This window comes from Anoxybacillus sp. PDR2 (assembly GCF_009834045.1).
GTDB lineage: Bacteria > Bacillota > Bacilli > Bacillales > Anoxybacillaceae > Anoxybacteroides > Anoxybacteroides rupiense.
This window is the reverse complement of record NZ_CP047158.1, coordinates 1348504-1406174: the sequence shown is the minus strand read 5'-3', so window position 1 is coordinate 1406174 and position 57671 is coordinate 1348504. Positions and strand designations below refer to the sequence as shown.

The 57671-nt window shown below is 43.4% G+C and carries 67 protein-coding genes (2 of these 67 only partly in view); all 67 read right to left on the bottom strand.

Annotated features, from left to right (window positions below):
- Positions 1–380: the 5' portion of a proline--tRNA ligase gene (locus tag GRQ40_RS06865; protein WP_159719612.1), read on the bottom strand. Its footprint begins 1321 nt before the window's first position; 380 of the gene's 1701 nt are visible here — the first part of the coding sequence; it begins with the start codon at positions 378–380; its stop codon lies off the left edge, out of view.
- 24 nt (positions 381–404) lie between these two features.
- Complete coding sequence (rseP, locus tag GRQ40_RS06860; protein WP_159719611.1) at positions 405–1673, bottom strand: RIP metalloprotease RseP; 1269 nt, start codon at positions 1671–1673, stop codon at positions 405–407.
- Positions 1674–1688: 15 nt separating this feature from the next.
- On the bottom strand, positions 1689–2837 hold the full coding sequence (gene dxr, locus GRQ40_RS06855) for a 1-deoxy-D-xylulose-5-phosphate reductoisomerase (protein WP_159719610.1): 1149 nt from the start codon (positions 2835–2837) through the stop codon (positions 1689–1691).
- 19 nt (positions 2838–2856) lie between these two features.
- Positions 2857–3642 carry a phosphatidate cytidylyltransferase gene (locus GRQ40_RS06850; protein ID WP_159719609.1) on the bottom strand — a complete coding sequence of 262 codons (786 nt, stop codon included), beginning with the start codon at positions 3640–3642 and terminating at the stop codon, positions 2857–2859.
- Between the two features lie 5 nt (positions 3643–3647).
- Positions 3648–4421 carry an undecaprenyl pyrophosphate synthase gene (locus GRQ40_RS06845; protein ID WP_044746110.1) on the bottom strand — a complete coding sequence of 258 codons (774 nt, stop codon included), beginning with the start codon at positions 4419–4421 and terminating at the stop codon, positions 3648–3650.
- A 158-nt stretch (positions 4422–4579) separates the two neighbouring features.
- Positions 4580–5137: a ribosome recycling factor gene (gene frr, locus GRQ40_RS06840; protein WP_044746111.1), complete on the bottom strand. Its 558-nt coding sequence runs from the start codon at positions 5135–5137 to the stop codon at positions 4580–4582.
- Between the two features lie 2 nt (positions 5138–5139).
- Complete coding sequence (gene pyrH, locus GRQ40_RS06835) at positions 5140–5862, bottom strand: UMP kinase (protein WP_044746112.1); 723 nt, start codon at positions 5860–5862, stop codon at positions 5140–5142.
- A gap of 71 nt (positions 5863–5933) precedes the next feature.
- Complete coding sequence (tsf, locus tag GRQ40_RS06830) at positions 5934–6815, bottom strand: translation elongation factor Ts (protein ID WP_066147271.1); 882 nt, start codon at positions 6813–6815, stop codon at positions 5934–5936.
- 177 nt (positions 6816–6992) lie between these two features.
- Positions 6993–7700 carry a 30S ribosomal protein S2 gene (gene rpsB, locus GRQ40_RS06825; RefSeq protein ID WP_044746114.1) on the bottom strand — a complete coding sequence of 236 codons (708 nt, stop codon included), beginning with the start codon at positions 7698–7700 and terminating at the stop codon, positions 6993–6995.
- Positions 7701–7855: 155 nt separating this feature from the next.
- Positions 7856–8356, bottom strand: a complete 501-nt coding sequence (locus tag GRQ40_RS06820) for a hypothetical protein (protein WP_044746115.1) — start codon at positions 8354–8356, stop codon at positions 7856–7858.
- 9 nt (positions 8357–8365) lie between these two features.
- On the bottom strand, positions 8366–8626 hold the full coding sequence (locus tag GRQ40_RS06815; RefSeq protein WP_159719608.1) for a hypothetical protein: 261 nt from the start codon (positions 8624–8626) through the stop codon (positions 8366–8368).
- Between the two features lie 366 nt (positions 8627–8992).
- Positions 8993–9757, bottom strand: a complete 765-nt coding sequence (locus tag GRQ40_RS06810) for a FliA/WhiG family RNA polymerase sigma factor (protein ID WP_044746117.1) — start codon at positions 9755–9757, stop codon at positions 8993–8995.
- A 47-nt stretch (positions 9758–9804) separates the two neighbouring features.
- A complete protein-coding gene (locus tag GRQ40_RS06805; RefSeq protein ID WP_159719607.1) occupies positions 9805–10125 on the bottom strand; it encodes a hypothetical protein in 321 nt (106 codons plus the stop codon).
- Entirely contained in the window at positions 10126–10626 is a 501-nt protein-coding gene (locus GRQ40_RS06800) for a chemotaxis protein CheD (protein ID WP_044746119.1), read from the bottom strand. It abuts the gene before it with no gap.
- Positions 10623–11255 (bottom strand): chemotaxis protein CheC, encoded by a 633-nt coding sequence (locus tag GRQ40_RS06795; protein ID WP_044746120.1) that lies wholly within the window; start codon positions 11253–11255, stop codon positions 10623–10625. Before GRQ40_RS06795 ends, GRQ40_RS06800 begins: the two co-directional genes overlap by 4 nt.
- Before the next feature lie 23 nt (positions 11256–11278).
- Entirely contained in the window at positions 11279–11734 is a 456-nt protein-coding gene (locus tag GRQ40_RS06790) for a chemotaxis protein CheW (RefSeq protein ID WP_044746121.1), read from the bottom strand.
- A gap of 45 nt (positions 11735–11779) precedes the next feature.
- Positions 11780–13816, bottom strand: coding sequence for a chemotaxis protein CheA (locus tag GRQ40_RS06785; RefSeq protein WP_066147265.1), 2037 nt, complete (start codon positions 13814–13816; stop codon positions 11780–11782).
- Between the two features lie 4 nt (positions 13817–13820).
- Positions 13821–14906 (bottom strand): protein-glutamate methylesterase/protein-glutamine glutaminase, encoded by a 1086-nt coding sequence (locus GRQ40_RS06780; RefSeq protein ID WP_044746123.1) that lies wholly within the window; start codon positions 14904–14906, stop codon positions 13821–13823.
- Positions 14907–14913: 7 nt separating this feature from the next.
- Positions 14914–15783, bottom strand: coding sequence for a MinD/ParA family protein (locus tag GRQ40_RS06775; RefSeq protein WP_159719606.1), 870 nt, complete (start codon positions 15781–15783; stop codon positions 14914–14916).
- Entirely contained in the window at positions 15780–16916 is a 1137-nt protein-coding gene (flhF, locus tag GRQ40_RS06770) for a flagellar biosynthesis GTPase FlhF (RefSeq protein ID WP_159719605.1), read from the bottom strand. Before flhF ends, GRQ40_RS06775 begins: the two co-directional genes overlap by 4 nt.
- Positions 16913–18952, bottom strand: a complete 2040-nt coding sequence (flhA, locus tag GRQ40_RS06765) for a flagellar biosynthesis protein FlhA (RefSeq protein WP_159719604.1) — start codon at positions 18950–18952, stop codon at positions 16913–16915. Before flhA ends, flhF begins: the two co-directional genes overlap by 4 nt.
- Before the next feature lie 36 nt (positions 18953–18988).
- Positions 18989–20071 (bottom strand): flagellar biosynthesis protein FlhB, encoded by a 1083-nt coding sequence (flhB, locus tag GRQ40_RS06760; RefSeq protein WP_159719603.1) that lies wholly within the window; start codon positions 20069–20071, stop codon positions 18989–18991.
- Complete coding sequence (fliR, locus tag GRQ40_RS06755; protein WP_159719602.1) at positions 20072–20845, bottom strand: flagellar biosynthetic protein FliR; 774 nt, start codon at positions 20843–20845, stop codon at positions 20072–20074.
- A 5-nt stretch (positions 20846–20850) separates the two neighbouring features.
- Positions 20851–21120 carry a flagellar biosynthesis protein FliQ gene (gene fliQ, locus GRQ40_RS06750; protein ID WP_044746129.1) on the bottom strand — a complete coding sequence of 90 codons (270 nt, stop codon included), beginning with the start codon at positions 21118–21120 and terminating at the stop codon, positions 20851–20853.
- A 21-nt stretch (positions 21121–21141) separates the two neighbouring features.
- Complete coding sequence (gene fliP / locus GRQ40_RS06745) at positions 21142–21807, bottom strand: flagellar type III secretion system pore protein FliP (RefSeq protein ID WP_044746130.1); 666 nt, start codon at positions 21805–21807, stop codon at positions 21142–21144.
- A complete protein-coding gene (gene fliZ / locus GRQ40_RS06740) occupies positions 21800–22477 on the bottom strand; it encodes a flagella biosynthesis regulatory protein FliZ (protein ID WP_159719601.1) in 678 nt (225 codons plus the stop codon). Before fliZ ends, fliP begins: the two co-directional genes overlap by 8 nt.
- Positions 22478–22497: 20 nt before the next feature.
- A complete protein-coding gene (locus GRQ40_RS06735; protein WP_044746132.1) occupies positions 22498–22857 on the bottom strand; it encodes a chemotaxis protein CheY in 360 nt (119 codons plus the stop codon).
- Positions 22858–22875: 18 nt separating this feature from the next.
- On the bottom strand, positions 22876–24087 hold the full coding sequence (gene fliY / locus GRQ40_RS06730) for a flagellar motor switch phosphatase FliY (RefSeq protein ID WP_044746133.1): 1212 nt from the start codon (positions 24085–24087) through the stop codon (positions 22876–22878).
- Complete coding sequence (gene fliM / locus GRQ40_RS06725; RefSeq protein WP_159719600.1) at positions 24077–25078, bottom strand: flagellar motor switch protein FliM; 1002 nt, start codon at positions 25076–25078, stop codon at positions 24077–24079. The genes fliY and fliM overlap by 11 nt, the downstream gene beginning before the upstream one ends.
- Positions 25079–25100: 22 nt before the next feature.
- Positions 25101–25523, bottom strand: coding sequence for a flagellar basal body-associated protein FliL (fliL, locus tag GRQ40_RS06720; RefSeq protein WP_044746135.1), 423 nt, complete (start codon positions 25521–25523; stop codon positions 25101–25103).
- Complete coding sequence (locus GRQ40_RS06715) at positions 25516–25737, bottom strand: flagellar FlbD family protein (protein ID WP_044746136.1); 222 nt, start codon at positions 25735–25737, stop codon at positions 25516–25518. The genes fliL and GRQ40_RS06715 overlap by 8 nt, the downstream gene beginning before the upstream one ends.
- 44 nt (positions 25738–25781) lie before the next feature.
- On the bottom strand, positions 25782–26579 hold the full coding sequence (gene flgG / locus GRQ40_RS06710) for a flagellar basal body rod protein FlgG (RefSeq protein WP_080860825.1): 798 nt from the start codon (positions 26577–26579) through the stop codon (positions 25782–25784).
- Positions 26580–26610: 31 nt separating this feature from the next.
- A complete protein-coding gene (gene flgD / locus GRQ40_RS06705; RefSeq protein ID WP_066147258.1) occupies positions 26611–27054 on the bottom strand; it encodes a flagellar hook assembly protein FlgD in 444 nt (147 codons plus the stop codon).
- Between the two features lie 12 nt (positions 27055–27066).
- On the bottom strand, positions 27067–28326 hold the full coding sequence (locus GRQ40_RS06700; RefSeq protein WP_159719599.1) for a flagellar hook-length control protein FliK: 1260 nt from the start codon (positions 28324–28326) through the stop codon (positions 27067–27069).
- A 16-nt stretch (positions 28327–28342) separates the two neighbouring features.
- Complete coding sequence (locus GRQ40_RS06695) at positions 28343–28960, bottom strand: MotE family protein (protein WP_066147254.1); 618 nt, start codon at positions 28958–28960, stop codon at positions 28343–28345.
- A gap of 8 nt (positions 28961–28968) precedes the next feature.
- Positions 28969–29412 carry a flagellar export protein FliJ gene (fliJ, locus tag GRQ40_RS06690; protein WP_066147252.1) on the bottom strand — a complete coding sequence of 148 codons (444 nt, stop codon included), beginning with the start codon at positions 29410–29412 and terminating at the stop codon, positions 28969–28971.
- 7 nt (positions 29413–29419) lie between these two features.
- A complete protein-coding gene (gene fliI, locus GRQ40_RS06685) occupies positions 29420–30736 on the bottom strand; it encodes a flagellar protein export ATPase FliI (protein ID WP_044746142.1) in 1317 nt (438 codons plus the stop codon).
- Between the two features lie 4 nt (positions 30737–30740).
- Positions 30741–31511: a flagellar assembly protein FliH gene (gene fliH / locus GRQ40_RS06680; RefSeq protein ID WP_159719598.1), complete on the bottom strand. Its 771-nt coding sequence runs from the start codon at positions 31509–31511 to the stop codon at positions 30741–30743.
- Positions 31495–32514 carry a flagellar motor switch protein FliG gene (fliG, locus tag GRQ40_RS06675; RefSeq protein WP_044746144.1) on the bottom strand — a complete coding sequence of 340 codons (1020 nt, stop codon included), beginning with the start codon at positions 32512–32514 and terminating at the stop codon, positions 31495–31497. Before fliG ends, fliH begins: the two co-directional genes overlap by 17 nt.
- Before the next feature lie 11 nt (positions 32515–32525).
- Positions 32526–34112, bottom strand: a complete 1587-nt coding sequence (gene fliF, locus GRQ40_RS06670; protein WP_066147249.1) for a flagellar basal-body MS-ring/collar protein FliF — start codon at positions 34110–34112, stop codon at positions 32526–32528.
- 56 nt (positions 34113–34168) lie between these two features.
- Positions 34169–34462 (bottom strand): flagellar hook-basal body complex protein FliE, encoded by a 294-nt coding sequence (gene fliE / locus GRQ40_RS06665; protein WP_044746146.1) that lies wholly within the window; start codon positions 34460–34462, stop codon positions 34169–34171.
- Positions 34463–34475: 13 nt separating this feature from the next.
- Positions 34476–34928 carry a flagellar basal body rod protein FlgC gene (flgC, locus tag GRQ40_RS06660; RefSeq protein WP_044746147.1) on the bottom strand — a complete coding sequence of 151 codons (453 nt, stop codon included), beginning with the start codon at positions 34926–34928 and terminating at the stop codon, positions 34476–34478.
- Between the two features lie 3 nt (positions 34929–34931).
- Positions 34932–35324, bottom strand: a complete 393-nt coding sequence (gene flgB / locus GRQ40_RS06655) for a flagellar basal body rod protein FlgB (RefSeq protein ID WP_066147247.1) — start codon at positions 35322–35324, stop codon at positions 34932–34934.
- A 385-nt stretch (positions 35325–35709) separates the two neighbouring features.
- Positions 35710–36489 (bottom strand): GTP-sensing pleiotropic transcriptional regulator CodY, encoded by a 780-nt coding sequence (gene codY / locus GRQ40_RS06650; RefSeq protein ID WP_044746149.1) that lies wholly within the window; start codon positions 36487–36489, stop codon positions 35710–35712.
- A 27-nt stretch (positions 36490–36516) separates the two neighbouring features.
- Positions 36517–37908, bottom strand: coding sequence for an ATP-dependent protease ATPase subunit HslU (gene hslU / locus GRQ40_RS06645; RefSeq protein ID WP_369815491.1), 1392 nt, complete (start codon positions 37906–37908; stop codon positions 36517–36519).
- 15 nt (positions 37909–37923) lie between these two features.
- Positions 37924–38466: an ATP-dependent protease subunit HslV gene (gene hslV / locus GRQ40_RS06640; RefSeq protein ID WP_066147245.1), complete on the bottom strand. Its 543-nt coding sequence runs from the start codon at positions 38464–38466 to the stop codon at positions 37924–37926.
- A 22-nt stretch (positions 38467–38488) separates the two neighbouring features.
- Positions 38489–39391, bottom strand: a complete 903-nt coding sequence (xerC, locus tag GRQ40_RS06635) for a tyrosine recombinase XerC (protein WP_159719597.1) — start codon at positions 39389–39391, stop codon at positions 38489–38491.
- A gap of 56 nt (positions 39392–39447) precedes the next feature.
- On the bottom strand, positions 39448–40743 hold the full coding sequence (gene trmFO / locus GRQ40_RS06630; protein WP_159719596.1) for an FADH(2)-oxidizing methylenetetrahydrofolate--tRNA-(uracil(54)-C(5))-methyltransferase TrmFO: 1296 nt from the start codon (positions 40741–40743) through the stop codon (positions 39448–39450).
- Positions 40744–40801: 58 nt separating this feature from the next.
- Positions 40802–42877 (bottom strand): type I DNA topoisomerase, encoded by a 2076-nt coding sequence (gene topA, locus GRQ40_RS06625; RefSeq protein ID WP_044746154.1) that lies wholly within the window; start codon positions 42875–42877, stop codon positions 40802–40804.
- A gap of 91 nt (positions 42878–42968) precedes the next feature.
- Entirely contained in the window at positions 42969–43862 is an 894-nt protein-coding gene (gene dprA, locus GRQ40_RS06620) for a DNA-processing protein DprA (protein WP_066147241.1), read from the bottom strand.
- A gap of 741 nt (positions 43863–44603) precedes the next feature.
- Positions 44604–45506 carry a succinate--CoA ligase subunit alpha gene (gene sucD, locus GRQ40_RS06615; protein WP_044746156.1) on the bottom strand — a complete coding sequence of 301 codons (903 nt, stop codon included), beginning with the start codon at positions 45504–45506 and terminating at the stop codon, positions 44604–44606.
- 17 nt (positions 45507–45523) lie between these two features.
- Complete coding sequence (gene sucC / locus GRQ40_RS06610) at positions 45524–46684, bottom strand: ADP-forming succinate--CoA ligase subunit beta (protein WP_044746157.1); 1161 nt, start codon at positions 46682–46684, stop codon at positions 45524–45526.
- A gap of 142 nt (positions 46685–46826) precedes the next feature.
- On the bottom strand, positions 46827–47105 hold the full coding sequence (locus GRQ40_RS06605; RefSeq protein ID WP_044746158.1) for an EscU/YscU/HrcU family type III secretion system export apparatus switch protein: 279 nt from the start codon (positions 47103–47105) through the stop codon (positions 46827–46829).
- Positions 47102–48769: a flagellar hook-length control protein FliK gene (locus tag GRQ40_RS06600; protein ID WP_159719595.1), complete on the bottom strand. Its 1668-nt coding sequence runs from the start codon at positions 48767–48769 to the stop codon at positions 47102–47104. Before GRQ40_RS06600 ends, GRQ40_RS06605 begins: the two co-directional genes overlap by 4 nt.
- Before the next feature lie 37 nt (positions 48770–48806).
- Positions 48807–49580: a ribonuclease HII gene (locus GRQ40_RS06595; RefSeq protein ID WP_159719594.1), complete on the bottom strand. Its 774-nt coding sequence runs from the start codon at positions 49578–49580 to the stop codon at positions 48807–48809.
- Between the two features lie 250 nt (positions 49581–49830).
- Positions 49831–50685, bottom strand: coding sequence for a ribosome biogenesis GTPase YlqF (gene ylqF / locus GRQ40_RS06590; RefSeq protein WP_183186279.1), 855 nt, complete (start codon positions 50683–50685; stop codon positions 49831–49833).
- Positions 50686–50689: 4 nt separating this feature from the next.
- Positions 50690–51244: a signal peptidase I gene (gene lepB, locus GRQ40_RS06585; protein ID WP_066147233.1), complete on the bottom strand. Its 555-nt coding sequence runs from the start codon at positions 51242–51244 to the stop codon at positions 50690–50692.
- 133 nt (positions 51245–51377) lie between these two features.
- Positions 51378–51722 (bottom strand): 50S ribosomal protein L19, encoded by a 345-nt coding sequence (gene rplS / locus GRQ40_RS06580; protein WP_066147231.1) that lies wholly within the window; start codon positions 51720–51722, stop codon positions 51378–51380.
- A gap of 133 nt (positions 51723–51855) precedes the next feature.
- Positions 51856–52590, bottom strand: a complete 735-nt coding sequence (trmD, locus tag GRQ40_RS06575) for a tRNA (guanosine(37)-N1)-methyltransferase TrmD (RefSeq protein ID WP_159719593.1) — start codon at positions 52588–52590, stop codon at positions 51856–51858.
- Positions 52590–53108 (bottom strand): ribosome maturation factor RimM, encoded by a 519-nt coding sequence (rimM, locus tag GRQ40_RS06570; protein WP_066147227.1) that lies wholly within the window; start codon positions 53106–53108, stop codon positions 52590–52592. The genes trmD and rimM overlap by 1 nt, the downstream gene beginning before the upstream one ends.
- Before the next feature lie 19 nt (positions 53109–53127).
- Positions 53128–53514, bottom strand: a complete 387-nt coding sequence (locus GRQ40_RS06565) for a YlqD family protein (RefSeq protein ID WP_066147225.1) — start codon at positions 53512–53514, stop codon at positions 53128–53130.
- A gap of 161 nt (positions 53515–53675) precedes the next feature.
- On the bottom strand, positions 53676–53912 hold the full coding sequence (locus GRQ40_RS06560; protein WP_044746167.1) for a KH domain-containing protein: 237 nt from the start codon (positions 53910–53912) through the stop codon (positions 53676–53678).
- A gap of 15 nt (positions 53913–53927) precedes the next feature.
- Positions 53928–54200 carry a 30S ribosomal protein S16 gene (rpsP, locus tag GRQ40_RS06555; protein ID WP_044746168.1) on the bottom strand — a complete coding sequence of 91 codons (273 nt, stop codon included), beginning with the start codon at positions 54198–54200 and terminating at the stop codon, positions 53928–53930.
- 92 nt (positions 54201–54292) lie between these two features.
- Complete coding sequence (ffh, locus tag GRQ40_RS06550; RefSeq protein ID WP_044746169.1) at positions 54293–55633, bottom strand: signal recognition particle protein; 1341 nt, start codon at positions 55631–55633, stop codon at positions 54293–54295.
- A gap of 13 nt (positions 55634–55646) precedes the next feature.
- Positions 55647–55979 (bottom strand): putative DNA-binding protein, encoded by a 333-nt coding sequence (locus GRQ40_RS06545; RefSeq protein ID WP_044746170.1) that lies wholly within the window; start codon positions 55977–55979, stop codon positions 55647–55649.
- Between the two features lie 354 nt (positions 55980–56333).
- The gene (ftsY, locus tag GRQ40_RS06540) at positions 56334–57314 is read right to left on the bottom strand and encodes a signal recognition particle-docking protein FtsY (protein WP_080860851.1); all 981 of its coding nucleotides are present in this window, start codon (positions 57312–57314) and stop codon (positions 56334–56336) included.
- A 22-nt stretch (positions 57315–57336) separates the two neighbouring features.
- On the bottom strand, positions 57337–57671 hold the end of the coding sequence (gene smc / locus GRQ40_RS06535) for a chromosome segregation protein SMC (RefSeq protein ID WP_159719592.1). It continues 3229 nt past the right edge of the window; 335 of the gene's 3564 nt are visible here — the last part of the coding sequence; its start codon lies off the right edge, out of view; it ends in the stop codon at positions 57337–57339.

Here is a 57671-nt window from a genome sequence, read left to right as displayed (position 1 = left end):
TTCTTATATGTTTTTACTTCATCGCGCACCAGCGCTGTAATCACTTCCTCATGAGTTGGTCCAAGCGCAAAATCCCGTTCATGTCGATCTTTTAGCCGCATCAGCTCCGGTCCATAAGAATACCAGCGGCCTGACTCCTGCCAAAGCTCAGCCTGTTGAAGAGCAGGCATCAATAATTCAATTGCCCCCGCCCGGTTCATTTCCTCGCGAATAATCGCTTCTACCTTTTGCAGCACGCGCCGTCCAAGCGGCAAAAAGGTATATACTCCGCTTGAGCTTTGGCGTATAAACCCCGCCCGCAGTAAAAGCTGGTGGCTTTTCACTTCTGCATCTGCTGGAACTTCGCGTAGCGTTGGAATAAACGATTGACTTTGTTTCATCTCATTGCACCTCTTCATTCGATATTACAGGAAAAATTTTTGAATATCATTCCATGTGACAACTAGCATTAAAAGCATTAAAAGCGCAAAACCGATAAAGTGTACCATTCCTTCTTTTTGTCGATCAATCGGTTTGCCGCGCAATCCTTCAATTGCAAAAAATAGAAGTCGGCCGCCATCAAGGGCCGGAAGCGGCAATAAATTAACAATCCCAAGGTTAATACTTAAAATGGCGCCCCATTTCATCAAGTAATAAATCCCTGATTGTGCCACTTTATTGGTCGATACAGCAATGCCAACCGGTCCAGATAGCATATCAAGAGAAAATTCTCCTGTTATAAGATGTCCTAAACCAACCACAATTTGCTTTGTCCAATAATAGGTTTCTAATGCTCCTTGCTTGAAAGAGCCGATCATCGATTTTTCCATTGGACTGTAAACACCTATCAACCCAATGGTCTGTCCTTCGACCGTCTGTGCCTTCGGTGTGACAGGCACATCAAGCACTTGATCGCCGCGTTTAATTTTAAATACAAGCTTCTCCTGTGGATGAGCGCGAATCGTTTCCACTACTTGCGTCCAAGTTGTCACAGGCGTGTCGTCGATCGAAAGCACGACATCTCCTTGCTTCAGCCCTGCTTGACGGGCTGCCCCATCTTTTGTCAATTCCCCCAGAATCGGTTTATCAATGGGGTATCCTTGCAAAAGACCGATCAGTACAAACACAATAAACGCCAATACAAAGTTCGCCAAAGGTCCCGCCACAATCGCTAAGGCTCGCTGTCCTAGTGTTTTGGAAGCAAATTGGCGATGATATGGGGCAATTTGAATTTCTTGATGGTCCATAACAAAAAAGGCTGGTTCAGCTACGGGAAAACGAACGAGCCGTTCCCCGGTCTCATCCTCATAGCCGGCAATATACATCTCGCGTTCCAGATCCGCTTGCTCGACCTCAATGATTTTAGCGTTTGGATATTCATCTTTATGGTTGACAATAATTTTCTGCACATGTCCTTCATGATTGAATTCAAGACCGACAAGCTGTCCCGGCTTGACCTCTACCATTTCCGGATCTTCCCCGGCCATGCGCACGAATCCTCCAAGCGGAAGTAAACGAATGGTGTATACGGTTTCCTTTCGTTTAAACGAAAATACTTTAGGACCAAATCCAATGGCAAATTCACGGCACAAGATTCCTGCACGCTTCGCAAAAATCAAATGTCCAAGCTCATGGAAAAAAACAAGCGCACCAAAGATGACAACAAATGCAACCACTGTTTGTAATGTATTCAAATTTTCAACCACCCTTTAAGTTAATAGTGACTGGATATAGCGCCGCGTTTCGCGGTCTACCTCGCGGATCTCGTCAAGTGACGGATTCTTAATCACCTCATGTTTCTCAAGCGCCTTTTCCACCATATCTTCTATCATTAAAAAGCGGATGCGCCCGCTCAAAAAAGCAGCAACTGCTTCTTCGTTGGCGGCGTTTAATACGGTCGGCAAGGAGCCTCCTGCTCGTCCTGCCTCGTAAGCAAATTGTAAACAACGATAGCGCTCGAAATCGATCTGTTGAAAATGCAGTGTTCCGATGTCCGCCAAATTTAGCTTCCTAGCGTCTGGCAGCCTGAAGCGATCTGGATACGTAAGCGCATATTGAATCGGTACGCGCATATCCGGTGTGCCAAGCTGCGCGATGACGCTGCTATCATGGAACTGGACGAGGGAATGGACGATGCTTTCTCTATGTAACAAAACATCAATTTGTTCATACGGCAATCCGAATAACCAATGGGCTTCAATCACTTCAAGTCCTTTATTCATCATCGTTGCCGAATCAATCGTAATTTTGGCCCCCATCGACCAATTTGGATGGCGTAGCGCATCCTCCACTGTCACATGGTGGAGGTGTTCGCGCGTACAGTCCCGGAAGCTTCCTCCTGAAGCTGTTAAAATAAGTTTTTCGACATTGTTGTGCTTTTCTCCTTGCAAGCATTGAAAAATCGCAGAATGCTCGCTATCAACCGGAAGCAATGCAACATTGTGGTTTTGCGCAGCTTTGGTTACAATGTGCCCCGCCGTGACCAATGTCTCTTTATTCGCCAAAGCAATGGTTTTACGCGCTTCAATTGCTTTTAATGTCGGAATCAGCCCGATGCTTCCCATCAATGCATTGACGACGATCGTAGCTTTCGAGTAGGTTGCTGCCTCAACGAGTCCTTCATCTCCAAAAATGATTTTAACGGATCCATGAAATTCACGATAAAGGGCATCGTAGACAGCAGAGTCGGCAACCGCCACAAGCTCAGGATGAAACTCTTCAATAATGGCCCGGGCTGCTTCGTGATTTTTCCCTATGGACATCGCCACAAGGCAAAACTGATCCGGATGGGAACGAATCACATCAAGCGTTTGCATACCGATGGATCCGCTTGCTCCTAATAAGCTAATATACTTCAACATCTTCACTCCTAACCTTTTACAACACCATACTCATAAACAAATGCAAAATTGGCAACATAAACAATAAACTATCAAATCGGTCTAAAATACCGCCATGTCCCGGCAAAATATTACCGGAATCCTTCACGTTATAATGCCGCTTAAATGCTGACTCTACTAAATCGCCCAGTTGTCCAACAATCGACAGAACCACCGTCACCACAAGGAGCCATGGGATACTTGCAAAAAAATGAGTGCACAGCTGGTAGACGATGGCCACAACAAGCGCACAAATCGTGCCGCCAATGGAGCCTTCTATCGTTTTATTCGGGCTGATTTCCGGCCAAAGCTTCCGTTTTCCAAACGCCCGGCCAGTAAAATAGGCGCCGGTATCCGTTGCCCAAATGATGAATAAGGCATAAAACATATAATGCAATCCGGCTAAGCGAGTCTCCATAAAATAATAAAAACCAAAGCCGACGTATAATGTAGCAAGCAGCGAAAAAGCTGCATCATCAAACGTGAAACGATTTTTTGTCGTGACTGTGTAGATGAGCACGAAAAGAACCGCAAGCAGCAACAGCTCCATTTTTTCGAGATGAACATTGTCAAGCCATGAGCTGCGCAAAAGCAGTCCCCATAATAAAAGAAAGCTCACAACAGACTCAGGCGAAAGCAGCTGCACACGCTTCATGCGCAAAAGCTCAAACAGCCCAATCGTTGCTAATACATATGTTACTATTATAAACGGAATTCCGCCAAAAATAACGATTGGCAAAAAAAGAGCGGCGGCTATAACTCCTGTAATCACTCTCTGCTTCATCTTGTTTAAATTCCTCCAAACCGGCGACCACGCTTTTGAAATTCCGCAATCGCTTCTAATAAATGCTGTTCTGTAAAATCTGGCCAAAGTACATCAGTAAACCAAAACTCGGTATAAGCAAGCTGCCAAAGCATAAAGTTGCTTAACCGAATTTCTCCGCTTGTACGAATCAGCAAATCAGGATCTTTTAAATTTCTAGTCATTAAATAAGAAGCCACTACTTCTTCATCGATTTGCTCCGCAGATAAATGCCCTTGCTGCACCTGCTTTGCGATTTCTTTTACTGCGTGCGTAATTTCAGCGCGGCTGCCGTAATTTAATGCAAAATTTAAAATAAGACCTGTATTATGCTTCGTGTCTTCCACCGCTTTTTTAACAGCGGTCTGCGTATGCTCCGGAAGCTGATTGCAGTCCCCGATAACACGAACGGTTACGTTCTCTTCAATTAATTCTGGCAAAAAGGTGGTTAGAAACTGCTCGGGAAGCTTCATTAAATAGTCAACCTCGCTTTTGGGTCGCTTCCAGTTTTCAGTGGAGAACGCATAAAGTGTTAATACCTTAATTCCCAGTTCATTGGCAAAGCGAGTAATTTTGCGAACAACCTGCATCCCTTCATAATGTCCCGCCGCCCGCGGTAATGCCCGTTTTTTCGCCCAGCGGCCATTGCCATCCATAATGATAGCAACATGCTCAGGAACAGGCTGCTGCAAAATATTTTCTTTTGTATACTCAATCGAAAAATTCGATTGCTCTTTATGTTTCCAAATCTTATTAAACATCCTAGTCCTCCGCTTTTTCGATATTTTCAACATACTATGAGGCTAGTGTAATCAAGAAACAAAACATTCGTCAAACATGTACCTCATTTCGCTTTTTCATTATAGCAAAAAAACCCTCTTTGCACATAGAGGGTTTTTTGCATCAGCCAGCAAGAAGATTATACTTCCATTACTTCTTTTTCTTTTTCCTTTGTCAGAGCTTCGATTTTAGCGATATGCTCGTCGGTTATTTTTTGAATATCGTCTGTATAGCCACGCAATTCGTCTTCCGTAATGTCGCCGTTTTTCTCTAGCTTTTTCAAGTCATCGTTTGCATCGCGGCGAATATTACGAACGGCTACTTTCGCATCTTCTGAATATTTCTTGACAACCTTGACAAGCTCGCGGCGGCGCTCTTCTGTTAACGGCGGAATCGTAATGCGGATGACCGAGCCGTCATTGGATGGAGTTAATCCTAAATCAGAAGCCAAAATAGATTTTTCAATATCTTTTAAGATCGATTTGTCGTATGGTTGAATAACAAGCAAACGCGCTTCTGGGACCGTGATGCCCGCCAATTGATTGATCGGCGTCGATACCCCGTAGTAATCGACTGTAATTTTTTCAAGCAGCCCTGGATTCGCTCTTCCTGCGCGAATTCCGGCTAATTCGCGGCTAAAAGCCTGGACGGCTTTATCCATTTTTTCTTTTGTTGTTGTTAATACTTGCTTTGCCATGTTTATTTCCCCCTTACAATTGTTCCTATATTTTCGCCAAGAACAACGCGTTTTATATTGCCTTCCTCCATAATCGAAAATACAATTAACGGAATATCGTTATCCATGCATAAAGAGGAAGCTGTTGAATCCATGACGCCTAGTCCTTGTTTAATGACATCAAGATATGAAAGCTGGTCATATTTCACTGCATTTTGATCGATTTTGGGATCAGCGTTGTAAACGCCGTCTACATTATTTTTCGCCATTAAAATAACGTCTGCTTCAATTTCTGCGGCACGAAGCGCAGCCGTTGTATCAGTGGAAAAATAAGGATTGCCGGTGCCAGCAGCAAAAATGACGACACGTTTTTTCTCAAGGTGGCGAATCGCTCTTCTTCTTATGTATGGTTCTGCGACTTGACGCATTTCGATGGATGTCTGTACGCGCGTTTCCACCCCGAGATGCTCAAGGCTATCCTGAAGCGCCAGCGAATTCATGACGGTTGCAAGCATGCCCATATAATCAGCAGTAGCCCGGTCCATCCCCATTTCGCTGCCAATTTTTCCGCGCCAAATATTTCCTCCCCCAACTACAACAGCCACTTCCACACCTAGCTCTGCGATTTCTTTCACTTGCTTGGCAATGGATTTAATAATTGCGGGATTGATTCCAAATCCTTGATCCCCCGCTAAAGCTTCGCCGCTTAACTTCAGCACAACACGTTTATACTTTGGATTGCTCATGTTACTCCTCCGTGTAAGCTAATCTTTAAAAATAGGGAACACCTGTTGTGTTCCCTATTCCGCTTCGCTCATTACTTTCTAACTTGGTTCATTACTTCTTCAGCGAAGTTATCCTGGCGTTTTTCGATTCCTTCGCCCACTTCATAACGAACGAAGCTTTTTACTGTCGCACCATTTGTTTCAACAAATTGACGAACTTTCATATCTGGATTTTTTACAAACGATTGCTCTAGCAAGCAAATGTCTTCATAAAATTTATTTAAACGGCCCTCTACCATTTTTTCTACAATATTTTCTGGTTTTCCTTCGTTAAGAGCTTGTTGCTTTAATACTTCGCGCTCACGGTTAATTTCTTCCTGAGACACTTGATCGCGAGATACATATTTTGGATTAAGCGCTGCAATATGCATAGCTACATCTTTTGCAATCGCCTCATCTGTTGTTCCTTCTAGCACCGTCAATACGCCGATGCGTCCACCCATGTGAAGGTAAGCTCCAAACGCTGCATTGTCTCCTTTTTCAACAATTTCAAAGCGGCGAAGCGTTAGTTTTTCACCGATTTTGGCAATAGCGGCATTAATATGCTCTTCTACAGTTGTACCGTTATCCATTGTTTGCTGAAGCGCTGCTTCTACTGTTGCTGGCTTGTGCGTTAATAGATGAGCAGCAAGCTCTTTTACAAGCACTTTGAACCCTTCGTTTTTCGCTACGAAGTCAGTTTCAGAGTTTACTTCCAAAATAACAGCTGTATTGCCTTGCACTTCAATAAGTGTTGTTCCTTCCGCAGCAATTCGGTCCGCTTTTTTAGCTGCTTTCGCAATTCCTTTTTCGCGAAGCCAGTCAATTGCTTTCTCCATATCTCCGTTTGTTTCTGTGAGCGCTTTTTTACAATCCATCATGCCTGCGCCCGTTTTTTCACGTAACTCTTTTACCATTTGAGCTGTAATTGCCATAAGAATCATGTCCTCCTTCTAGTGTATACGCATATATGTAAACAAAATTCGCAGCGCAAATTTTGTTTGCTCCCGCCCTTTTTAGTATAGCCAAACAAGGGAGAATTTCTGTCTCAAAAAAAGGTGATAAAAGGCACTTCCCCTCTTATCACCTTTCCAAACTTTTTTGAAGCCTGTTTATTCAGCGGCTACAACAGCTTCTTCGCCTTGTTTTGCTTCTAAAATAGCATCTGCAATTTTTGCTGTGAGAAGTTTTACGGCACGGATCGCATCGTCGTTTGCCGGAATGACATAGTCAATTTCATCTGGATCGCAGTTTGTATCAACAATACCAACGATTGGGATATTTAATTTGCGCGCTTCCGCAACCGCGATGCGCTCTTTGCGAGGATCGATAACAAATAACGCATCTGGAAGCTGCTTCATTTCTTTAATACCGCCTAAAAATTTCTCTAAACGCTCTAGCTCTTTTTTCAAGCCAATCACTTCTTTTTTAGGCAATACATCAAATGTTCCGTCTTCTGCCATTTTTTCAATCTCTTTCAAGCGTTTAATCCGTTTTTGAATGGTTTCAAAGTTCGTTAATGTACCGCCTAACCAGCGCTGATTTACATAGAACATACCAGAACGTTCTGCTTCTTCTTTAACAGAGTCCTGTGCTTGCTTCTTTGTACCTACAAAAAGAACTTTTCCGCCATTTGCTGCTAATTCTCTAACAAAGTTGTAAGCTTCCTCAACTTTTTTTACTGTTTTTTGCAAATCGATAATATAAATGCCGTTGCGCTCAGTGAAGATATATTTTTTCATTTTAGGGTTCCAACGGCGCGTTTGATGTCCAAAATGAACACCTGCTTCAAGCAATTGTTTCATTGAAATCACTGACATTGATCTTTTCCTCCTGTAAATGGTTTCTTTCCTCCGCCTATTTCATCCTTAAGCAAGACTGAGACATCAGCACCATTGCTTAAATCCATAAGCGTGTGTATTCACACCATGTAAAAATATATCACAATTAAAAACGACAATCAAGCTGTATTTCGCTACATTTGCCGAAATTTGAGCAGCAGTTCAATTTCTGTTTTTCCTTTATTTAACAATTTTGCGATTTCTTCAATCGTTTTTCCTTCTTTTTGCAGCTGTTCTGCCTGTTCTGCAATAGAGGAAGGAGGGGATGGAACTTCCTTTTGCTGCTGGTTCGTTTCGCTGATTTCTATTCTGTCTTTGATAGTGTCAACCTGCTCCATCGGCGGCAGCCACTCATCATCCTTTACTGGAGCAGAATGCTGTTTAGGAGCAGGCGATGGCTTCGTTTGCACACTGTCGCGGCTTCTCATCCTTTGCGACAACGCTTGCAAAAAGCGTTCATTTTCCTCTTTCCATTCCAACAAATAAGCTGAAATCGTCTCTTCCATCTCTTGAATAAGCTGTGATTGCTTTTTTTCAACCTCTTTTACCTTTGACAGCTGCAAATACAATAAAATGATGATAAAAAGAGAGAGAGCATGCAAGGCAAAGCTTACAGTCAATAAAAATGCGATCATTGAATTCTTCTACCCCATTAAATCGATATTTTTCCCTTTATATGGATGAACTTGTTTATGCTGTATCCCATGCTTTTCCTTTTCCCAACGGGCGCTTTGGGTGGTCTGTTTGCTTGTCACCTGCCGTTTCGCGCGTTCTTGCCGCTTCTGCATAGCTGCTGCTACTTGCGCTTGAGCAAGCCCAGATTGCTGCTGAAGCAGTTCTTGGATCTTTCCGATTTCGTTCATTCTTGGAAGTGCTACTTGCAATTCTACTAATTTCAAACTCATGCTTTCACTTCCTTTGCACAGACCGATTTTCTGGCATCATTAGCAATGAACCTTGTCTGTTTTTGAAGACGTTTGTCAGTCTGGGGAAACTCAGACGAAAGAAAGAGCAATCATATAAAGAGGAAACCGCTATCGAAAGGCTCGTCTCTGCTATGATCTAACCAAATCGTCCTGTATTCCCTCCACACATCCTTATGGCAAACTGCTTTCATTCCTTATTTTTGTCACCGCCAACAAACAGACAGCTTGTCGGTTTGACCTTATCTATATTGGTTCAAGCACGCTAAATTGCCCGAAAACCCATCTGCATGTTTTAGATGATGAAAACAGCTTTCACCAACGGCTCCCAACTGGCTGATGAGTTCATTATAACACTTGTGTTAATATTTTTCGCAGTTTAAAAATCGCTTTTGAATGTATTTGTGAAATCCGCGATGTCGATAATCCCATAATTTGCCCAATTTCGGTCAAGGTTAACTCCTCTTTATAAAACAAGCTGATCACAAGCTGTTCTTTTTCGTTTAGCTGCTTAATAACAGCAGCAAGCTGCTCATACATTTCTTGTCTTAGAACCGCCTCTTCGGGCGACGACGTTTTTTCATCACGCAGCGTTAGCGGGCTGTTTTCTTCTTCTTCGTTTTCCTTCGACCAATCATCAAGAGATAAAATATTAGCAAAAAACCCCTCATTCATGACTGAACATACTTCTTCTTCAGTCATGCCTAGTTCATCTGCGACTTCTTTGGCAGTCACTGTCCGCATATGCCGCTGCTCCATTTTCGCAATGGCGGCTTCAATTTTTTTCGCCTTTTCTCTTGTGCTGCGAGGGAGCCAGTCTTCCTTCCGCAATCCGTCTAAAATGGCGCCGCGAATTCGAAACGAAGCATACGTATCAAATTTTAAGTCGCGAGAAGGATCAAATCTTTCAAGCGCGTCGTAAAGCCCCATTAATCCAAAGCTGATTAAATCTTGTTTGTTTACAGTTTTGGGCAATGATACAGCAATTCGTTGTACTTGATAATACACAAGCGGCATGTATCTTTGTACAAGCTCATCTCCCGCTTGTGGATCACGCTTATCAATCCAATTGTCCCAATAATTTTGCTCCTTGCGCGCTGAGGCGTTTGTCATGATACTCCTCCCCGTTCATCCTGAAACTGCTTGATGGCATATGTTCATTAACCGTCTTTTTCGTCATGGAGCATATGCCGAATGTAAGCGGCAACCTGCTGTGCTTCTTCTTTTGTAAGTCCTTCCGTTAATGGTTGCAGCTCGTTGGCATCCAGCGAATGTGAAGGCTTTTTCTTTGCTTGGACCGATTCTCTACTAATATAGGCAAACATCCATTGAAACACATAGCCGCTCACAAAGAAGGCGATAAAAGAGAGCGCGCTGCGTAAAAGCGTCGTAGCTATTGTATGGGCAGGAAACGATAAGAAAAACACCAACATAAATCCAGCTGTTCCGAATAATACCCGACCCGTCAATGCACGAACCATCTATATTTCTTTTACTCCTTGGTTAACTGTGCGAATAAATAAAAGACCTGTTTGCGGATTAAATTCAATCGTTCTTCCGCTGTTTCCTCCCACATCTTCGGCCACGATCGGAATATGGAAGCGTTGCAGCTGCTGCTTGACCGCTTCAACATTTCTTGGTCCAATCCTCATCATGTCCGTATTGGCTGAATGAAACTGAAACATTTGTGCTCCGCCAGCCATTTTCGCTTTAAGGGCGCTTTTTCTGCCGCCCGCTTTTACAACAAGCGATATAAGCGCTTCTATTGCCGTATCTGCGTATTTGGCTACATTTAGGCTTTCCGACCTTGCCAGCGATGAACTAGGCAGCATCACATGCGCCAATCCAGCAACTCCTTTCATCAAATCAAAAACGACAACACCAACGCAAGACCCTAATCCAGATGTACGAATAAGATAAGGCACCTGAACGACATTCATATCAGCAATCCCTACTTTTATGACGTTCACAATTTCATTCATGACAGTTCGACACCTAGTGAACGAAAAATAGGGGTAAATGAATCAGGATCAGGAAGAAGAAAGAAATGGCCATTCACGCTATCTTGCGGCTGGTGTTCTTCATGAACGGCTGTATCAATCACGATTGCATAATCGCCAACCCGTGACAGCTCCAGCAGCCCGTATTGCAAAATCGCTCCGATCATATCAATGGTCAGTGCCGGCACTGACGGATACAGCTTTAAATGGGTGAAATCAGCTAAAGCAGAAAGATACGACCCTGCTAATATATTTCCTAATTCTTGCAAAGCAGATAGGCCAAGATCGGACTGTGGCGAGGCAAACGAAAATTGGTGATCACCCGTCATTTGCTTTATAAATTGTTCCGCTTGCGGCAACGATAAAACAAAAAACATATTTCCCGGCGCTTCGCCTTCAATTCTTAGAAAAACAGCAGCTACAACCTGTTCCGCTCCCCCGACTAAGTCCATCATTTCATCAAATGAGACAACCTGAACATTCGGCACCTTCATTTCAATTTTTTTATTTAACAGCTTGGAGAGTGCCGTAGCTGCATTTCCAGCGCCAATATTGCCTATTTCTCGCAAAATATCCATATGATCCGCATTCAAGCGATTGACATTTGACATGGTTAAACGTCCCCTCTATCTATTTACGCTAAAACTGATTTTTCGGCATCCAGTACTTTTTCTAAGTTTAATAAAATTAATAATCTCTTGCCAACCTTCGCCACTCCGTTAATATAATCAGCTTCTATGGCTTCAATTACTTCTGGAGGGGGCTCGATGCTCTTGACTGGTATATCCAACACATCGTTTGCAGCATCCACGATCAGACCGACCTCAATTTCGCCAAGCGCAACGATAATCACTCGGGTCTGCTCATTAAACGATTGTGATTCAATACCAAACCGCTCTCGCAAATCAATAATCGGAGTCACAACCCCACGTAAATTAATCACTCCTTTTACAAACTTAGGAGTTCTTGGAACGCGAGTAATATGCTGAACTTTTTCAATCGAACGAACCTGCTGTACAGGAATTGCGTATTCTTCATCCTTCAATTGAAAAACAATCACTTTTAATTCCGTTTCCCGAACTTCCACCATTTTCTCCATTCCTCCTTAGGACCATGCGGCATCTCTATAACAGGTCTATTTGATCAATGCATTGCAATCAATAATTAATGCAACCTGTCCATCTCCCAAGATGGTAGCGCCTGAAATGGCAAACACGGATGTTAAATAATTGCCAAGCGACTTTAAAACGACCTCTTGCTGACCGATAAATGAATCCACCACAAGACCTGCCATTTTTTCTCCTTTGCGCACAATAACGACGGAAAGAAAATCCTCTTCTTCTTTCACAGCAGGCACTTCAAACACATCTTTTAAGAATAAGAGCGGGACAACTTTTCCGCGGAAATCAATCACCTTTTGATGATGCGCATGCAAAACATCTTCTTTTTTAATAATCGCTGTTTCAATAATCGAAGAAAGCGGAATCGCATATTTTTCATGCTGAATTTCTACCAGCATGACAGAAATAATCGATAATGTTAAAGGCAGTTGAATGGAGAAAATCGAGCCGCTGCCTTCTTCGGAATCAATGGTTACAGATCCGCCAAGCGATTCGATTGTGTTTTTAACAACATCAAGACCGACGCCGCGTCCTGAAATATCGGAAATTTTATCCGCCGTGGAAAAGCCAGATGCAAAGATAAGCTCACATATTTGTTTATCTGTTAAATTGGCGACATTTTGCTTAGAAATAACTCCCTTATTGATCGCCTTTTGCAATACTTTTTCGCGATTGATGCCAGCTCCATCATCCTCAATTTCAATAAACACATGATTTCCGCTATGATACGCTTTCAGCTTCACGGTGCCTTCCTCCGGCTTGCCTTTGGCACGGCGCACCTCTGGCATTTCGATGCCATGATCAATCGCATTGCGCAGCAAATGGACAAGCGGATCGCCAATTTCATCAATAACGGTGCGGTCTAATTCTGTTTCCGCTCCGATAATCTCCAAGTTGATTTTTTTACCTAAATCGCGCGCCAATTGCCGAACCATGCGCGGGAAACGATTGAAGACCGTTTCGACCGGAACCATGCGCATATTCAAAATAATATTTTGTAAATCGCTTGAAATGCGCGACATTCTTTCTACTGTTTCGTGGAGCTCTGGGTGGTTCAGTTCACGAGAAATTTGCTCCAATCTCCCTCTGTCAATGACTAGCTCTTCGAATAAATTCATGAGAATATCCAAGCGCTCAATGTTGACTCGGATCGTTTTATTGGCCGCCGCCTGCTTATGCGCTGTTTCCTTTTCTTTTTGCTCCGTTTTTTCAACAGTCACAGCCACCTCTTCTGATTCCTGTGCGGCTACCACTTCTGTCTCTTTAGGAACCGCCTCCTGAGCCGACTTGAATTGATCGACATCAATCGCATGAACAACTACTTCTTCTATCTCAGACACTTTCATAATCCGCTCATAGATTTGCTCTGTCGGTTCCTTCGTAACAACCGTAACGATAAATTCTTGGTCAAACTGCTCTTCCTCTAGCTGCTCGACAGGAGGATTCGATTTGATAACTTCTCCCGCTTGATTGAGCACTTCAAATACCATGAACACGCGCGCCGCCTTTAGCAAACAATCCGCGCGCAATTTGACGCGAATTTCATATGCATAAAATCCTTGTTCTTTCGATTGCTGAAGAATGTTGTATTCAAATTCTCCATAGGTTTGAACGAGAGCTGGAGCGGTATTCACAGCTTCCTGTTTTGTTTCAGAAGCAAAGGATGGCACTTCCCCTTTTTCAATTTGTTTGAGCTGCTGTACAACTTCATGGACATCCCGCTTTCCATCCCCTCCTTCCGCAATGGAATTCACCATTGCCTCTAAATCATCAACAGCTGAAAAAACAACATCAAGCAAATCTGCTGTCACGACAATCTTATGGTTGCGAATTCCATCAAGCACATTTTCCATTTGGTGGGTTAAATTCGCTAAATCTTCAAACCCCATTGTTGCCGACATTCCCTTAAGAGTATGGGCAGAACGGAAAATTTCATTGACAATTGAAAGATCTTCCGGATTTTTTTCCAGCTCTAATAGCTGTTCATTAATCGTTTGCAAATGCTCTTTGCTTTCATCGATAAAAATCTCTAAATATTGACTCATATCCATGGCTCTACACCCCTTGCCTGCCTACATATTTCATAATGGTTTCGGCAATTTCTTCTAACGGAACAACATCGTCGACTAAACGGGTGGAAATAGCAGATTTAGGCATCCCAAACACCACTGCTGTATCCTCTGATTCAGCAATCGCTTTTGTATGTCCAACGGCTTTCAATTGCTTTAATCCTGCCGTTCCGTCAGACCCCATTCCTGTCATGATCACAGCAATTTTTTCATACTCACTTAACATGCTAACGGATTCAAATAACACATCAACCGAAGGACGGTGCCCATTTCTCGGTGGAGAATCATCAATATGAGCGACAAGTCCTTTGCCTGATGACACGACTGAAAAATGCGCACCACCTGGAGCAATATAGGCCACTCCTTGCTTGAGCACTTCCTGATGCTCCGCTTCTTTGACAGAGATGGCGCAAAGCGAGTTAAGCCGCTGAGCAAGCGATTTTGTAAATCCTTTTGGCATATGCTGAACAATGACAATCGGTGCCTCAATATGAGCTGGAAGTTGTGTCAGCACCTGCTGTAAGGCTCGCGGTCCCCCTGTCGATGTACCGATACAGATGATTTTTTTCCTATGATTTTGCGATGATGTCTTTATATCCATTTTACTATACGAACTTTGTTGGAAACTAGCGATTATTGGAATAATCTCTTGATTTTTCATTCCGTGCAAATTAGCACGGCTGGCGAGGATCACTTTTTCAATTATTTGCTCTTTTACTTTATAAAGATCGAGAGAGATATGGCCAGACGGCTTTGTAACAAAATCAACAGCACCGTAGTGCATAGCAGCAATCGTGCTTTCAGCTCCTTCTTTTGTCGTACTTGACAGCATGACAACAGGAAGCGGGTGATGTTTCATGATTTGCTGTAACGCCTCAAGTCCATTCATGATTGGCATTTCAACATCTAAAGTCACAACATCTGGTTTTAATGATTGAATTTTTTGAAGCGCATCTTGACCATTTCTCGCCACACCAACGACCTCTATTTGTGAATGTTCCGACAAAAAGTCCGCAATGACCTTTCTCATAAAGGCGGAGTCATCGACAACTAGTACCTTGATTTTCTCCATAAACTCTCTACCTTTCTAAAAAAAGTTGTCTAAGCTTGGCAAAAAAGCTTGCTGGGCGAGAAACGCTCGATTCGTCAGCCGTCTGGTCAGATAAATAACGATCTGTAAGCTCCACCATTGCACGGCTTATTTTGGTGGAAGGATCCAATAACAAAAAAGGGGTTTGTCTTGCTACCGCTTTAGAAACGATACGGTCTTCCGGCAACACTCCCAAGCCCGTCACCTCTCTCCTGAGAAAACGCTTCATCGCATTTTTTAGGCGTTGCAGTGTTTCTCGGCCTTCCTGGTCTGCCTGGGCACGATTAACAACTAAGTAAAACGGAATTTCTTTTTCTTGTAAATGAATATATTTCATGGCTGCATAAGCGTCAGTAATGGAAGTCGGCTCAGGTGTTGTAATGACAAAAATCTCATGAACCGCCATCAGCAGCTGTAAGCGATCCTCCGAAATCCCCGCCCCCATGTCAAAAATTAAATAATCGTACTGCTCGGAAACCAGCTGGAGCTGTTCTATAAAATAAGCTGTTTTCTCTTGATCCATTGTAAAAATTTTGGTTAAACCCGTTCCCCCAGCAATAAATGATAGATTGCCTGGTCCTTTTTTAATAAGCTCTTCAATCGAAACATGGCGTTCAAATAAATCAATAATCGTTGTGGAAGTGGATTGTCCAAGTAAAATATCAATATTCCCCATACCGATGTCCATATCGAACAACAGCACATGAAATCCACGCTTCGATAGAGTAAGAGCAAAATTTAATGAAAAGTTTGATTTTCCAACGCCGCCTTTTCCGCTCACTACAGCAATTGCTTTCATCGCTTTTTTTTGATTCATATGATTCAACAATCGGCGTAAGCTTTCTGCCTGATCTCTCATGATGACTCGACCCCAAGCAACATATTGACAATTTTTTCAGGCGATGCTTCAATAATGTCGTCTGGGACGTTTTGACCATTTGTCAAGTAGGCAGCCCCAATTTGATAATCTGTCATTAAATTATACATCGCCCCGTAGTGACTTGTTTCGTCCAGTTTTGTAAAAATAAAACGATGGATTTTAATAAGCGAAAATTGCTCGCAAATTTCTTTCATGTCCGTCCATTTTCCTGTTAGCGAGAGGACAAGATATGTTTCCATTTCTTCATCAAAATCCATCACCTCTTGCAAATCCTGGACGTATTGGCGATTTCTAAAATTACGCCCCGCTGTATCGATCAATACGAGATCATATGAAGCAAATTTATTTTTCGCCTCCCGAAAATCTTCCATGTTATAACAAACCTCAAGCGGCACGTTTAAAATTTTGGCATATGTTTTTAATTGATCGATCGCCGCAATACGATAGGTATCAGTCGTAATAAAGGCTACTTTCTTATGGTGCTTCAACACGCCATTGGCAGCGATCTTCGCTAATGTCGTTGTTTTCCCGACACCAGTCGGCCCCACTACATTTACATATTTCCGCTGAAAAGAGAGACCCCCGAATGATAGATGCTCAAGCTTGTTCTGTAGAATTTCCTTCACCCATATCATCGCTTGCTTTTTTGTAGCTGTTTCACGATGCAAATACCATTTTTCAACGGCTTCAGCCATGATCTCTTGCCGAAGCGCACTGGATAACTCCTGCTGAGCTAGCCTTTCATTTACTTCATTTAACGGCTGCGGATACACCGCGAAATGAGTGGTGACATTTGTTGATAACTGCCTCAGCATTTCCTTCATTTCATTTAGCTCATGCAGCAACGCGGCATCCTGAGTTTTTGTTTCCAGCGGTTTAAACGCTCCAGCGCTCAGTTGAACGTGCTTGTGCTTTTTTTCATTTCCAGCCAATCGGACTGGTTTCGGATCAACGGCTGCGATCACCTCGATGTTTTTTTTGGTAAAAAGCCCGAAAAATCCTCCCTTATGAACTACCTTCGAATTTAAAATGACGGCATCCTTCCCTAACTCTGCCCGAATCATTTTCATCGCTTCCGGCATTGATGGAGCAATAAATTTTTTGACCTTCATTCAATATCCACCACCCCAACACTTTGGACTTCTACATTTGCCTCTAATTCATTATAGGACAACACTGGAATATGGGGAAAATATCGCTCTGTCAATTGACGTACATACATTCGGACAGCAGGGGAACAAAGTAAGATTGGCGTCTGACTCGTAAAAGCGTGCTGTTCGAATTGAACTCCTATCGCTTCTATAATGGCTTGTGACAAAGATGGATCAAGCGATAAGTAATTTCCGTGTTCCGTTTGATGCACTCCTTCAGCAATGGCCTTTTCTACTTTTCCTGACACCGTAATGACTTTTAAAGGCTCTCCTTGTACGACATACTGGCTCGTAATTTGTCGTGCCAGCGCTTGACGCACATATTCCGTTAATAAATCGGCATCGCTTGTCATTCTCCCAAAATCAGCCAATGTTTCAAAAATCACAGGCAAATTGCGAATCGACACCTTTTCCCGCAGCAGCTTTGCTAATACTTTTTGTACATCTCCAACAGAAAGAGGAGTCGGTGTTACTTCCTCGACTAAAATAGGATACGATTCCTTTAGATGGTCGATAAGCTGCTTCGTTTCCTGTCTTCCAAGCAGCTCATGCGCATGTGCTTTCAACACCTCTGTTATATGAGTGGAAACAACAGACGGCGGATCAACAACCGTATAGCCAAACATCTCCGCTTGTTCTTTCATTTCCTCGGAAATCCATTTTGCTGGCAAACCAAATGCAGGTTCAATTGTATCAATCCCCTGCACAGAATCATCCTCGACCCCAGGGCTCATAGCCAAATAATGATCGAGCAACAGTTCGCCTTTAGCGACTTCATCGCCTTTTATTTTTAGACGATATTCATTCGGCTGCAGCTGGATATTATCACGAATCCGCACAACAGGGATGACAAGGCCGAGCTCTAATGCCAGTTGTCGTCGAATCATGACAATGCGGTCAAGCAAATCCCCCCCCTGGCTCGCATCGGCCAACGGAATGAGTGCATAGCCAAATTCGAATTCAATAGGATCAACACTTAATAAATTGACCACGCTTTCCGGACTCTTCATTTGATCGATTTCCACTTCTTCCGCTTGCTCTCCCATCGCCGCTTCTTGCTCCTTTTCCGCTTTTGTGGAGAAGCGATAGCCGCCAAGAGCGAGCAGGCCAGCAATAGGAATGGTTAACACATCGTTAATCGGAGTAAACAAGCCGAGTAAAAAAATCGTTCCAGCAGTCACATACAGCATTTTAGGAAAGGCAAATAGCTGCTTCATAACATCCGCGCCAAGATTGCTATCTGATGCTGCTCTTGTTACAACGATGCCGGTCGCAGTAGAAATAAGAAGGGCAGGAATCTGACTGACAATACCGTCTCCAACTGTTAGTAACGTATAGCGATGCGCTGCTTCTGATACATCTAACCCTTGCTGTACAACACCAACAACCATACCAAATAACATATTAATAATAACAATGATAATACCAGCGATCGCATCGCCCTTGACAAACTTGCTCGCTCCATCCATTGCTCCATAAAAATCGGCTTCTTGTGCTACCTTTTCGCGACGTTGACGCGCTTCTTGTTCAGAAATCATTCCGGCATTAAGATCGGCATCAATGCTCATTTGCTTTCCGGGCATGGCATCTAGAGTAAAGCGGGCTGCTACCTCTGAAACACGCTCTGCCCCCTTCGTAATCACGATGAACTGAATAATAATTAAAATTAAAAATACAACAAAGCCAACAACAACGTTTCCGCCAACGACAAACGTTCCGAATGTTTCAACAACACCGCCGGCCTCGCCTTTACTTAGAATCGAACGGGTCGTCGATACGTTTAATCCTAAACGAAATAGCGTAAGCAGCAGGAGCAACGACGGAAAAATAGAAAACTGCAGCGGCTCGAGCATATTCATTGAAGTAAGGAGGACGAGCAAAGCAAGAGAAATATTAATTATAATTAACAGGCTCAGAAGCCACGTTGGCAGCGGAATAATGAGCATAGCTACAATCAGGACAACCATTAATAATACAGACAAATCTCTTGCTGGCATAATCTTTCGCTCCTTGGATACTTAAATAACAATCTCTTAAATCTTCCGTTTTAAACGATATACATATGCTAATATTTCGGCAACAGCCTTAAAAAATGGTTCAGGAATCACATCGCCAATCTCCGTCTGACTATACAGCGCTCGAGCTAACGGCCGATTCTCTATGGTTACGACATCATGCTCTTTCGCTAGTTGTTTGATTTTCAGCGCAAGATGATCGACGCCCTTGGCAACGACAACGGGAGCATCCATTTTCCCATCCTCATATTTTAAGGCAACAGCATAATGGGTAGGATTGGTAATGACTACGTCCGCTTTTGGCACTTCTTGCATCATTCGCTTCATCGCCATTTCCCGTTGTTTTTGCTTTATTTTAGATTTAATAAGGGGGTCCCCTTCGGTCTTCTTAAATTCATCTTTCACTTCTTGCTTTGACATCCGAATGTTTTTTTCAAAGTCAAACCGCTGGTACAAATAATCCAAAAAGGCAAGAAACAAAAGAGCAGCCGATGCGTAAAGCCCCATGCGCACAGCCAAACTAGCTAACGAGCTTAATGTCGTTTCCAGCGATTTAGTGGTCAGCAGCAAAATTTGGTCAAGCTTCAACCATAAAACAAAAAAGGTCACAAAACCGACAATGGCGATTTTTAAAATGGATTTTAACAGCTCTACAATTGAGCGCAATGACAGCATTCGCTTAAAGCCTTGAATGGGGTCTAGCTTGCTCAGTTTCATTTGCAGCGGCTCTGCGGTAAATAAAAAGCCCACCTGCAAAAAATTCCCTAAAAAAGCTCCAGCCAACGCTACTAAAAAAATCGGCGCCATAATCCCAGCCAAATTTTTTAATATCGAAAAAAACAACTCTTGAATGGAGCTGACCGTCACATCTTCCAGCATATAGTGCTGAAGCGAATTACGAAAAAGACGCAAAAACGCTTCTTTGTACAATTCCCCTGAGAATAGCAGAATAACGAACACAAGCAACAGCACAATGGCCGTATTCACATCTGCACTCTTGGCTACTTGGCCTTTTTGCCGAACTTCTTGGCGCTTGCGAGGCGTCGCTTTCTCTGTTTTTTCCTCAGCAAAAAACTGCAAATCTAAGCGCAAGCTGCTCATTTACCTGCCCCCTACTAGCTTCATTAAGTCACGCATGGCAACAAACATAGCGTCAAACAAATGCTGGGCAGCGACAAACAAAGCGGTCATCGTGACCATTAACAGAAGAAAGCTCACAATGATCTTCACAGGCAATCCAACGACAAAAATATTAAGCTGAGGTACAGTTCTTGCCACAATTCCTAACGCAATATCCACTAAAAACAAGCAGCCAACGATAGGAGCCGACATTTGAAAAGCAATAATAAACATTTCACTGAATATTTTCAAAATGTACTCCGCGACGTTTCCTTGATCGAATGCAAATGTGTATTGAATCGGAATCCACTGGTAGCTATAAAACACACCATCTAGCAAAACATGATGGCCATTTAATGCTAGCAGCAACAACAGCGCAAAGGTGTACAAATATTGCCCGGTTAATGGGCTTTGCGCTCCTGTTTGCGGGTCAATAACGTTGGCAATGGCAAATCCCATTTGAAAATCGATCAAGCCACCTACAATTTGAATCGCCGACATCATCATATAAGCGGCCAAACCGATAAAAAGGCCAACGGCTACTTCCTTTAAAACAAGCAGTACATACATTTCATCTAGCGCAATCGGCTCTTTTTTCATTCCTAAGAACATTAGCCAGCTGATAAAGAAGGATAAGCCGATTTTATGCACATTAGGAATCGTTCGGTACGAAAATAGCGGCAATGTCGTAAAAAAAGCAGCCACACGGGCAAATATCAGTAAAAATAATGGAAAATAAGACAATACCTGATCCATATTTATCAGCCTATAAATCTTGTTAAATTATTAAAGATGTCATATGCATAGGAAACTAAACGTGACAGCATCCATGGTCCGAAAAAAACAAGACCGAGCAGCACCGCGACAATTTTGGGGACAAATGCAAGAGTCTGCTCTTGAATTTGCGTTGTTGCTTGGAAAATGCTGATGAAAAGTCCAACGGCAAGCGCAAGCAGCAAAAGCGGGCCACAAACCACTAAAATCATGTATACTCCTCGTTCAGCAAGTTGAATGACGACATTTGCATTCATATTCGCTCACCTACTTTATTTTTAGAAGCTTTCCAATAATGACTTCACCACTAAATACCAGCCATCAACAAGAACAAACAATAAAATTTTAAACGGCAGTGAAATCATCACCGGTGGAAGCATCATCATCCCCATCGACATCAGCACGCTTGCCACGACCATATCAATCACTAAAAATGGAATAAAAATCATAAATCCCATCTGGAAGGCCGTTTTTATTTCACTGATCGCAAACGCAGGCACAAGAGTTGTTAATGGAATATCTTGAACATTTTTCGGTTTGGATGCACCGCTATATGATAAAAATAATGCCAAATCCTTTTGCCGCGTATGCTCGCTCATAAACTCTTTAATCGGCACAGAAGCCCGTTCATATGCTTGCTCTAAATTGATTTTTTGCGCAAACAGCGGCTGAAGCGCTTGATCGTTTACTTGCTTAAACGTCGGCGCCATAATAAAAAAGGTCAAAAAGAGCGCCAATCCAAGCAACACCTGATTGGGCGGCATCTGCTGCGTCCCCAGCGAAGTGCGGACAAACGATAAAACAATGATAATGCGGGTAAAGCATGTCATCATGATTAAAATGCCCGGGGCAATCGACAGCACCGTCAGCAATAACAAAAGTTTGACAGACATTGAGACGTTTTCAGGAGCAACTTGATTAAAAAACTGCATAAATTCATTCATCGGACGTTGTTCCCTTCTGTTCAATCTGCTTTAACAGCTTTTGGCGTTCACGAGCCACTTCTTGCATTTGTTTAGCAAATAACTCACGAAACGATGATTCCCCGGAAGGAGAAGATTCTTTTTTTCTTATCAGACGATTCCACAGCTGAAAAATCTTCGCGTTTGGCTCCAGCAATTGCTGCAATGATTGATTGTGTAGAGATAATAGCTCCTTGATTTCTTTTTCATCCTCAATCTCCTGCAATAGCTGAACAGATTCTCCAACCCCGACCACAAAAATGCGTTTGCCAATTTTTATCACTTGCACTGAACGATTGGTGCCAACGCTTGTTCCGCCAAGATTCTCAATTAAACCGCCACGGCTGGATAGTAAACGCCCGCGCTGATTCATAAATCGCAATAGCCCATAAATAAGCAAAAGAACAAATAGTGTAGCAAAAATGAGCTTAAACACATCCCATACCGTAATAGGGGATGCTGCCGCTGCTTGCGATGATGGTTTGCCTGCGCCGCTCGATTCGGCAGGCTGCTTGTCCTCTTGACATTTTTCCGGATGCTCCAAGCATTGTTTCACAGTCGGAGATTGCTCCGCAAATACAGGCGCTCCTGTTTGCGAAGCAATCATAGCAGTAAACCATACAAACAATAACATGACTCGAACTCGAAACAAATTCGTTCCACCTCTTGCGCTTAGCCCAGCGTTTTATTAATGGCTTCAATGACGCGATCCGCTTGGAACGGCTTGACGATAAAGTCTTTAGCACCAGCTTGAATGGCATCAATGACCATCGCTTGTTGTCCCATAGCCGAGCACATAATCACTTTCGCATTGCCGTCAATTTTTTTAATTTCCTTCAATGCTGTAATTCCGTCCATTTCTGGCATCGTGATATCCATTGTCACAAGATCTGGGCGCGTTTCTTTGTACTTTTCTACCGCTTGAAGTCCGTCTGCCGCTTCCGCTACCACCTCGTGTCCATTTTTCGTTAAAATATCTTTAATCATCATTCTCATAAATGCTGCATCATCTACAATTAATATTTTGGCCATTTCCAACTACCTCCTACATTATCTTAAATTTTTTAAGCGGTCACTTTGACTAATGATATCTGTCACGCGTACGCCAAAATTCTCATCAATAACAACGACCTCACCCTTGGCGATGAGTTTGTTATTGACTAGTATATCTACCGGCTCGCCTGCCAGCTTATCCAGCTCAATAATGGATCCGGAGGAAAGATTTAAAATATCTTGTACCGACCGCTTCGTCCGGCCTAGCTCGACGGTGACTTGCAGCGGGATATCAAGAAGCATGTTTAAATTCCGCGCTTCGGCTTCTGCCAACGGCGCTGGCTCAAAGCTTGCGAAATCAGCAGGCTGAACCTGACGCTGTCCAGCCGATGCATATGTGCCAAAATGGTTGGGCGCATACGCTGCCGGCTGTGCCGCATGCGGATAAGGCTGAGCGATCTCTGGTTGAGCCGATGCAGCCGGCTGATCATATGCAGATCCTGGCAGTTGAGAAGATCCCGCAGCTGATGGTGACACAACGCTGCTGGCCGGAGCTGTTTTCGTCTCGATTTTATCGGATACCGACTCACTGGAGCTAGACATTTGCAATAAATTTTGCACTAACTCCTTAGCAAAATCAATCGGTAATAGCTGCATAATATTTGAATCAATTAACGTTCCTATTTTCAAACGGAACGATACCTTCACTAGAACGCTTTCTGGCGGTAAATACTCAAGCCCCTCTCCCTCTTTAATATCTAGCAAATGAAGGCTTGGTGGAGAAATATCTACTTTTTTCCCAAAAATCGTGGACATAGAGGTGGCCGCTGACCCCATCATTTGATTCATCGCTTCCTGCACAGCACTTAATTGGATTTCTCCTAATAAATCCATCGGGTTTTGCCCGTTTCCGCCTAGCATAAGATCCGCAATAATCGCCGCATCTGATTGCTTAATGACAAGCAAATTCGTTCCTAAAAAACCCTCTGTATAATTGACTTGAATCGCCACGTACGGATGCGGAAATTCATTTTCGACATCCTCGCGATGAATGATGGACACGTTGGGTGTCGTAATTTCCACCTTTTGATTTAATAAAACGGAAAGAGCCGTTGCAGAGCTGCCAAACGAGATATTCCCAATTTCCCCCAAAGCGTCTTGTTCCATTGTTGAGAGTACCTCATCAATCGTTGGAGAGTCATTGGCTCCATCCGCTCCGCGCAACAAGGCATCAATTTCATCTTGGGATAACATATCATCACTCATCATTGTTGTCTTCTCCCCCTTTCAATGTATCTAACACTTGCACTGCCAATCGCTTGTTGACTTTTCCTGGCTGACCGATAAATTTCGGAACATCCCCGATTTTAATGATTAAAGGCTGCTGGATCATTTGATCTAATTGAATCACATCCCCAACATCAAGCTGCAAAAATTCCTGGATTGTAATCATCGCCTTCCCTAGCTCAGCAATGACCGGGATTTTGGCGATTTTAATTCCTTGCTCAAGCGATGTTACCTCTTCAGGCACTCTGTCTTTTTTTTGCGTCTGCATCCAATAATGCACAGACAGGCGAGGAATAATGGGCTCAAGCACAACATGTGGAATACAAATATTGATCATTCCGCTCGTTTCAGCAATTTGCGTATTAAGTGAAATCACCACCACTGTTTCATTCGGCGAAACCATTTGCAAAAATTGAGGATTCACCTCAAACTCCGCTAAAATCGGATCGATCTCGATAATGGATTCCCATGCATCCCGCAAATGACTGAACGCTTTTTCGAACAAATTAGACATAATCCGTATTTCAATCTCTGTCAAATTGTCCACTTTATTAATACTTGTCCCGCGTCCCCCCATGACACGATCAAGCATGGCGTAAGCAACATTTGGATTGACTTCCATGACGATATGCCCGTCTAGCGGCGGCACCTCAAAAACGTTTAAAATCGTCATTTTAGGAATGGAACGAATAAATTCTTCATATGGAATTTGATCGGCTGATGCCACCGAAATTTGTACATATGTCCGCAGCTGAGCGGAAAAAAAGGTGGTTAATAATCTTGCAAAATTTTCATGAATGCGCGTAAGGCTACGTATTTGATCTTTGGAGAAGCGAAGGGCGCGTTTAAAGTCGTATACTTTTACCCGTTTGTCCTCTTCTTCTTTTTTTAGCTCCTCCGCATCCATTTCTCCCGTTGATAGCGCCGCCAAAAGGGCATCGATTTCACTTTGTGATAGTACTTCGCCAGACACTGTTTTCACCTCCTAGCCCAAGTTATTGGAGGATGAAGGAAGTAATATAAACTTGCTCCACTTTTCCATCTTGCATAATTTGATTGATTTTCTCTTTTAATCGAGCCTTCAAATGGGTTTTTCCTTGCTCTCCGTTAAAATCCGCCGGTTTCATTTGCGATAGCTGTTCAATAATGATATCTTTCATTTGGAAATCTCGCTTCTCCGCCTCTGCTTTTGCGTCTTCATTGTTCATTTGAATTTTAAAGGAGATTTTAATAAAGCTTCCATCTGCTAGATTGGTTGTAATTTCCGGTACGTCGACAGAGCTTTCTAAAATTTCATCTGCTGTCGGCGCCGTTTGTTGTTTATCGCCTGTAAATTTAAAGATGATGACTAAAGCCACAGCGGCGACTAACGTAATCGTCACCAATATCATCAATGTCACTTTCCATAGCTTACTCATGGTCCTGCCCCTCCACATTTTTAGAAACCCCTAAAATCGAAATTTGCTGATAAAATTCTTTTACCAGCTCTACTACCTCTTTTTCCGACTCACGGACAACAAATTTTTTACCATTCGTCAGCGTAATCGTTGTATCCGGAAAAGCTTCGATTTGTTCTATGTATATCGCATTTAAGGTAAACGATTTTCCATTCAGCCGCGTTAATGTGATCATATGTATTGGGGCACTAGACAGAGCCTAGTGCCCTCCCCCCTTAATTATTTCTTTAGATTGACAAGCTCTTGCAAAATCTCATCCGATGTTGTAATAATGCGTGTATTCGCTTGAAATCCGCGCTGCGCGACAATCATTTCCGTAAACTCTTCCGATAGATCGACATTGGACATTTCAAGCGCACCAGGAACAATTTTGCCTGCTCCGCCTACTCCCGGAGAAGTTAACGTCTCCGCACCAGAGTTCGTTGTTGAGCGGAAAAGATTGTCTCCAACCTTCTCTAATCCATCGTTATTTGCAAATTTCGCTAATTCAATTCGACCAGCAACCTGCAAAGTTCCTGTGTTATCGACGTAGTTTACTGTGCCATCTGAACCAATACTAAGACTTTGCGCTGTTGTTGGGATTTGAATGCGAGTGTTACCATTGCCGAGCAAGTAACGTCCATCAGCGCTAACAATATAGCCTTGAGAATCAAGATAAAAATTTCCTGCTCTTGTGTATAGTCTGTTATTTCCAGAGTTATCACCTAAAACAAAGAATCCATCTCCTGAAATGGCCAAATCAAGCACACGAGCAGTAGTTTGCAAACTTCCTTGCGTCTGAACAGTATCAATTGCCGCAAGCTGCGCCCCTAATCCGACTTGTTTTGGATTCACCCCGCCGCTGTTCGCTGTTGGAGCACTTGCACCCGCGATTTGTTGACTAACTAAATCTTTAAAAATGGTACGGCCCTTCTTAAACCCATACGTATTCACATTCGCAATATTGTTTCCGATCACATCTAATTTCACTTGGAAGTTTTTCATTCCGCTAATTCCAGAATACATTGAACGAAGCATATAATCCCTCTCCCTTGTTCAGATTTATCCATTATGGAGTTTCTACTTTGATAATTTGCTTGTTGGAAATCTCCTGACCATTATCAAGCTCTAAAAAGATTTCATTGTTTCTTTGGGAAACTGATTTCACCATACCGCTCGCTGGATTTTCCGACGTATCGGCCTCATCGCTGGTATCCATCCAATACACTTTTTTGCCTATCATTTCACTATAAAGCAAAATCGCGTTATCGCTTTGCATTTGCATAAATCCTTGCATGGCAGCTGCCAGATTCGTGATTTGCTCCAGCGTGGAGAAATTGGCCATTTGCGCAATAAACTCTTTATCCTCCATTGGATTTAATGGATCTTGATTTTGCAGCTGAACCAGCAAAATTTTTAAAAAATCGTCTTTGCCAAGAACACTGTCTCCCGTCTGCCGCTCCGGAGGCGTATAATTGCTTAACAATAAGTTGGGATCAATGGTATTTGCCATCTTTGACCGCTCCTATGCTTCAATATTTAACAATTCATGAAGAAAAGACTCCTGAAATGGAAGCTCCTTGTCTTGCTCAAACGGCTGGCGCTGTTCTTGATCAGGTTGTCCCTCTCTGTTTCGCTCGTGCTGACTGAATGATTGTTCATAAGAAGGCAACGGTGAGTGTGCGCGCACATCAAATTGCTCGATTGTAACGTGCTGAGCTGGTATCACATGAGCCATTTGCTGGATGTTTGCTTCTATTAGTTCTTTTGCCGAACGGCTTGAGGCGATGATTTTCGCCATCATCTGTCCGTTTTCCTGAACAAGCTTTACTGTCAACGTTCCTAAATGTTCTGGATGAAGGCGAATCACAAGCTGTGATTGTCCATTTCCTAAATTGGTGAATTTACTCGATTTTATAATACTTGTAAATTGCCGGATTAGTTGCTCGCTGCTACCATTAGCCGAGGTGTTCTCAGGCAGTGAAATGACCGGCTCTGTATTTTGCGAAAACAGCGTTGGTTGAGCCTGATTGAAAAACGGCTGAGCCATTGTTTGAACATCCCCCTGCTTGTGATTCGCGGCTTTCGTTAACTGAGCCAGCGAATCCGGATGATATCCGGCAGTCGAGCTGAAGGCTGAAGAAAAGCTGCTAGGTGGAAAGGTCAGCTGATGTGGATAGCTCCCGTTTCGATAGGTGTTGACAGCTGCGGCTGCTCCTCCATTGAAAAGCGCCGAAAAACGGCCATTCCGAGGATCACTGCTCGCTTGCTGAGCCTTTTTGTTTTGCAAGAAATTTACCAATGTTTCTACATTGATCATTGGTCCCAACTCATCGCGATTTGGCTGCAATGACAGCCATTCCTCCAATAACGATATTGGCTCTGCGCCCTGCGCGCTATTGTTCTGCATCCATGTCATTTGTTCTGAGAGCATTTGTTTTATCCATGCAGCCGTTTGCGGAACGCTGGATGGCTGAAGAGAAGCTGGGTTTGTTTCAAACTGCTCATGCAACGTCTGCTGCATATCAGCCGGCAGCAGCAGCAAGAGCAAATCCACCCATTTGGTCAACAGATCGTCTTGGTGTTCATTTCGTTCTATATGGTCTTTTGTTGCCATCTCATTTGCTTTCATGCTGGAATCTGCAGAATCAAACGTCGCCGATTGAAGCAGCTGCTGAAATAAACTTCCTTCTTGTGTTTGTCCTTTTGCGTTCAACGTTTGTGCCTTATCCCCAGAAACCGAAGAAGACGGAAAAAGCGATTGAGTATAAGTGCCAATTCTCATGATCTCCCCTCCTTTCCTAATTATTAGCCGCTTGGGCTGCTTTCGTTAGTAGCGCCGTATATTTAGCTGCTTCTTCCGGAGACATTTTTTCCAGAATAGCGGCGGCCTTCTCGCTGCCTAATATCGCAAGAATGTTAAGCGCCTCCTGATCCGACATTTTCGGAATGATGGCGGCGGCATTTTTCGGTGACATTTCTCCATACATTTGAGCAACATCTTGAACAGTGAGTTTTTTTGCTTCGGTTGTTGGTGATGTGTCGGTCTGCTGCTGGGATTCCAGTTGGGCATTTAACCGTTCAATTTCTTTCTTTAGTGCTTCAATTTCACTCTGTTTATTTTTGACTTCGGTTTCAAGCTTTTTCACTTGTGCCGTTTTTTCTTCGAGCGTAGCTTGCTTCTCCAACATATTCTCCTTTAAAGCCTGCTCAGATGATGGCTGCTTGCTACCGACTAACTGTGAAATCCCTGGAAGATCAGCACCGTACTTTTTGGCGATGTCAAACACATTCACTCCTGCAATCGTGGTAATAATCAGTGCCAATGTGATTGTAAACAATAATGGGATGATGATGACAAACAAGAACCATTGCAGCTTGCTTACTTTTTCTTCTTTTTCCATTTCTTGCTCCTTCATCGTCTCACCTAATTTCTGCGATTCACAAATTGTTGAATTGAGATTTCATCCATCCAGTGATTTTCCATAGTTTGAATAGCTTGAAGCACAGCTGCTATATGCTTGTCTTTCATTTTTTCATATTTTTTTACTTCAATATTCGCTTCAGCTACCTTTGTTTGCTTGAGAAACATTTGCTCACGCGTTTCGATCACAAGCTGCTGATAATGAGAAATGGTGCGCTCCAAATTCATGACAAATTGCCGAAAATGACGAATGTCTTGAATGGGCAATCCATTTTTTAATTTTTGCTTGTACATTTCCTCGTAATCTTCTTTTTGCTTCAGAAAATGGTACAGCTTTTCCGCTGCTTCTTCAAAGCGCTTCACCGCTTCGTTATATTCTCCTAGCGCTCTCTCTTTTTCTTTTTCTCTAATGGTCAATATTTTTTCAAATTTAAACACATGCTCCATGTTTTATTCACCCCGAATGTACAAGCTGAAGCAGTTCTTGAATGCTCTCTTCTTTTGTCAATTTTTCGTGAGTATCTTGTTTTAAAAATGCAAGCAGCTTTGGATAGTAGCGAATGGCTTCGTCAATGTCTTTAGAAGAACCTCTTTTATACGCACCGATATTAATTAAATCTTCCGCGTTTATATAGGTTGAAAGAAGATGACGGAATCGTTCAGCTGCCGCTTTATGCTCTGGCCCAATAATATAATTCATGACACGGCTGATGCTTTTCAAAACATTAATAGCTGGATACTGACCTTTATTCGCCAAGCTTCTCTCAAGAACAAAATGCCCATCTAAAATTCCTCGGACCGTATCAGCAATCGGTTCATTCATATCGTCACCATCTACTAAAACCGTATAAAAAGCCGTAATGGTTCCGTGTTCATTTGTTCCTGTCCGTTCCAGCAATTTGGGCAAAATGGCAAAAACAGAAGGAGTATAGCCCTTGGTTGTCGGCGGCTCACCGATCGCTAGTCCCACTTCCCGCTGCGCCATGGCCACACGTGTCACGGAATCCATCATCAGCATGACATTCATTCCCCTATTGCGAAAATATTCGGCAATAGCCGTTGCGGTATAGGCGCCTTTAATTCTCATAAGCGCAGGCTGATCTGATGTCGCAACCACCACAACGGAACGAGCCAAGCCTTCAGGGCCGAGATCTCGTTCGATAAACTCCCGCACTTCACGTCCCCGTTCGCCAATAAGCGCAATCACATTTAGGTCTGCGTTTGTGTTGCGGGCAATCATCCCAAGAAGTGTACTCTTGCCTACTCCTGAACCAGCAAATATGCCCACACGCTGTCCTTTTCCTACTGTCAGCAAGCTATCGATCAATCTGACTCCTACTTCCACCGGTTCATCAATCGGCGGTCTTGACAGCGGATTAGGCGGCTCTTGCTCAATCGAAATGGAGCGCAGCCCTTTAGGGAGAAGGCTACCATCAAGAGGCTGGCCAAGCGAATCAAGAACCTTGCCGATTAGATCCATTCCCGCTTTTATTTGCAGCGGCTGGCCTGTCGCTTCCACTATGCATCCCGGCGAAATATCTTGAACGGTTGAAAAAGGCATTAAAAGCACATGCTGTTCGCGAAATCCTACCACCTCAGCAGCAATCTTCTGCTTCTTTCTTCCTCCGCCCACATGAATAAAGCAAACATCGCCAATGGAGCTTTCAGGACCTTTTGATTCAATCATTAATCCAATCACGCGCGTTACTTTACCAAATCGCTTATACGAATCAATGGTTTCGATCTCTTGAAAAAGAGCTGGCCAATTCAAAAAATTACTCCTCCTCAAGCCACTTAAGCAGCTTTTGTTTGATTTGTTGCAATTGAGTGTCAACACTTGCATCAATGCGGCCAAAAGGCGTTTCAATCATGCAGCCGCCCTCTGCTAACCGTTCGTCAGGATAAATAAAAATGTCTACTGGCTGACTAAAAATCGCCCTTAATTCATCCTTTTGCTGAACAAGTGTTTGATAATGCAATGGATGAACATATAGCTTCACTTCTGATTGTTCCCTAACCTCCTTGATCGCTCTTTGCACAAGATGAAGGAAGGAATCGTGATTTTCCGCCAGCTTTTCCCCCAATATTCGCTCCGCTACCTTTAAGCCGATCAACAGGATGGTTTCTTTTGATGATTCAATTTGTTCATAAAACTGTTGGTTGGTTGTTTGCACGATGTTTCTTGCTTCATTCATTAATTCTTGAAAAGCATGAAGCGCTTCATTTTTTCCTTGACTATATCCGGCTTCATATCCTTCTTGTTGCGCTGCCGCCATAAGCCGCTGTTTTTCGGCCAACCAATTTTCCTTCTCTTGCCATATGTTTTCTTTCAAAGACTGGCAATATTGTTCTGCTTCTTGCTTCATCAGCTTCGCTTCTTCCTTTGCTTGCTCAATGATGAACTGAGCGTGAGCATGTCCATCTATTTCTTGCGAAACGGCTGAGACTGCTGGCTGCGGAAAATAATGCTTCACTTCAATTACTTTTTTGCTGCCATGGGACGTTGTTGTAAAAGGAGCTTTGATCACATTAGACAATAATATCATCTCCTCCGCCGCGCGCTACAACGATTTCTCCAGCTTCTTCAAGACGGCGAATGACCGCAACAATACGCGATTGTGCTTCCTCCACATCGCGGAGGCGAACCGGTCCCATAAACTCCATCTCCTCTTTGAAGGTTTCCGCCATACGCGTCGACATATTGCGAAAGACGATTTCTTTCACTTCATCACTTGAAACTTTCAGTGCCAGCATTAAATCATTGTTATCAACTTCACGAATGACACGCTGAATCGCACGGTTATCAAGGGTAACAATATCTTCGAAGACAAACATTCGTTTCTTGATTTCTTCTGCAAGCTCTGGATCTTGAATTTCAAGCGCATCTAAAATCGTTCTTTCCGTGCTTCGGTCTACACCGTTTAAAACTTCCACCACCGCTTCGATGCCACCTGTTTGCGTGTAATCTTGGACAACGGTCGTTGAAAGCTTCCGTTCTAAAATTTGCTCAACTTCGTTGATCACCTCAGGCGACGTACTGTCCATCAGCGCAATTCGGCGCGCGATATCCGCCTGCATTTCCTGCGGCAGCGACGACAGAATCTGGCCAGCTTGCGCCGGATCTAAATAGGAAAGCACAAGAGCGATCGTCTGTGGATGTTCATTTTGAATAAAGTTCAACAGCTGAGCCGGATCGGCTTTGCGAGCAAAGTCAAACGGCCGCACCATTAAAGCGGATGTTAAACGGTTAATAATGTTCAGCGCTTTTTCCGAGCCAAGCGCTTTTTCAAGTACTTCTTTCGCGTAAGCAATGCCGCCTTGAGCAATATAATCCTGCGCTAAAGCAATTTGATGAAACTCCTCCAGCACTTCCTCTTTTTCTTGCGTCGCTACTTGGCGAACATTAGAAATCTCAAGTGTGAGCTTTTCAATTTCTTCCTCCGATAAATGCTTATAGACAGATGCTGATACATCTGGTCCAAGAGAAATGAGGAGTATGGCAGCTTTCTGTTTGCCTGTTAATTCTCCTTTTCTCTCTTTTTTGGCCATCTTCATTCCTCCTAGTCCTCAGCCAACCACGTTCTTAGCAATTGAGCAAATTCATCCGGCTTCTCTCGTGCCAATTTTTCAAGCTGCTTGCGTCGAATTGTCACTTCTGTTTCCCGTTCCTCCGTCACATCAGGAAGATCGGATAAAGGAGGCTGTTCAATAAAGTCTTCCTCTTCTTCCTCCACCCTTTTCCGTCTGCGCAGCAAGAAGTAAATCAGTAAGCCGATAATAGCAGCAGCACCAATTCCCCCTGCAATATACGCCCATGTCGGAATGGTTGGCTGCGGCTGTGCAAAATCGGTTTTCCCATTAAATTTTTGCACAGATACGACGATGCGGTTTTGGATATCTTGATCGCTTAACGTTTGACCATCCTGCTTATCAATCGAAGTTCGAACGATCGTACCTAAAATCTTCTGAATATCATCAATGGTTTGCTGCGATAAAGAGTTAGGATTTTGGGGATTTGGTGGTTCAACCATCACTTGGATCCCTAAATCTCTTACTTTGTATGGACTTTCAACAATATTCTTTTTAATTCTGTTTACTTCATTATTGATCGTTTCTTCTGTTTTTTCATAATCGCCATTTGAGCCGTCAGTTGCTGCTTGATAGCCTGGAATGTCATTTTCACCGGTCCCGGCCACTCCTCCTGGTTGGGCACCTTGTCCAGAATAAGTTTCTCTAATCCGCTGCACACTGACAGCAATTCCTTCATTGTTTTGCTCATCAACCGGGGTCACTAAATTTTCCTCACGGTTCTCCTGCGTAAAATCAACATCCGCTGTAACCGATACAACCACTTTGTCTTGTCCCATCATCGTGCCTAACATTTGTTGGACTTGTCGCTGGATATCGCGTTCAATTTGCTTTTTGATTTCGTTTTGCTGCGTAAACGCCGTAGCTGTCGAATTTTCTTCATTATTTTTTAGATCAAAATACTGAAAATATTGATTCATCATGACGATATTATCAGTAGGAAGATTCGGAACACTTTTTGACACGAGATGATAGAGCGCTCTAACTTGCTCATCTGTAAATTTGTATCCTGGCTTTGTTTTAAGAACGACTGAAGCGGACGCCTCTCCTTGATCCTCTGACGCAAATACGGACTGCTGGGGAAGATTAATCATGACTTTGGCATCCTCGACCCCGTCAATATTTTTAATCAGATTGGCCAATTCTGTTTGCATCGCTTTGAGTTTTACTACATTAAATTCGTTATCTGTCATCCCAAAGCTTGCATTTTTTCCAAAAAAGGAGTAGTCGATGCTTCCGCTGTTCGGAATCCCTTCGGCCGCTAATTCCACCTTCAGTGTATTCGCCATTTTCTCCGGCACTTCAATCGTGGTTCCGTTATCGGTCACTTGGGAATCGATTCCCTTTTGATCGAGCGTCGCTTTAATTTGTCCAGCTTCCTGCGGCGAAAGGTTGCTATATAATGGTACAAAGCTCGTTCTTGTGGCAAAAAATGACGCAACCCCAACAATGACAAGAAAAAGAAGAAGAGCACCTAGCGCCATGGCTTTTTGAGCCTTCGTTCTCCCCCTCCAAAACGATGTGGATCGGTTGAGCCATTCTTTCACTCTTTCATTCATACATAATATTCCCCCGATTATTGCGATAATAGATTGCCAGTTTGTTAGCGCGTTGATTATACTTGCATTCTCATCATTTCTTGGTATGCCTCAACAGCTTTATTTCGGACTTCCACTGCTAACTGCAAAGAAATGCCGGCTTTTTGAGCAGCGATCATGACTTGATGCAGATCAACGTTTTCTCCTTTAACTAGCTTATCGGTTAGTTGGTCGGCTGCAACCTGCTGGTCGTTTACCTGCTGAATCGCATCTTTCAAAAAGTTAGCAAACGATTTTTGCACATCCGCTGCCTTTATAGACGAAGAGGGCGCTGCAGTCGAAAAAAAGCTGTTCTGTATCCCGTTAATCATTTTTTACTCTCCTTTATTTTCCGATTTCTAAAGCCTTGACTAACATGCCTTTTGTTGCATTGAACACTGTCACATTGGCTTCATAAGAACGGGTTGCGCTCATTAAATCTACCATTTCTTTTAGAGGATCGACATTTGGGAGCTGTACATATCCATCTTGGTTAGCATCCGGATTGGTCGGGTCGTAAACAAGCTTAAAAGGCGTTTCATCTTCGACGATTTTGGCGACCCTTACTCCCCCTCCAACCGACGCCTGTCCATCTATTGCCTTTTGAAGATAAGAAGAAAAACCGCCTTCATTCGGCTCCAATACGACCATCTTGCGTCGATATGGCTGCCATTGTCCGTCGACAAATTGGGCACGCGTTGTATCCACATTCGCCATATTGGAGGAAATGACATCCATCCGCAAACGCTGCGCCGTTAATGCAGAAGCCGTGGTATTTAGGCTTTGAAAAATGGACATACATTACTTCCCTCCTTTAATAACCGTTTTTAAAGAATTGAACTTCCCATTTAATCTCTCGATCAATGCGTTGTAATAAATTTGATTTTCCGCTAATTCCGACATTTCTCTATCTACATCGACACTGTTTCCATTATGATTGTATACCATATCACTTCTTGTCGTCACTAAAAAATTGCCAGTATTTTTACTAGCAAATGCAAAATGCTTCGGATTCGTTCGATAAGCTTCAAACGAAGACATAGCCTGATCTAGTTCGGTTTTAAAACGAACCTCCTTTGCTTTGTAATTTGGCGTATCGGCATTCGCAATGTTATTGGCAATCACCTTTTGCTTTAGCGACGCATAGTCCAATCCTTGCTCTAAGCGCGCAAATGTTGGTGAAAAGATTTCCAAGCGTAATCCCCTCTTTTTTTCTTTTTTCGACAATATTTGATATTCTATATTTTAAAATAACGCCTAAATGATGTATAGCCGGAATATTGTACTATTTTTTCATAGGAATTGATATTAGCTTGTATCGTTATTAAACATACGCACAATAGCGTAAATGCCTCTTTCCTTTCTTTTCATCTCTATAGATTCGGATTGAAAAATCGACATAAGCTAAACATGAATGTTGACTAAAAAACATGGAAGCGATGTTGTTCAATCGTCCGTCTGATCCTTACCTGCTTATTTGAAGAAGAAATATAGTTGCATTGGATTGCACTTCCGAAGCAAAATGGTTAGCTTCGTTCGAGATAGATAAAAAAGAGCTGCCAAAAAAGCAGCTCTTGCATTAGTTTGTTTTTAATTTTTCAAGCTCTGTTAAAAACTTATCGTTTAATACTTTAATATACGTTCCTTTCATACCAAGAGAACGAGATTCAATGACGCCTGCACTCTCAAGCTTGCGAAGCGCGTTGACAATGACCGAACGCGTAATGCCCACTCGGTCAGCGATTTTGCTGGCAACAAGCAGCCCCTCTGTTCCTTCTAACTCTTCAAAAATGTGCTCGATTGCCTCAAGCTCGCTGTAGGATAACGAGCTGATCGCCATTTGTACAACCGCTTTGCTTCTTGCTTCTTCTTCAATTTCTTCTGCTTTTTCACGCAAGATTTCCATACCAACGACAGTAGCTCCATATTCAGCCAAGATGAGATCATCATCCTCAAATTGGCGGTCAAGTCTGGACAAAATCAGCGTGCCCAGGCGTTCTCCCCCCCCATTAATCGGCACAATCGTCGTTAACCCGGTTTTAAATAAATCTCGGTTTTCTACTGGAAACGCCGTATATTCGCTGTTAATATCCAAATTAGGAGAGGTCTCCGTAATATTGAACAGACTATTGGTATATTCTTCTGGGAATTGGCGATCCTCAAGCATTTTTTTCATCCGCTCATTTTCAATCGATTGCTTAATCGCAAAGCCTAATAGCTTCCCACGGCGGCTGACGACAAAAATATTAGCTTCAATCACTTCGCAAAGAGTTTCTGCCATCTCTTTAAAGTTTACAGGCTTTCCGGCTGCTTTCTGTAACATCGCATTAATCGTTCGTGTTTTCTGTAACAAATTCATGATCTATATCCTCCTATTCAAATTCATTTACAAAATAAATTCGCTTAAGTCTTTATTTTTTACAATATTACCTAATTTTTGTTCAACATATTGCGGTGTAATTACCACTTTTTCTAGTGCAATATCAGGCGCTTCAAATGATAGATCCTCAAGCAGCTTCTCCAGAATTGTATGAAGCCGTCTTGCCCCGATATTGTCTGTTGTTTGATTGACTTCAAACGCCACTTCAGCAATCTTACGAATAGCATCGTCAGAAAATTCAAGTTGTATACCTTCTGTAGCAAGAAGAGCCATATATTGTTTAATCAGAGCATTGTCAGGCTCAATAAGAATCTTCACAAAATCATCTACCGTCAACTTGGATAGTTCTACCCGAATCGGGAAGCGCCCTTGCAACTCAGGAATCAAATCGGACGGCTTCGACATATGAAACGCTCCAGCAGCAATGAACAAAACATAGTCTGTTTTGACAGGACCATATTTTGTCATCACCGTTGAGCCTTCTACGATCGGTAAAATGTCGCGCTGCACCCCTTCACGTGATACATCGGCTGAAGAAGCGCTCTGGCCCTTTCTGGCAATTTTGTCGATTTCATCAATAAAAATAATACCAGACTGTTCTGCCAGCTGCACCGCCTCTTGTGTCACTTCATCCATATCGATCAGCTTTTGCGCTTCTTCATTGGTTAACACTTTTCGTGCTTCACTTACCTTCAATTTTCGTTTTTTGAGCCGTTTTGGCATCAAACTGCTTAAAGCATCCTGCATATTCATGCCCATCTGCTCAATGCCGGCCCCTTGCAAAAAATCAAAAACAGTCGTTTGCTGCTCTTCGATTTCCACCGTCACCAATTCGTCCTCAAGCTCACCATTGGCAAGCTGGGCAGCTACCTGTTTCCGTTTTTGCTCGATATGTTGGTCATCTTGGCCGTAAGTCGTCGAATCCTGCTGTGATGTTTGGCCGCCAAATAGCATCTCAAGCGGATTTTTGATCGTCTGCTTCGGTTTTCCAGGAACTAAAAGCTCGATGAGACGTTTATTGGCTTGCTGCTCAGCGCGATCTTTCACTTCATACATTTTCCGCTCTTTCACTAAACGAACAGATGTTTCAACAAGATCTCTCACCATAGACTCAACATCGCGTCCAACATAGCCAACCTCTGTAAACTTCGTTGCTTCCACTTTGACAAACGGCGCCCCGACAAGCTTAGCGATTCTTCTCGCAATCTCGGTTTTCCCTACTCCTGTGGGACCGATCATCAATATATTTTTAGGTACGATCTCGTCGCGCAGCTTTTCATCAAGCAAACTGCGCCGATAGCGATTTCTTAGCGCAACCGCGACTGCTTTTTTGGCTTCTTTTTGACCGACAATAAATTGATCCAGCTTTTCTACAATTTGTCGAGGTGTTAGGTTCATCATTTCTCCCCCTCGCTACAGTTCTTCCACAATAATGTGGCTATTGGTATACACGCAAATATCAGAAGCAATTTCTAAAGCGGCTTTGGCAATTTCCTTAGCCGTCATTTGTCCGCCCGCGTATTGCTTTAAGGCCCGACCAGCAGCAAGCGCGTAGTTTCCTCCTGAACCAATCGCTAAAACGCCATCATCCGGTTCGATCACTTCACCTGTTCCTGATACTAGAAGCAAATGGCGTTCGTCCATCACAATCAGCATCGCTTCCAGTCTTCTCAATATTTTATCGCTGCGCCATTCCTTCGCCAGTTCAACCGCCGCACGTTGCAAGTTCCCATTAAACTCTTCTAATTTCCCTTCGAACATTTCAAACAATGTGAACGCATCCGCAACGGAACCAGCAAATCCCGCTAATACTTTTCCGTTAAAAAGCTTCCGAACTTTTTTAGCTGTATGTTTCATGACCACCGCATTCCCAAAAGTCACTTGGCCATCTCCAGCCATGGCGCAGGCGCCGTTATGTTGAATCGCAAAAATTGTTGTAGCATGGAATTGCTCCATATAAACCCTCCTTTATGGAAGTCTAAGCACGCGGATGCGTGTGCAAATAAACGTGGCGGAGACGATCTTTCGTCACGTGCGTGTATATCTGCGTCGATGAAAGATGCGCATGTCCCAATAGCTCTTGAACGGTGCGCATATCCGCTCCTTCGTTAAGCAAATGGGTGGCAAATGTATGTCTGAATACGTGCGGGCTTACCTTTTGCGTTAATGCAGCCTTCTCCACAACTTCGTTCAAAATATAACGCACCCCTCGAGGTGTTAAAGGACTTCCCCGAAAGTTTAAAAACAAAGAATGATTCGCTGTTTTGCTTTTGGCTAAAAGCTCATTTCGCCCTTTTTGTACATACCGTTCCAGCGCTTGCTTCGCAAAACTACCGAATGGCACATAGCGCTGTTTGTTCCCTTTCCCGTAAATCAAAATGGTTGCAAGGGAAAAATCAATATCAGACAAGTGAATGTGACAACATTCACTAATACGGATGCCCGTCGCATAAAGCAGTTCAATTAACGCTTGATTTCGCTGACCAATCGCTGTATTTAAATCATTGACATGAAATAAGGCTTCTAATTCCTGTTCATATAAAAAACGGGGGATTTTTTGCTCTTTTTTCGGCAATGATGCGAGAGCAAACGGATTTTCCGTTACTTTCTTTTCCCTCATTAAAAATTTATAAAAACTTCGTAAGCTCGAAATCTTTCGGGAAATTGAACGGCTCAGCAGTTGTTCGGCATGCAGCTTCGTCAAATATAATCGAACATCGCTGTACGTTACCTCATCTAAACGTTCCAGCGCCTGTTCATGCATAAACTCGAAAAACTGCTCAATATCGCGTGTATAGCACGCAATAGTATATTGTGAATAGTTTTTTTCGATTTGTAAATATTCTACGAATAATTGTAACGAAATTTTCAAATTTTCCATTCTTAACACCTCACAAGGGCTACTAAATATTAACATAGATTTAGCAGCCCTTGCAATTATTTTTTTATAAAATTCTGAATAGTGTCCAATGCTCGCTTAGCATACTCTTCATTACGGCGCTTTTTATCTTTAATCATTTCTTCAAGAGGGGCAAACAGGCCGAAATTCGCGTTCATTGGCTGAAAATGCTTCGGATTTGTCGACGTAATATAGTGAGCCATGCTGCCAATCGCTGTTTCGGGCGGGAAAACGGTCAGCTCCTGGCCGAGCACAAGGCGCGCCGCGTTGATACCTGCTACCAATCCGGAGGCGGCCGACTCTACATATCCTTCGACTCCCGTCATTTGTCCAGCAAAAAATAAATCCTCTCTCTCCTTCAATTGATAAGTCGGACGGAGAAGTTTTGGCGAGTTAATAAACGTATTGCGATGCATCACTCCATAGCGAACAATTTCCGCATTTTCAAGCCCTGGAATTAAACGGAATACTTCCTTTTGTGCTCCCCATTTCAAATGAGTTTGAAAACCAACGATATTGTATAACGTTCCTGCTGCATCGTCTTGGCGAAGCTGAACTACCGCAAACGGTCTTTTTCCTGTGCGCGGATCTTCGAGGCCGACCGGTTTCATCGGACCAAATAGCAGCGTTTTCTTTCCGCGTTTCGCCATGACTTCAATCGGCATGCATCCTTCAAAATAAATTTCTTTTTCAAATTCCTTTAACGGCGCTGTTTCTGCTGAAATAAGCGCTTCATAAAAGCGGTCAAATTCTTCCTCCGTCATCGGGCAATTCAAATAGGCGGCTTCCCCTTTATCATAGCGAGATTTTCTATACACCTTTTCCATATCGATGCTTTCTTTTTCAACAATAGGGGCGGCTGCATCATAAAAATACAAATACTCTTCTCCCGTCAGCTCTTTTAATTTTTCAGATAATGTAGGAGACGTAAGAGGTCCTGTGGCAATAATCGTTGGCCCAGTCGGGATGTCTGTCACTTCCTCACGGATGACCGTTACATTTGGATGGTTTTGAACAAAATCGGTGACACGGGCCGCAAATTCATGCCGATCCACCGCCAGTGCTCCTCCAGCAGGCACAGAGCACTCATCTGCCGCTTTGATGATGACCGAATTGAGCATTCTCATCTCTTCTTTGAGCACGCCAACGGCATTCGTTAACGAATTGGCGCGCAGTGAATTGCTGCAAACCAGCTCAGCGAATTTATCCGTATGATGGGCTGGCGTTTGTTTCACAGGACGCATTTCGTATAAACGGACATGAATGTTGCGGGTAGCAAGCTGCCACGCGGCTTCGCTTCCTGCTAATCCTGCACCAATAACATTGACAATCATGCTTCATTTCCTCCTTCGTTACGCATAAAAACGGTGAGGACTGACGGTCGCCCACCGATCATGCTTGCGGTTTCTCTTGGTAGTCACATTGATTACATTGAACTTGTATGCCTTTTTTTAATTTTTTCTCTACTAGTAATCCTTCACATTTTGGACAAGGGCGCGCAAGCGGTTTATCCCACGACATAAAATCACAGGCTGGAAACTGATCGCATCCATAAAATATTCGCCTTTTCTTGCTGTTTCGTTCAACAAGATTTCCTTCGCCGCATTGCGGACATTTTACACCGATTTCTTTCACGATCGGCTTTGTATGACGACAATCCGGAAAATTGGAGCAGGCAATAAACTTGCCGAATCTTCCCATCTTATAAACCATCGGGCTTCCGCATTCTTCACAATCAATCCCAGCCGGTTCATCCTTGATTTCGACTTCCTTCATCTCTTTTTCCGCAATTTGCAAGCTTTTTTCGAATCCGCTGTAAAATTCATCAATCACTTGAATCCATTGAATTTTCCCCTCTTCAATCTCATCTAAGCTTTTTTCCATTTTCGCTGTAAATTCGACGTCTAAAATCTCTGGGAAAAACTCTAAAATTAATTCCAAGACAATTTCCCCAAGCTCCGTTGGCACAAATCGTTTATTTTCCAGCACAACATAATTGCGCTTTTGAATCGTGTCCAAGGTTGGAGCATAAGTCGACGGGCGACCGATTCCAAGCTCCTCCAGCGTTTTGACTAATCTAGCTTCCGTATAGCGCGGAGGCGGCTGTGTAAAATGTTGCTTCGGTTCTATGTCCTTTCCAATCACTTTTTCTCCTTCTTGAAGGTCAGGAAGTAAACGATCTTGCTCATCCGTCTGGTCATCTGTCCCCTCCACGTATACTTTCATAAATCCAGCAAATTTTACTTTGGAGCCGCTAGCGCGGAAAATCACTCCCCCGTTTTCTAAATCGACACTCATCGTGTCCAAAAGCGCAGGAGCCATTTGACTGGCGACAAATCGTTCCCAAATCAGTTTATAAAGCCGAAATTGATCGCGGCTCAAATATGGCTTTACCGAGCTAGGATCGCGAAATACAGATGTAGGGCGAATCGCTTCGTGAGCATCTTGAGCTGCTGTATTTTTCTTTTCTTTTCGCTTTTCTTGTGCTACGTACTCTGCTCCAAATGCTTTTTCAATATACGAAAGCGCTTCATTTTGCGCTGACTCAGAGACACGTGTTGAGTCCGTGCGCATGTATGTAATTAAACCGACCGTTCCTTCGCTTCCAAGATCAATCCCTTCATAGAGCTGCTGAGCGAGCATCATCGTCTTTTTGGTGCGGAAATTCAGCTTACGCGCCGCTTCTTGTTGCAGAGATGAGGTCGTAAATGGCGGCACCGGGTTTCGCTTCCGCTCCTTTTTCGTTACCGATTTCACCGTAAAATATTGGCCTTTGAGGCGTTCTAAAACGAGCTTGACATCCTTTTCCTGTTTTAAATCGAGTTTTTGTCCATCCAATCCATAAAAAAACGCCGTAAACACTTCATTTTGCTTCACAAATTCCGCTTGAATGGACCAATATTCCTCAGGCTGAAATTCTTTAATTTCTTTTTCGCGATCAATGATCAACCGCAAAGCAACGGATTGCACTCTTCCCGCGCTTAGCCCCTTTTTTACTTTTTTCCAAAGCAACGGGCTAATATTATAGCCTACAAGTCTGTCAAGAACACGTCGAGCTTGCTGGGCATCCACCAAATGCATATTGATCGCCCGAGGATGCTGGAAGGATTCACGGATCGCATCCTTTGTAATCTCATTAAAGACCACACGGCAATCGGAATGAATATCAAGATCAAGCATATGGGCTAGATGCCAAGCGATCGCTTCTCCTTCACGGTCCGGGTCAGCCGCTAAAAAGACTTTTTTCGCTTTTTTAGCCGCTGTTTTCAAATCTTTAATGACTGGCCCCTTGCCGCGAATGGTAATATATTTTGGTTCATAATTATTTTTTATGTCAACGCCCATTTGGCTTTTCGGCAAATCGCGAATATGTCCCATCGAGGCTTTTACTTTATACTTTTTTCCTAAATATCGTTCAATCGTCTTTGCTTTTGCTGGTGATTCAACAATGACGAGATAATCTGACATACCGTTTCCTCCCTTAAGAGGTTATATTTAAAATCTTCATTATTATTAATGATTCTTATGACATTTGTCAAACAAGATGTAAAAAAATTTTTTATTTTAATGGAAAAATAGCGGAGAACTCCTCCATAATATCCCACGAAGAACGGACAAGCTTTGCGCCCATCTGAATCAATTGATTGGTTCCATCTGCCTGCTCAAGAAAAATGGAGCCCGGCACCGCAAACACCTCTCTTCCCGCTTCCAAGGCAAGGGAAGCAGTAATGAGTGAACCGCTTTTCTCTTTTGCTTGAACGACAACCGTTCCAAGCGACAAGCCGCTAATAATCCGATTTCGCAGCGGAAATTGCCATTTTTGCGGCTTTGTGTGCGGCGGATATTCTGAAACCACTAAATGTTCATTCATTAGCTTTTCTGCCAGTGAGCGATTTTGTTTGGGATAAATATGCTCGACTCCTCCGGCAATGACGGCAATCGTTTTTCCCCCGGATTGGACAGCCGTTTGATGCGCAGCTGCATCAATTCCTAAAGCAAGGCCGCTGACAATCGTCCAGTCATGCTGAATCAACGGCGGCACTAAAAGGCGCAGAGCACGAATCCCTTCCTCGGTCGGCTTTCTCGTTCCAACCATACTGATCATTTTACAAGATGAAAGCCATTCAATATTCCCTTTGGCATATAACACCCAAGGCGGGGCAAAGATGTGTTTGAGCCACTTCGGATAAATGTCATCAAAAACAGTAACGATATGAATATTTTTGTCCCTATATGTTTTTATCATACTTTGAATATCAATGGAATGTAAATCTTGGAAAAACAAAGAATATTGTTCGGGAGAAATCGACATGGAGGAAGCAAGAGTTGAATAAGAGAGTGAAAAAATCGAAGAAAGCGATGGATCTTGTTGCAAGAGGCGATGAATCGTTTTCCAGCCTGCACCGCGACAATGATGAAGATGAATCAGACGTTCACGAAGCGAGGTATACATTTCGTCTCTCCTCTCTTAAAATCCTTTCAAACACAGCTGCATCAGACACATATACGGAAACACATGACCACAAATTTTCTTCTTCTGGAACAAGAACACCGCTTGACCAGCGATTTATATAGAGCTGAGCTCACCTGTCAGCCTTTCTTTTTAGCGGCGCCATCCAGTCTAGCTGATTTGAATTCTATCAATCCAATCGGAGGTGTCCGTCAGTATCTATGACGGTCAAAGACCGTCGAAAAAAATAGGATTCTACCTCTGAATAGACTCATGGTTCCGTCTTTTTATTCGATCTCTATCCAAGTGTGTTGATGGGCTAATGCCCATAAAACTAGCAATATCATGATCGGGGAAACGCATGCGAATCGTAAATGGTGACAGGAGAAAAGCAAACGATCTTGATGGAGACACCCACCTAGTTTGATCCATGATGTAGGAGAGAGGCAATCATGGAGGTGATTTCTTCATTGGCACAAATAACATAGCGATTTTTCAAGTTATCTATTTGAGCTGCAACTTGGCATATCAACCGCTTCACTTTTTCGCTGAAACAACGGCTTGATTTCGACTGTCGAATGACTGAGAACAATCACACATGTTGAATTTTCGTTTACCCATTTATGCCCCTTGTCAAAAAACCGCTCTCACACAATAAAGGACGTCAGTTATCCTTTGTATGCAAAAAACCATCCCGCACTGAGCGGACGGGCTCTTGCATGCGGGACGGTTGCTCCTTATTGATTAATGTGTTTTACATTTTTCATAAAGCCCTTGCTCTTTTAACACGGCAATTAATGTTTCGCCGATCACAGCAGGAGTATCCGCTACTTTAATGCCGCATTCATTCATTTTCTTAATTTTTTCTGCTGCTGTCCCTTTGCCGCCGGAAATGATCGCACCAGCATGGCCCATACGTTTTCCAGGAGGCGCTGTTTGACCGCCAATGAAGCCGACTACCGGCTTTTTCATGTTCGCTTTGACCCACTCAGCCGCTTCTTCTTCTGCTGTACCGCCGATTTCACCAATCATAATGACTGCATAGGTTTCTTCATCTTCATTAAATGCTTTTAAAACATCGATAAAGTTTGTACCGTTGACAGGGTCGCCACCGATACCAACTGCTGTAGATTGCCCAATTCCTGCTTGCGTCAACTGATGTACCGCTTCGTATGTCAATGTGCCAGAGCGAGATACGATACCGACATGGCCCTTTTTATGGATGTAGCCAGGCATAATGCCGATTTTGCATTCTTCTGGTGTGATCACGCCAGGGCAGTTCGGTCCGATCAAACGCGTTTTCTTTCCTTCCATGTAGCGTTTCACTTTGACCATATCAAGCACAGGAATGCCTTCTGTAATGCAGACAACAAGGTCTAATTCCGCATCAACTGCTTCCATAATCGCTTCCGCAGCAAATGCAGGCGGAACATAAACAACAGAGGCATTTGCTCCTGTTTTTGCAACCGCTTCAGAAACCGTATTAAATACCGGAACTCCTTCGACTTCTGTACCGCCTTTTCCTGGCGTTACACCGCCAACAATTTTCGTTCCGTATTCAAGCATTTGCTTCGTATGGAATAATCCTTGCGATCCTGTAATCCCTTGAACAATGACTTTTGTATCTTTGTTAACAAAAACGCTCATTCTTCTCCCTCGCCTTCTTAACGTACTAATTCCACGATTTTTTGTGCGCCGTCTGCCATCGATTCGGCAGCTGTAATGTTTAAGCCAGACTCCTCTAAAATTTTCTTCCCTAGTTCAACGTTGGTGCCTTCTAAACGAACAACAAGCGGAAGCTCCAAGCCGACTTGTTTCGTTGCTTCAACAATTCCAGTTGCAATGACATCACATTTCATAATGCCGCCGAAAATGTTAACAAAAATGCCTTTTACTTTCGGGTCAGACAAGATGATTTTGAACGCTTCTGTTACTTTTTCCGTTGTCGCGCCGCCGCCGACATCTAAGAAGTTCGCCGGTTCGCCGCCGTAGTATTTAATGATGTCCATTGTTGCCATCGCAAGGCCAGCGCCGTTTACCATGCAGCCGATGTTGCCATCAAGCGCAATGTAGTTCAAATCAAATTTAGATGCTTCCACTTCTTTCGGATCTTCTTCGTCCAAGTCGCGGTATTCAAGCACATCTTTATGGCGATAGAGCGCGTTGGAATCAAAATTTAACTTCGCGTCAAGCGCCATGACTTTGCCGTCGCCCGTGACGACAAGCGGGTTGATTTCGGCGATCGAGCAATCTTTTTCCACAAATACTTGGTATAAGCCCATCATAAATTTGACTGCTTGATTGATCAGCTCTTTCGGAATGTTGATGTTAAATGCCAAGCGGCGCGCTTGAAACGCTTGCAAACCTACCGCAGGATCAACATACTCTTTAAAAATTTTCTCCGGTGTTTTTGCGGCTACTTCTTCAATCTCTGTACCGCCTTCTTCAGAGCCCATCAGCACAACGCGAGAAGTTGCACGATCAACAACAAGGCCGATATAATACTCTTTCTTGATATCGCATCCTTCCTCAATTAAAAGGCGCTTGACCTCTTTTCCTTCAGGTCCGGTTTGATGAGTGACAAGCACTTTTCCTAGCAGTTCGCTTGCATATGTACGAACTTCCTCTAAGCTTTTCGCTACTTTTACCCCTCCGGCTTTTCCGCGGCCGCCAGCGTGGATTTGCGCTTTTACGACACAAACAGAGGTTCCTAATTCTTTAGCCGCTTCGACTGCTTCTTCAACAGAGAATGCTACGCGCCCGTTTGGCACGGCAACTCCGTAGCTTCTGAGGATCTCTTTGCCTTGATACTCATGAATATTCATATCCCATCCTCCTATGTATAAAAATAAAAGTACTAGCGCTTTCATTGTATAATGTTACTTTCCATATTGTCTACCATTTCGACACAAAATCAGAAAAATCCTCTCTGACAAAAGGCTGCTTTGCTGTTGAGCAAAGCAGCCTTTAATCATGTGCATCTAATTGGCGATCCATTTGATAGACAAAAGCAAACAGCTCTGCAACGACTTGATATAGCTGTTCAGGAATGGCTTCATTAATCTCTAGTTCGCTTAACAACTCGACAAGCGATGGATCTTTTTGAATCGGAATGCTATGCTCTTTGGCCGTCGCAATTAAATTTTCTGCTACCTTTCCTTTTCCTTTAGCAATAACGGTAGGAGCTGATTGCTCATGAGGACGATACGTCAATGCAACCGCTTGTTTCATTTTTTCTTCTTTCATATTCGATAATCCACCCCTGAATGGCTCATCAAAATACGCGAGAATAGCCAATCATTTTTCTGCTGCTGCTCGGCTGCTGCTACCTTTATTCCTGACAACACATATCCGCATGCCTCTAATCGTTCCTTTAATAACGGCTGCATTCGAGACACCAGCTGCTCGATTTGCGGTGTATGATTCCATAAGGTTACATGAAGAATACTGTTTTGAATGCGAACATCTACTATGGTTTCCTTCAGCTGCTCTAATTGCAAATAAAACCAGATATGACAATAGTGCGGATCAATTTCTCCACTTCTCTTCTTTCTTCCCTGCCAGCGCACGATTACATCCGTTACGTGATCTGCGAAGCGGAGCGGAAACTGCCAAAACAACTGCTGAATCGGTCCTTGTGATTGAGAAAGGAGCTGCTGCCCTGTCAAGCGATGAATCAGCGCTTCAAGCTGTTCCTTTAAAGCAGGGAGCTGTACTTCGTCGTACACGCGCAGCAGAAGCGGTTTTAGCTCGTCAAAATGGACGGGAGAATCAGCTTTCATCCATTTTTTTAATTCCGCTTCATAATTCAGCCCGAGCCATTGCCCGATCTTTTTCATATGGTGAGCAATCACCACAGAAGCCGCTTCATCGTCCAAAGATAACAGCGGCTGGTCCGGTAGCTCCCCTTTTAAATAAGCTTCATAAAAATCCGAAAGCCGAGAAGGTAGCTCTCCACCGTTGAGAGCGGTCATAAAAGCGCGCACCTGCTCGTTTGCTTTGCTTCGATTTGTTTGCCAATCGTGCTGCAGTTGTGCAATCCAATCAGAAAGCTGCTTCTTTGCATCATGCTCCTCAAGAACGGCAGACGACAGGGGAAGGGAAAATGTCTTGCCGTGAATTTGAATTTGCTTGGCAAACCAACTCCATGAATTTTCTGTTACTTCCTGCGGCCATCCTCCTACTTTTTGTAAAGTTCGATATGCCTCCCGGTCTCCCTGCTGAATCCAATCTTTTAGCAAAAAAAAGAGGGTTTGATCGATGTCGTCCATCCGGCTTGTCATGCGCTGCAGCGTTGTTAATAGCGTACGAATGGCGTCCGGTTTTTGGTCATCTGGCATGGAGGCGAGCAAATCTTGCAGTTTTAGCAGCTGATTTGATAATAAATCGGGCTGTTGAACCGCCTTTATCGCTTGAAAGACGTCTTCGGTGAGCGGAAGCTGGTTTGTGTACATCCATTGAATTGCCCGTAAATTCATTTCTGTCTCTTTTGTTGCTATAAGCCATTTGGTTGCTTGAAGCACCTCTTCTTTCACAACAGGGAGCTGCTTTTGCAACAAAAAACGGAGAAGCGGTTGAGCCTCACGCGGAAGCCCCCAGCTTTTTGTCAAATGTAATACGGCGTGATTGATTCCTGCTTCATCGCCTGCTGTCTCTGATTTTGCAATGAGCTGTAAGCGAACGGTTTCATGTTCAGCTAAGAGCTGAAACCAGTAACGTCCTCCTTCTGATAATGGCGTCTGCATCTCCGCCAGAACCGTTTCCTGTCCAATTTTTACGAGCGCGCGATGCTGATCATTGATTTTTTCCACACTCCCATATATGACCTGGCCGCTGCGAAACGGCAGCGATTTTGCTGATTCCATGCGATGAAATTTTCCCCATCCATCCGTCTGCCGAATCGATGTCATTTTGCTCCTCCCCCTTGCTTGATGTGCCTGTGGGACATCAGTTCTGCTTAAGCGTCTCTTTTACTGGCGCGAAGGAACGTCGATGCTCGTTCATAATTCCGTATGTGCGAATGGCTTGCAAATGCTGCTCCGTTCCATACCCCATATGCTTTTCAAATCCATATTGCGGGTATTTAGCGCCAAGCTCTTTCATGATGCGATCGCGCGTCACTTTGGCCATTACGGAGCCTGCAGCAATTGAAATGCTGGCAGCATCTCCTTTAATGAGGCTTCGCTGCGGAATAGCCAATGGTAGTTCCATTGCATCAATCAGCAAATATTGCGGTTCTGGATCAAGCATCTTGACCGCCTGTATCATCGCTTTTTTCGTTGCCTGATAAATATTCAGCTCATCAATTTCCGCTGCGGAAACAATCCCAATTCCGACAGAAATAGCATGGCGCTGAATATGGACAAACAAGTGTTCGCGCTTTGCTTCTGACAGCTTTTTAGAGTCATTTAATCCCGGCAAATAAAAATCCTTTGGCAAAATAACAGCTGCAGCTACAACCGGACCCGCTAATGGACCGCGCCCCACCTCATCAATGCCAGCGATATACGAAATTCCTTGGCGATAGAGCTGTTGCTCATGCTGTGACATCTTTTCCCAAAGACGACGCTCTTTTTCCGCTGCTTGTTTTCGTTTGTGCCAGCGAGCAATAAGCTTTTGGACGCTAACCCGCTCGTCGTTCATAAATTCCTGAAACAACGGATGCTGGGCGTCGTCAATCGTTTGCAATAGCTGTTCGATCTCTTTTGCTGTACGCTTCATGTCATGATTCGTTCCTTTCTCTTATATCTTTTATATCGGCGCGCTTTCTAAAAAATAAAGCCTGTTTTTGGGGCTTTCAAACTGTTGATTCGCTCTTTCATCCTGCGTAACTTGCTTCGTTCATCCGCGCTGCTCCTTGTTTGACAAGGGGATTCAAAACAGTTCGAGGTAAAGAAGGGGGGGCCTAAAATGATTGTAGACAAAGTCCATTTTGACTTTGTCTACAATCTGACCTCCTGTTTTTCGAACGTTATGGTTTTTCAAAGCTGAGACGTCCTAACTTTTCTGTACGGACATCACGCAGAACAAGCTCTGCTACTTTATCGTAATCGATGGCCCCACCGGCCATTAAACAACCGCGGCGTTTGCCAATTTCATCAAATAGCTCAACGATATCTTCGGGAATTTCTTGAAGAGAATAGCGCTCTTTTAAACGATCTGGATAATGTTGGTTTAAAAAGCGAAGGGCATAAACCGCCACGTCCTGCAAATTTAAAATCGCATCTTTAATCGCTCCTGTGGCAGCGAGCTTTAGCCCTACCTCCTCCTCTTCAAACTTCGGCCACAAAATTCCCGGAGTATCTAACAGCTCCATTTCTTTTCCAACCTTAATCCATTGTTGTGCTTTGGTCACGCCTGGCTTGTCCCCTGTTTTGGCGATATGTTTGCCAGCTAGTCGATTGATGAGGGTTGATTTTCCGACATTGGGAATGCCGACAATGAGCGCGCGCATCGGTCGCGGGTTTTTAATTCCCTTGGCTGCCATTTTAGCAAATTTATCTTTCAGCATATTTTTAGCTGCAGCCACAATTTGTTTGGTTCCTTTTCCGCCTTGAGAGTCTATGGCTAACGCATGCAAGGCTTGCTGTTCAAAATAGGAAATCCACTGTGCAGTAATGGCTTCATCCGCCATATCTGCCTTGTTTAACAAAACGATGCGCGGTTTATTCGCTAAAATCTCATCAATCATCGGATTTCTTGAAGATAAAGGGATTCTCGCATCCACTAATTCAAAAACGATGTCAATTAATTTTAGTTTTTCCTGCACTTCGCGTTTCGCTTTTGCCATATGGCCCGGAAACCACTGGATTGTCATTGCTTCCACCTACTTACTTAATAATACGGGCATCAGAAAGCGGCCAATATACAATATTGGTTTTTCCCACTACCTTTTCCATCGGAATAAAGCCGATGTGACGGCTATCTTTGCTGAAGCGGCGGTTATCGCCCATCACAAACAAATAACCTTTTGGCACGGTTGCTTGCCCTCCTGGAATGTCCTCCAACGTAAACGGCTCTGTTAATGGCCCATCAATCACTTGTTTTTTATATTGGTCTAAGTACGGTTCTTTATAAGGCTTTCCGTTTACATACAATGTATCATCTTTATATTCGATGCGATCACCAGGCAAGCCGATGACCCGCTTAATATAATCTTTCCCCTCTTCAGCATGAAAAACGATAATGTCAAAACGGTGCGGCTCACCAATTTTATAAGACAGCTTATTAACAATCATGCGATCACGATCGTGAAGAGTCGGCATCATGGATTGGCCGTCAACGACAATCGGGGCAAAAATGAAATAGCGAATGCCTCCGGCCAACAACACCGCAATCACGATCGCTTTTAACCATTCCCATGTCTCACTTTTTTGTTTTGCCATTTCTTTCTCCCACCTACGTCTAATTTGATTAGAAAAAAGGAGCTTGAACACCAAGCTCCTTGTTTCATCATTGACATGTCCATGTTGTACGCTTCGACCCGCTGCCGTTCGGTCGGCGAATACAGCGGACCAACTAGCGGATTTCCTTGATGCGTGCAGCTTTACCGCGAAGTTGACGCAAGTAGTAAAGTTTTGCACGACGCACTTTACCGCGGCGAACAACTTCAAGCTTCGCAATTTTTGGCGTATGAACTGGGAACGTGCGCTCTACACCTACACCGTAAGAAACTTTACGAACAGTGAATGTTTCGCTCACGCCAGCACCGCGACGCTTGATCACAACGCCTTCAAACACCTGAATACGCTCACGGTTTCCTTCGACAACCTTTACGTGAACGCGCACTGTGTCACCAGGGCGAAACTCAGGCATGTCTGTACGTAATTGTTCTTTTGTGATTTCTTGAATTAAATGATGCATCATCTTCAACTCCTTCCAACAGATGCTCATACCAATGCTTTTCCATCATTGCAGCGGAACATCGTTTTAAATGACTTAAGCAGGCTTAAGTCACAAAGATTATACTAGCATAAAGGGGTATTGTATGCAATAGTTACCGTTCGTTTTTTTGAAATTCCTCCAACCACTTTTTTTGTTGTTCCGTTAATTCGTATGCTTCAAGCAAATCCGGACGGCGCAAAAAAGTACGGCGCAGTGATTCTTTTTGCCTCCATTCCTCAATTAAGCGGTGATTTCCTGATAACAGGACCTCTGGCACCTTGAAGCCGCGAAAATCGGCGGGGCGTGTATAATGAGGATGCTCTAGCAAACCCGAGCTGTATGAATCGTGTACAGAGGAAGCTTCGTTTCCTAAGACTCCCGGCAACAGGCGGACCACACTGTCGACGATGACCATTGCCCCTAGTTCTCCTCCTGTTAGGACGAAGTCGCCAATCGAAATTTCATCGGTTACTAAATGCTCACGAATCCGTTCGTCATATCCTTCATAATGCCCACAAACGAAAATTAAGTGAGATTCCTTAGCCAGCTCTTCCGCTTTTCGTTGCGTGTACCGTTCGCCTTGCGGACAGAGCAAAATAATGCGCGCGTTTGGCGAATGCTGCGTTAAATGAGCAACGGCATCGAAAATCGGCTGCGGCTTTAATACCATTCCTGCACCGCCTCCATATGGATAATCATCCACCGTCTGGTGCTTGTTATCAGCAAATTCGCGGAAATTCACCACATTAATAGCTACTGCTCGCTTTTCCTGCGCTTTTTTTAAAATCGATTCATTAAACACGCCTGCAAACATATTTGGGAACAATGTTAAAATATCAATTTTCATTATTCAAGCAATCCTTCCATCGGACGAATCGTAATTTTCTTTTCTTCAGGATTGACGCGGATGACGACATCATCAATGTACGGAATCAGCGCATCTTTCTCATGTTTCCGCTTGACTACCCATACATCATTGGCGCCAGGAGTCAATATTTCCTTGACGATGCCAATCGTTTCACCTTCTTCTGTGATCACGGTGCAGCCAATAATTTCATGGAAATAATACTCTCCCTCTCCCAACTGGCCAAGCTGGCTCTCAGGGACTTTCAAAGCCGCTCCCTTAAATTTTTCTACAAGATTGATGTTATCATATCCCTCAAAAGACAATAAATCAAACGATTTATGGACGCGATGGCTTTTCACCTTCACTTCGATCGGTTCCGATGAGTGGTCCATAAAAACGTAGAGAAGGTTGCCAATTTTATAGCGTTCTTCGGCAAAATCCGTTTTGGAAACGACTCGCACCTCGCCGCGAATACCATGTGTATTGACAATTGTCCCTACATGAAACCATTTTGTCATGTTTGATCCTCACCTCTTTTCAACGAATTTCTTTTACAAATCCATCTTCGATCACGATCGTTCGTTTCACGGCCACATCTTCCCAGCGGTCTCCTACGTTCACTTCAATTAACGCTTGCACTTCCCGCTCTTTCAATTCGCTCCCTAACGGAAGAATTTGCAATTGTTCGATTTGGAAATCAAGAAGCTTAATTTTTTCTAATCTCTCATTTAGTTCTTTGATAAAATATTGCTTTAATGCATGAGACGGTTGCTTTGTGCTCTTTTCAAGCCGCTTTTGCTCAAAACGCAGCTGATCACACTCCTGCTGGAGCTGCCGCTTTCTTTTCAGGAATCGATCATATAGCTCTTTTTTGCTTTTATTCGTTAAAATTTGCTTGATTTCGACGGTCTGAATAATTTTCATAGCCCCACCCCTAAAGCGGTAATCAAACAAGGGAGCACTCCTGTCTCTTAGGACAGAGCGCACCAGCTTTGAAAAAGAGGCTTCCTCTCGAGGCGATGAAAGCCTAGGTCATCCAAACATTGATGCTTCCTTATTATATAAAAAAAGGGGAGGATTTGTCCTCACCCTTTATCTTTAATTTGCACGATCACGCGCTTTGGCTGATCGGACGCAGCAGCGTACACGACCGTCCGAATGGCATGAATCGTGCGGCCCTGCTTTCCAATCACCTTTCCGATGTCTTCTTCGTGCACCGATAAAACATAGGTAACCGTATTTTCATGCGAAGACTCCGTTACCACTACATCTTCAGGATAATCGACAAGCGCCCGTACAATCGTCTCAATTAACGCTTTCATCTACGATCACGGCCATTACTTGCCGTATTTTAAATGATGGAATTTCTCTAAAATTCCTTGCTTAGAAAAAAGATTGCGAACTGTGTCAGATGGTTTCGCGCCGTTTTGTAGCCATTTTAACGCCAACTCTTCATTGATTTTTACTTCAGCTGGCTCTGCAACCGGGTTGTATGTGCCGATTGTTTCAATAAAACGGCCGTCGCGCGGTGAGCGAGAGTCCGCTACTACAATACGATAAAAAGGTGATTTTTTCGCACCCATGCGTTTTAAACGAATTTTTACTGCCATTTTTCTAGCACCTCCGTAAATAGTTCACACAAGATAGTATATTAGCAATAATCATCTAGTTTGTAAAGTTTTTTTTCTTAACACATTATCCCCTACATAAAAGGGAATTTAAACCCTTTTTTCTTTCCTTTTGGCATGGTTGTCATCATTTTCATCATTTTTTTCATTTCATCAAACTGCTTAAGCAAGCGGTTAACTTCCTGAACGGATGTACCGCTTCCTTTTGCAATCCGCTTTTTGCGGCTTGCATTAATGATTTCAGGATTGATTTTTTCTTCTTTTGTCATCGAACGAATAATCGCTTCCACGCGGCCAATTTGCTTGTCGTCAATTTGAATATTGTTTAATCCTTTAATTTTATTAGCTCCTGGAAGCATTTTTAAAATTTCGTCAAGCGGCCCCATTTTACGCACTTGACCAAGCTGTTCAAGAAAATCATCGAATGTGAAGGACATTGTGCGCATTTTTTGCTCAAGCTCTTTCGCTTTCTCTTCATCAACAGCGGCCTGGGCTTTTTCAATGAGCGTCAGCACATCGCCCATTCCTAAAATACGCGAAGCCATTCTTTCAGGATGAAACGGTTCCAGCGCATCCATTTTCTCGCCCATCCCGACAAATTTAATCGGCGTGTCTGTTACAGCTTTAATGGACAATGCGGCACCGCCGCGCGTATCGCCATCAAGCTTCGTTAAAATAACCCCTGTTAAGCCGAGCTGTTCATTGAAGCTTTGCGCAACATTCACCGCATCCTGTCCCGTCATCGCATCAACGACTAGAAAAATCTCATCCGGATTTGTCAATTCTTTAATTTGCTTTAATTCATCCATGAGCGTCTCGTCAATGTGAAGCCGGCCGGCTGTGTCGATTAGAACATAGTCATGATGTTCTTCCTTCGCTTTGGCAATTGCCTGTTTGGCGATTTCGACCGGGCTTACTTGATCACCGAGCGCAAATACTGGCATATTCAGCTGCTTACCGAGTGTTTCAAGCTGCTTAATCGCTGCAGGGCGATAAATATCAGCCGCAACTAAAAGCGGCTTGCGGTTGTACTTCTTGCGCAACAGATTTGCAAGCTTGCCCGTTGTTGTCGTCTTTCCGGCTCCCTGTAAGCCAACCATCATAATCACCGTGGGCGGGCGGCTGGCGACCGCAATTTTACTTTGCTCTCCTCCCATTAGCGCGGTTAATTCTTCTTTCACCACTTTAATAACCTGCTGGCCCGGAGTTAAGCTTTTTAAGACTTCCTGTCCAACAGCTCGCTCGCTGACACGCTTGACAAAATCCTTGACAACTTTAAAGTTGACATCCGCTTCTAACAAAGCAAGCCGAACTTCTCGCATCATCTCTTTAACATCGGCTTCTGTTACCTTTCCTTTGCCGCGGATTTTGTTCATGACACTTTGCAGACGGTCGGCTAATCCTTCAAATGCCATCCATTACCGCCTCCTACTCTAATTTCTCTAACGCTTCGATCATCTGAAGCAGCTCTCGGTCATCGGCATACTGCTGCAAGGTCCGCTGCTTTAGCTGCTTAATCAGCTTTTGCCGGTCCTGAAATTTTTGAAACAGCAGCAGTTTTTCCTCGTATTCCTCGAGCATCGCTTCCGTTCGTTTAATGTTATCATAAACCGCTTGACGGCTTACTTCATACTCTTCTGCAATTTCGCCGAGGGAGTAATCATCTAAATAATAAAGTGACATGTAGCTCCGCTGTTTCGGAGTTAACAACGATTGATAAAAATCGTATAGATAATTCATTCTCGTTGTTTTTTCAAGCACGAGACTCCCTCCTCGCTTGTTAAGTAAAATACCTTTACAAATGATTAGTTTAGCGTCTTTTCACAGCGGTGTCAAGTGTTGAGCTTTCAGCTTGTTTCATTTCTTTGCTTGAGTAATAAAACAGGCTCAAAATCGCTTTTTGTAAAAATCCAACAGTCCGTTGTAAAAGTTCGCCGGTCCCAACGATTGTTGTTGTCTAGTATAAACAGAGCTTTGTATTTGCAAAGATAGCGCCTTTCTTGTTTTTGTATATAGGGGCCACTTGACATACTAAGTGTTTGTCGCAGACACTGTGGGTTCCTTCTTGATAAAAAAAGATGTCTCAAAGTCTTGTTGAGACATCCTTTTGCTCTTTTACTCTTCTACCAAGTTGGCAAACAAACCGTATACGTATTGTTCCGGATCAAATTCCTGTAAGTCATCCATCTTTTCGCCAAGGCCGACAAGCTTGACCGGGATGTCCAACTCGTTGCGGATTGCTAAGACAATCCCTCCCTTCGCTGTTCCATCCAATTTCGTCAGCACAATGCCTGTCACGTTTGTTGCTTCTTTAAAAATTTTCGCTTGGCTCATTGCGTTTTGTCCGGTTGTCGCATCTAAAACAAGCAATACTTCATGCGGCGCCCCCGGGATTTCTCGTTCAATGACACGTTTTACTTTTTCAAGCTCTTTCATTAAGTTCACTTTATTTTGCAAGCGTCCTGCTGTATCACACAGCAAAACATTGACTTTGCGCGCTTTAGCTGCTTGAATGGCATCATACATGACAGCGGCTGGATCGGAGCCAGCGGATTGCTTGATTACTTCAACCCCGACTCGTTCTCCCCATACTTCTAGCTGCTCAATCGCCCCAGCGCGGAACGTATCCCCCGCTGCCAGCATGACGGTTTTCCCTTCTGATTTTAACTTATGCGCCAATTTGCCAATCGTCGTCGTTTTTCCGACACCGTTGACGCCGACAAACAAAATGACCGTTAAGCCATCTGGCTGCATATTCAGTGTGGCCAATTCATCATGGCTCCCGCGATAAATATCGACAAGCTTTTCCGAAATAACAGCTTGCATTTCTTTCGTCTCTTGAATGTTCCGCCGCTTTACCTCCATTTTTAACTCATCAATTAACTCCATGACGGTTGTAACGCCAACATCAGCGGAAATTAAAATTTCCTCTAATTCTTCAAAAAACTCTTCATCCACTTTTCGATAACGGGCAATTAAATCATTGACCCGTCCCGTGAAGGAATCGCGTGTTTTTGAAAGACCTTGTTTAAACTTCTCTGTGACTGCATCTGTTTGTTGGGTAATTTTTTCTTTTAGCTTCTTGAAAAAATTCATCGTTTTAATCACCTTTCCTGCCTTACGATTTCACAAGTTGTTTAGAATCTTCCAAGCGGACAGATACGAGCCTTGACACCCCTGATTCTTGCATCGTGACGCCATAAAGCACGTCCGCCTCCTCCATCGTTCCTTTGCGATGGGTGATAACGATAAATTGGGTTTGACTGCTAAATCGTTTCAAATACAGAGCATAACGATGGACATTGGCTTCGTCAAGAGCGGCTTCCACCTCATCCAGAACGCAAAACGGCACCGGCCGTACTTTTAAGATGGAAAACAATAGCGCAATCGCCGTTAGCGCTCGCTCGCCGCCAGACAATAGGCTTAAATTTTGCAATTTTTTCCCTGGTGGTT

Bases quoted from the DNA above. Each gene is read 5' to 3' on its own strand.
- GRQ40_RS06850 (WP_159719609.1), bottom strand. From the start codon at position 3,642: ATGAAGCAGAGAGTGATTACAGGAGTTATAGCCGCCGCTCTTTTTTTG.
- GRQ40_RS06845 (WP_044746110.1), bottom strand. From the start codon at position 4,421: ATGTTTAATAAGATTTGGAAACATAAAGAGCAATCGAATTTTTCGATT.
- frr (WP_044746111.1), bottom strand. From the start codon at position 5,137: ATGGCAAAGCAAGTATTAACAACAACAAAAGAAAAAATGGATAAAGCC.
- pyrH (WP_044746112.1), bottom strand. From the start codon at position 5,862: ATGAGCAATCCAAAGTATAAACGTGTTGTGCTGAAGTTAAGCGGCGAA.
- tsf (WP_066147271.1), bottom strand. From the start codon at position 6,815: ATGGCAATTACAGCTCAAATGGTAAAAGAGTTACGTGAAAAAACGGGC.
- rpsB (WP_044746114.1), bottom strand. From the start codon at position 7,700: ATGTCAGTGATTTCAATGAAACAATTGCTTGAAGCAGGTGTTCATTTT.
- GRQ40_RS06820 (WP_044746115.1), bottom strand. From the start codon at position 8,356: ATGATCGCATTTTTATTGACTGTAAGCTTTGCCTTGCATGCTCTCTCT.
- GRQ40_RS06815 (WP_159719608.1), bottom strand. From the start codon at position 8,626: ATGAGTTTGAAATTAGTAGAATTGCAAGTAGCACTTCCAAGAATGAAC.
- GRQ40_RS06810 (WP_044746117.1), bottom strand. From the start codon at position 9,757: ATGACAAACGCCTCAGCGCGCAAGGAGCAAAATTATTGGGACAATTGG.
- GRQ40_RS06805 (WP_159719607.1), bottom strand. From the start codon at position 10,125: ATGGTTCGTGCATTGACGGGTCGGGTATTATTCGGAACAGCTGGATTT.
- GRQ40_RS06800 (WP_044746119.1), bottom strand. From the start codon at position 10,626: ATGAATGAAATTGTGAACGTCATAAAAGTAGGGATTGCTGATATGAAT.
- GRQ40_RS06795 (WP_044746120.1), bottom strand. From the start codon at position 11,255: ATGTCAAATGTCAATCGCTTGAATGCGGATCATATGGATATTTTGCGA.
- GRQ40_RS06790 (WP_044746121.1), bottom strand. From the start codon at position 11,734: ATGGTGGAAGTTCGGGAAACGGAATTAAAAGTGATTGTTTTTCAATTG.
- GRQ40_RS06785 (WP_066147265.1), bottom strand. From the start codon at position 13,816: ATGGATATGAGTCAATATTTAGAGATTTTTATCGATGAAAGCAAAGAG.
- GRQ40_RS06780 (WP_044746123.1), bottom strand. From the start codon at position 14,906: ATGGAGAAAATCAAGGTACTAGTTGTCGATGACTCCGCCTTTATGAGA.
- GRQ40_RS06775 (WP_159719606.1), bottom strand. From the start codon at position 15,783: ATGAGAGATCAGGCAGAAAGCTTACGCCGATTGTTGAATCATATGAAT.
- flhF (WP_159719605.1), bottom strand. From the start codon at position 16,916: ATGAAGGTCAAAAAATTTATTGCTCCATCAATGCCGGAAGCGATGAAA.
- flhA (WP_159719604.1), bottom strand. From the start codon at position 18,952: ATGCCAGCAAGAGATTTGTCTGTATTATTAATGGTTGTCCTGATTGTA.
- flhB (WP_159719603.1), bottom strand. From the start codon at position 20,071: ATGAGCAGCTTGCGCTTAGATTTGCAGTTTTTTGCTGAGGAAAAAACA.
- fliR (WP_159719602.1), bottom strand. From the start codon at position 20,845: ATGGATCAGGTATTGTCTTATTTTCCATTATTTTTACTGATATTTGCC.
- fliQ (WP_044746129.1), bottom strand. From the start codon at position 21,120: ATGAATGCAAATGTCGTCATTCAACTTGCTGAACGAGGAGTATACATG.
- fliP (WP_044746130.1), bottom strand. From the start codon at position 21,807: ATGAATGAATTTATGCAGTTTTTTAATCAAGTTGCTCCTGAAAACGTC.
- GRQ40_RS06735 (WP_044746132.1), bottom strand. From the start codon at position 22,857: ATGGCCAAAATATTAATTGTAGATGATGCAGCATTTATGAGAATGATG.
- fliY (WP_044746133.1), bottom strand. From the start codon at position 24,087: ATGATGAGTGATGATATGTTATCCCAAGATGAAATTGATGCCTTGTTG.
- fliL (WP_044746135.1), bottom strand. From the start codon at position 25,523: ATGAGTAAGCTATGGAAAGTGACATTGATGATATTGGTGACGATTACG.
- GRQ40_RS06715 (WP_044746136.1), bottom strand. From the start codon at position 25,737: ATGATCACATTAACGCGGCTGAATGGAAAATCGTTTACCTTAAATGCG.
- flgG (WP_080860825.1), bottom strand. From the start codon at position 26,579: ATGCTTCGTTCAATGTATTCTGGAATTAGCGGAATGAAAAACTTCCAA.
- flgD (WP_066147258.1), bottom strand. From the start codon at position 27,054: ATGGCAAATACCATTGATCCCAACTTATTGTTAAGCAATTATACGCCT.
- GRQ40_RS06700 (WP_159719599.1), bottom strand. From the start codon at position 28,326: ATGAGAATTGGCACTTATACTCAATCGCTTTTTCCGTCTTCTTCGGTT.
- GRQ40_RS06695 (WP_066147254.1), bottom strand. From the start codon at position 28,960: ATGAAGGAGCAAGAAATGGAAAAAGAAGAAAAAGTAAGCAAGCTGCAA.
- fliJ (WP_066147252.1), bottom strand. From the start codon at position 29,412: ATGGAGCATGTGTTTAAATTTGAAAAAATATTGACCATTAGAGAAAAA.
- fliH (WP_159719598.1), bottom strand. From the start codon at position 31,511: ATGATATTATTGTCTAATGTGATCAAAGCTCCTTTTACAACAACGTCC.
- fliG (WP_044746144.1), bottom strand. From the start codon at position 32,514: ATGGCCAAAAAAGAGAGAAAAGGAGAATTAACAGGCAAACAGAAAGCT.
- fliF (WP_066147249.1), bottom strand. From the start codon at position 34,112: ATGAATGAAAGAGTGAAAGAATGGCTCAACCGATCCACATCGTTTTGG.
- fliE (WP_044746146.1), bottom strand. From the start codon at position 34,462: ATGATTAACGGGATACAGAACAGCTTTTTTTCGACTGCAGCGCCCTCT.
- flgC (WP_044746147.1), bottom strand. From the start codon at position 34,928: ATGTCCATTTTTCAAAGCCTAAATACCACGGCTTCTGCATTAACGGCG.
- codY (WP_044746149.1), bottom strand. From the start codon at position 36,489: ATGAATTTGTTACAGAAAACACGAACGATTAATGCGATGTTACAGAAA.
- hslU (WP_369815491.1), bottom strand. From the start codon at position 37,908: ATGAACCTAACACCTCGACAAATTGTAGAAAAGCTGGATCAATTTATT.
- hslV (WP_066147245.1), bottom strand. From the start codon at position 38,466: ATGGAGCAATTCCATGCTACAACAATTTTTGCGATTCAACATAACGGC.
- xerC (WP_159719597.1), bottom strand. From the start codon at position 39,391: ATGGAAAATTTGAAAATTTCGTTACAATTATTCGTAGAATATTTACAA.
- trmFO (WP_159719596.1), bottom strand. From the start codon at position 40,743: ATGATTGTCAATGTTATTGGTGCAGGATTAGCAGGAAGCGAAGCCGCG.
- topA (WP_044746154.1), bottom strand. From the start codon at position 42,877: ATGTCAGATTATCTCGTCATTGTTGAATCACCAGCAAAAGCAAAGACG.
- dprA (WP_066147241.1), bottom strand. From the start codon at position 43,862: ATGTATACCTCGCTTCGTGAACGTCTGATTCATCTTCATCATTGTCGC.
- sucD (WP_044746156.1), bottom strand. From the start codon at position 45,506: ATGAGCGTTTTTGTTAACAAAGATACAAAAGTCATTGTTCAAGGGATT.
- sucC (WP_044746157.1), bottom strand. From the start codon at position 46,684: ATGAATATTCATGAGTATCAAGGCAAAGAGATCCTCAGAAGCTACGGA.
- GRQ40_RS06605 (WP_044746158.1), bottom strand. From the start codon at position 47,105: ATGAAAGAAGAAAAAATGAAACAAGCGGTTGCATTGACGTATCGTCCT.
- GRQ40_RS06600 (WP_159719595.1), bottom strand. From the start codon at position 48,769: ATGACATCGATTCGGCAGACGGATGGATGGGGAAAATTTCATCGCATG.
- GRQ40_RS06595 (WP_159719594.1), bottom strand. From the start codon at position 49,580: ATGAAGCGTACAGCAAAAGAGATCGAACAGCTATTGCAAACGATTGAC.
- lepB (WP_066147233.1), bottom strand. From the start codon at position 51,244: ATGGCAAAACAAAAAAGTGAGACATGGGAATGGTTAAAAGCGATCGTG.
- rplS (WP_066147231.1), bottom strand. From the start codon at position 51,722: ATGCATCATTTAATTCAAGAAATCACAAAAGAACAATTACGTACAGAC.
- trmD (WP_159719593.1), bottom strand. From the start codon at position 52,590: ATGAAAATTGATATTTTAACATTGTTCCCAAATATGTTTGCAGGCGTG.
- rimM (WP_066147227.1), bottom strand. From the start codon at position 53,108: ATGACAAAATGGTTTCATGTAGGGACAATTGTCAATACACATGGTATT.
- GRQ40_RS06565 (WP_066147225.1), bottom strand. From the start codon at position 53,514: ATGAAAATTATTCAGACCGTCGAAATCAAGCAAATTTTAACGAATAAA.
- GRQ40_RS06560 (WP_044746167.1), bottom strand. From the start codon at position 53,912: ATGAAAGCGTTAATTGAGACGATTGTACGGGCGCTTGTCGATTATCCT.
- rpsP (WP_044746168.1), bottom strand. From the start codon at position 54,200: ATGGCAGTAAAAATTCGTTTAAAACGCATGGGTGCGAAAAAATCACCT.
- ffh (WP_044746169.1), bottom strand. From the start codon at position 55,633: ATGGCATTTGAAGGATTAGCCGACCGTCTGCAAAGTGTCATGAACAAA.
- ftsY (WP_080860851.1), bottom strand. From the start codon at position 57,314: ATGAATTTTTTCAAGAAGCTAAAAGAAAAAATTACCCAACAAACAGAT.